At 71.6% G+C, this 50,882-nt stretch carries 45 protein-coding genes (1 of these 45 running past the window's edge); 17 read left to right on the forward strand and 28 right to left on the reverse strand.

Features of this window, described 5'->3' with window-relative positions:
* Window positions 1–631: the 5' portion of an acyl-CoA thioesterase domain-containing protein gene (locus tag ABD250_RS10205; protein ID WP_182658037.1), read on the reverse strand. 236 nt of this gene lie to the left of the window's left edge; the window shows 631 of its 867 coding nt (coding positions 1–631); the start codon lies at window positions 629–631; the stop codon falls past the left edge of the window.
* Window positions 632–635: 4 nt separating this feature from the next.
* Window positions 636–1,325, reverse strand: a complete 690-nt coding sequence (locus ABD250_RS10210; RefSeq protein WP_338404139.1) for a TetR/AcrR family transcriptional regulator — start codon at window positions 1,323–1,325, stop codon at window positions 636–638.
* A 182-nt stretch (window positions 1,326–1,507) separates the two neighbouring features.
* Here ABD250_RS10210 and ABD250_RS10215 point away from each other — a divergent pair, with 182 nt between their 5' ends.
* The gene (locus ABD250_RS10215; protein WP_182658035.1) at window positions 1,508–2,197 is read left to right on the forward strand and encodes an enoyl-CoA hydratase/isomerase family protein; all 690 of its coding nucleotides are present in this window, start codon (window positions 1,508–1,510) and stop codon (window positions 2,195–2,197) included.
* A gap of 137 nt (window positions 2,198–2,334) precedes the next feature.
* On the opposite strand, the gene ABD250_RS10220 is transcribed toward ABD250_RS10215, so the two are convergent.
* Both ABD250_RS10220 and ABD250_RS10225 read right to left on the reverse strand, forming a co-directional pair.
* Window positions 2,335–2,673 carry a histone-like nucleoid-structuring protein Lsr2 gene (locus tag ABD250_RS10220; RefSeq protein WP_182609511.1) on the reverse strand — a complete coding sequence of 113 codons (339 nt, stop codon included), beginning with the start codon at window positions 2,671–2,673 and terminating at the stop codon, window positions 2,335–2,337.
* Between the two features lie 134 nt (window positions 2,674–2,807).
* Window positions 2,808–3,536 (reverse strand): sirohydrochlorin chelatase, encoded by a 729-nt coding sequence (locus tag ABD250_RS10225; RefSeq protein ID WP_344392090.1) that lies wholly within the window; start codon window positions 3,534–3,536, stop codon window positions 2,808–2,810.
* Between the two features lie 58 nt (window positions 3,537–3,594).
* Between ABD250_RS10225 and ABD250_RS10230 the strand changes: the two genes are divergently transcribed.
* The gene (locus tag ABD250_RS10230; protein WP_344392092.1) at window positions 3,595–4,413 is read left to right on the forward strand and encodes a lysophospholipid acyltransferase family protein; all 819 of its coding nucleotides are present in this window, start codon (window positions 3,595–3,597) and stop codon (window positions 4,411–4,413) included.
* Between the two features lie 16 nt (window positions 4,414–4,429).
* On the opposite strand, the gene ABD250_RS10235 is transcribed toward ABD250_RS10230, so the two are convergent.
* The 4 genes from ABD250_RS10235 to ABD250_RS10250 form a co-directional block, all read right to left on the reverse strand.
* A complete protein-coding gene (locus ABD250_RS10235) occupies window positions 4,430–5,314 on the reverse strand; it encodes an NAD(P)-dependent oxidoreductase (RefSeq protein ID WP_344392094.1) in 885 nt (294 codons plus the stop codon).
* Window positions 5,311–6,093: a phosphoadenylyl-sulfate reductase gene (locus tag ABD250_RS10240; protein WP_017837640.1), complete on the reverse strand. Its 783-nt coding sequence runs from the start codon at window positions 6,091–6,093 to the stop codon at window positions 5,311–5,313. Before ABD250_RS10240 ends, ABD250_RS10235 begins: the two co-directional genes overlap by 4 nt.
* The gene (locus tag ABD250_RS10245; protein WP_095717708.1) at window positions 6,090–7,784 is read right to left on the reverse strand and encodes a nitrite/sulfite reductase; all 1,695 of its coding nucleotides are present in this window, start codon (window positions 7,782–7,784) and stop codon (window positions 6,090–6,092) included. The genes ABD250_RS10240 and ABD250_RS10245 overlap by 4 nt, the downstream gene beginning before the upstream one ends.
* Window positions 7,785–7,943: 159 nt before the next feature.
* The gene (locus tag ABD250_RS10250) at window positions 7,944–8,129 is read right to left on the reverse strand and encodes a hypothetical protein (protein WP_095717709.1); all 186 of its coding nucleotides are present in this window, start codon (window positions 8,127–8,129) and stop codon (window positions 7,944–7,946) included.
* 235 nt (window positions 8,130–8,364) lie between these two features.
* On the opposite strand from ABD250_RS10250, the gene ABD250_RS10255 reads away from it, so the two are divergent.
* Window positions 8,365–8,511 (forward strand): hypothetical protein, encoded by a 147-nt coding sequence (locus ABD250_RS10255; protein ID WP_176475032.1) that lies wholly within the window; start codon window positions 8,365–8,367, stop codon window positions 8,509–8,511.
* 93 nt (window positions 8,512–8,604) lie between these two features.
* On the opposite strand, the gene ABD250_RS10260 is transcribed toward ABD250_RS10255, so the two are convergent.
* Window positions 8,605–9,495 carry a patatin-like phospholipase family protein gene (locus tag ABD250_RS10260; protein WP_338404237.1) on the reverse strand — a complete coding sequence of 297 codons (891 nt, stop codon included), beginning with the start codon at window positions 9,493–9,495 and terminating at the stop codon, window positions 8,605–8,607.
* Window positions 9,496–9,551: 56 nt separating this feature from the next.
* Here ABD250_RS10260 and ABD250_RS10265 point away from each other — a divergent pair, with 56 nt between their 5' ends.
* Both ABD250_RS10265 and add read left to right on the forward strand, forming a co-directional pair.
* A complete protein-coding gene (locus tag ABD250_RS10265; protein ID WP_182659310.1) occupies window positions 9,552–11,021 on the forward strand; it encodes an amino acid carrier protein in 1,470 nt (489 codons plus the stop codon).
* Window positions 11,018–12,043, forward strand: a complete 1,026-nt coding sequence (add, locus tag ABD250_RS10270; RefSeq protein WP_344392102.1) for an adenosine deaminase — start codon at window positions 11,018–11,020, stop codon at window positions 12,041–12,043. The genes ABD250_RS10265 and add overlap by 4 nt, the downstream gene beginning before the upstream one ends.
* 4 nt (window positions 12,044–12,047) lie before the next feature.
* Here the strand turns inward: add and ABD250_RS10275 are convergent, their stop codons facing one another.
* From ABD250_RS10275 to ABD250_RS10290, 4 genes are all read right to left on the reverse strand, one after another.
* Window positions 12,048–12,443, reverse strand: a complete 396-nt coding sequence (locus tag ABD250_RS10275) for a DoxX family protein (RefSeq protein WP_182658717.1) — start codon at window positions 12,441–12,443, stop codon at window positions 12,048–12,050.
* Between the two features lie 34 nt (window positions 12,444–12,477).
* On the reverse strand, window positions 12,478–13,473 hold the full coding sequence (locus ABD250_RS10280) for an LLM class flavin-dependent oxidoreductase (protein WP_182658718.1): 996 nt from the start codon (window positions 13,471–13,473) through the stop codon (window positions 12,478–12,480).
* Window positions 13,474–13,486: 13 nt separating this feature from the next.
* On the reverse strand, window positions 13,487–15,103 hold the full coding sequence (locus ABD250_RS10285) for an AMP-binding protein (RefSeq protein ID WP_182653251.1): 1,617 nt from the start codon (window positions 15,101–15,103) through the stop codon (window positions 13,487–13,489).
* Between the two features lie 62 nt (window positions 15,104–15,165).
* A complete protein-coding gene (locus ABD250_RS10290; protein ID WP_179524095.1) occupies window positions 15,166–16,212 on the reverse strand; it encodes an AraC family transcriptional regulator in 1,047 nt (348 codons plus the stop codon).
* 90 nt (window positions 16,213–16,302) lie between these two features.
* On the opposite strand from ABD250_RS10290, the gene ABD250_RS10295 reads away from it, so the two are divergent.
* The 3 genes from ABD250_RS10295 (at window position 16,303) to ABD250_RS10305 (ending at window position 19,785) form a co-directional block, all read left to right on the forward strand.
* Complete coding sequence (locus ABD250_RS10295) at window positions 16,303–17,811, forward strand: flavin-containing monooxygenase (protein ID WP_182610068.1); 1,509 nt, start codon at window positions 16,303–16,305, stop codon at window positions 17,809–17,811.
* Window positions 17,808–18,581 carry an SDR family NAD(P)-dependent oxidoreductase gene (locus ABD250_RS10300; RefSeq protein WP_182658719.1) on the forward strand — a complete coding sequence of 258 codons (774 nt, stop codon included), beginning with the start codon at window positions 17,808–17,810 and terminating at the stop codon, window positions 18,579–18,581. Before ABD250_RS10295 ends, ABD250_RS10300 begins: the two co-directional genes overlap by 4 nt.
* 145 nt (window positions 18,582–18,726) lie before the next feature.
* Window positions 18,727–19,785: an NAD(P)-dependent alcohol dehydrogenase gene (locus ABD250_RS10305; RefSeq protein WP_182658720.1), complete on the forward strand. Its 1,059-nt coding sequence runs from the start codon at window positions 18,727–18,729 to the stop codon at window positions 19,783–19,785.
* 60 nt (window positions 19,786–19,845) lie between these two features.
* On the opposite strand, the gene ABD250_RS10310 is transcribed toward ABD250_RS10305, so the two are convergent.
* Window positions 19,846–20,154: a hypothetical protein gene (locus ABD250_RS10310; RefSeq protein ID WP_179524090.1), complete on the reverse strand. Its 309-nt coding sequence runs from the start codon at window positions 20,152–20,154 to the stop codon at window positions 19,846–19,848.
* Between the two features lie 251 nt (window positions 20,155–20,405).
* Between ABD250_RS10310 and ABD250_RS10315 the strand changes: the two genes are divergently transcribed.
* Window positions 20,406–21,002, forward strand: a complete 597-nt coding sequence (locus tag ABD250_RS10315) for an HD domain-containing protein (protein WP_182618218.1) — start codon at window positions 20,406–20,408, stop codon at window positions 21,000–21,002.
* Between the two features lie 3 nt (window positions 21,003–21,005).
* On the opposite strand, the gene ABD250_RS10320 is transcribed toward ABD250_RS10315, so the two are convergent.
* From ABD250_RS10320 to ABD250_RS10345, 6 genes are all read right to left on the reverse strand, one after another.
* Window positions 21,006–21,641, reverse strand: a complete 636-nt coding sequence (locus ABD250_RS10320; RefSeq protein ID WP_017835462.1) for a hypothetical protein — start codon at window positions 21,639–21,641, stop codon at window positions 21,006–21,008.
* Between the two features lie 91 nt (window positions 21,642–21,732).
* Window positions 21,733–23,466, reverse strand: coding sequence for an allophanate hydrolase (gene atzF, locus ABD250_RS10325; RefSeq protein WP_344392112.1), 1,734 nt, complete (start codon window positions 23,464–23,466; stop codon window positions 21,733–21,735).
* A complete protein-coding gene (locus tag ABD250_RS10330; RefSeq protein WP_182659468.1) occupies window positions 23,463–25,445 on the reverse strand; it encodes a 5-oxoprolinase/urea amidolyase family protein in 1,983 nt (660 codons plus the stop codon). The genes atzF and ABD250_RS10330 overlap by 4 nt, the downstream gene beginning before the upstream one ends.
* A gap of 63 nt (window positions 25,446–25,508) precedes the next feature.
* Window positions 25,509–26,207: an urea amidolyase associated protein UAAP2 gene (locus ABD250_RS10335; RefSeq protein ID WP_182610922.1), complete on the reverse strand. Its 699-nt coding sequence runs from the start codon at window positions 26,205–26,207 to the stop codon at window positions 25,509–25,511.
* Window positions 26,208–26,219: 12 nt separating this feature from the next.
* Window positions 26,220–27,113: an urea amidolyase associated protein UAAP1 gene (locus tag ABD250_RS10340; protein ID WP_182659467.1), complete on the reverse strand. Its 894-nt coding sequence runs from the start codon at window positions 27,111–27,113 to the stop codon at window positions 26,220–26,222.
* Between the two features lie 6 nt (window positions 27,114–27,119).
* The gene (locus tag ABD250_RS10345) at window positions 27,120–28,658 is read right to left on the reverse strand and encodes an amino acid permease (protein WP_182659466.1); all 1,539 of its coding nucleotides are present in this window, start codon (window positions 28,656–28,658) and stop codon (window positions 27,120–27,122) included.
* 185 nt (window positions 28,659–28,843) lie between these two features.
* Between ABD250_RS10345 and ABD250_RS10350 the strand changes: the two genes are divergently transcribed.
* Genes ABD250_RS10350 through ABD250_RS10370 form a run of 5 tightly spaced genes read left to right on the forward strand, consistent with a single transcriptional unit; the run spans window position 28,844 to window position 37,680 of the window.
* Complete coding sequence (locus ABD250_RS10350) at window positions 28,844–29,773, forward strand: putative nucleotidyltransferase substrate binding domain-containing protein (RefSeq protein WP_344392117.1); 930 nt, start codon at window positions 28,844–28,846, stop codon at window positions 29,771–29,773.
* Entirely contained in the window at window positions 29,770–30,582 is an 813-nt protein-coding gene (locus ABD250_RS10355; protein WP_344392119.1) for a Fic family protein, read from the forward strand. The genes ABD250_RS10350 and ABD250_RS10355 overlap by 4 nt, the downstream gene beginning before the upstream one ends.
* Window positions 30,583–30,629: 47 nt before the next feature.
* Entirely contained in the window at window positions 30,630–31,223 is a 594-nt protein-coding gene (locus ABD250_RS10360) for a TetR family transcriptional regulator (RefSeq protein WP_182658863.1), read from the forward strand.
* Between the two features lie 35 nt (window positions 31,224–31,258).
* On the forward strand, window positions 31,259–34,258 hold the full coding sequence (locus ABD250_RS10365; RefSeq protein ID WP_182658864.1) for a PD-(D/E)XK nuclease family protein: 3,000 nt from the start codon (window positions 31,259–31,261) through the stop codon (window positions 34,256–34,258).
* Window positions 34,255–37,680, forward strand: a complete 3,426-nt coding sequence (locus ABD250_RS10370; protein WP_182658865.1) for a UvrD-helicase domain-containing protein — start codon at window positions 34,255–34,257, stop codon at window positions 37,678–37,680. Before ABD250_RS10365 ends, ABD250_RS10370 begins: the two co-directional genes overlap by 4 nt.
* Here ABD250_RS10370 and ABD250_RS10375 read toward each other — a convergent pair.
* Window positions 37,673–38,800: a DNA gyrase subunit A gene (locus ABD250_RS10375; RefSeq protein WP_182658866.1), complete on the reverse strand. Its 1,128-nt coding sequence runs from the start codon at window positions 38,798–38,800 to the stop codon at window positions 37,673–37,675. The two genes, ABD250_RS10370 and ABD250_RS10375, sit on opposite strands and share 8 nt — an antisense overlap.
* Window positions 38,801–39,042: 242 nt before the next feature.
* On the opposite strand from ABD250_RS10375, the gene ABD250_RS10380 reads away from it, so the two are divergent.
* Window positions 39,043–39,432: a hypothetical protein gene (locus ABD250_RS10380; protein ID WP_182658867.1), complete on the forward strand. Its 390-nt coding sequence runs from the start codon at window positions 39,043–39,045 to the stop codon at window positions 39,430–39,432.
* Here the strand turns inward: ABD250_RS10380 and ABD250_RS10385 are convergent.
* Together ABD250_RS10385 and ABD250_RS10390 are read right to left on the reverse strand one after the other, a co-directional pair.
* Window positions 39,416–40,264, reverse strand: coding sequence for a tyrosine-protein phosphatase (locus ABD250_RS10385; RefSeq protein ID WP_241730688.1), 849 nt, complete (start codon window positions 40,262–40,264; stop codon window positions 39,416–39,418). The genes ABD250_RS10380 and ABD250_RS10385 overlap by 17 nt on opposite strands.
* A 125-nt stretch (window positions 40,265–40,389) precedes the next feature.
* Window positions 40,390–41,976, reverse strand: coding sequence for an adenylate/guanylate cyclase domain-containing protein (locus ABD250_RS10390; RefSeq protein WP_182658868.1), 1,587 nt, complete (start codon window positions 41,974–41,976; stop codon window positions 40,390–40,392).
* Between the two features lie 123 nt (window positions 41,977–42,099).
* Here ABD250_RS10390 and ABD250_RS10395 point away from each other — a divergent pair, with 123 nt between their 5' ends.
* A complete protein-coding gene (locus ABD250_RS10395; protein WP_241730689.1) occupies window positions 42,100–43,851 on the forward strand; it encodes an AMP-binding protein in 1,752 nt (583 codons plus the stop codon).
* A 12-nt stretch (window positions 43,852–43,863) separates the two neighbouring features.
* Here the strand turns inward: ABD250_RS10395 and ABD250_RS10400 are convergent, their stop codons facing one another.
* The gene (locus ABD250_RS10400) at window positions 43,864–44,295 is read right to left on the reverse strand and encodes a DUF4870 domain-containing protein (RefSeq protein WP_182658869.1); all 432 of its coding nucleotides are present in this window, start codon (window positions 44,293–44,295) and stop codon (window positions 43,864–43,866) included.
* Between the two features lie 163 nt (window positions 44,296–44,458).
* Between ABD250_RS10400 and ppc the strand changes: the two genes are divergently transcribed.
* Window positions 44,459–47,395, forward strand: coding sequence for a phosphoenolpyruvate carboxylase (gene ppc / locus ABD250_RS10405; RefSeq protein WP_241730690.1), 2,937 nt, complete (start codon window positions 44,459–44,461; stop codon window positions 47,393–47,395).
* A 105-nt stretch (window positions 47,396–47,500) separates the two neighbouring features.
* Here ppc and ABD250_RS10410 read toward each other — a convergent pair whose 3' ends face one another.
* From ABD250_RS10410 to ABD250_RS10425, 4 genes are read right to left on the reverse strand one after another with little or no spacing between them, the layout of a single operon-like run.
* Window positions 47,501–48,682: an MFS transporter gene (locus ABD250_RS10410; RefSeq protein ID WP_344392128.1), complete on the reverse strand. Its 1,182-nt coding sequence runs from the start codon at window positions 48,680–48,682 to the stop codon at window positions 47,501–47,503.
* Between the two features lie 24 nt (window positions 48,683–48,706).
* Window positions 48,707–49,384, reverse strand: a complete 678-nt coding sequence (locus tag ABD250_RS10415) for a LysE family transporter (protein WP_182658662.1) — start codon at window positions 49,382–49,384, stop codon at window positions 48,707–48,709.
* Window positions 49,381–50,028 carry a methylated-DNA--[protein]-cysteine S-methyltransferase gene (locus tag ABD250_RS10420; RefSeq protein WP_182658661.1) on the reverse strand — a complete coding sequence of 216 codons (648 nt, stop codon included), beginning with the start codon at window positions 50,026–50,028 and terminating at the stop codon, window positions 49,381–49,383. Before ABD250_RS10420 ends, ABD250_RS10415 begins: the two co-directional genes overlap by 4 nt.
* Entirely contained in the window at window positions 50,025–50,618 is a 594-nt protein-coding gene (locus ABD250_RS10425) for a sigma-70 family RNA polymerase sigma factor (RefSeq protein WP_344392131.1), read from the reverse strand. The genes ABD250_RS10420 and ABD250_RS10425 overlap by 4 nt, the downstream gene beginning before the upstream one ends.
* Window positions 50,619–50,882: the final 264 nt, after the last annotated feature.

The following is a 50,882-nucleotide window of genomic DNA, read 5'->3' on the forward strand; positions in this document are numbered from 1 at the left end:
CGGTGAGATCGGCGTTGATGAAGCCGATGCCCTCGTCACCCCAGTGGGACATGAGGCTGGTGGACTCGGCCAGGGTCACGGCCCGCTGGAACGGGGTCGCGGCCTCACCGGCCACCACGTCCAATGGATGCAGCCAGAACCGCTTGCGCTGGTCGTTCTGGTGCGCGCTCATGTCGCGACTCCACGCCTCCCCCTCGTCGCCGCTGCCGAAGAACACGTTCGACCCCGGCCGGTTCTCGGTGGGGTCCGCCTCCGGCGGGGCCCCCACCCGTCGTCCCGAGCGCCACACATTTCCCGGTGGCTGCTCGCCGCGGCGCAACTGCACGAGGGTGCCCCGGGCGACCAACTTCCCCTCCTGCAGCATCCGGACGTCCGCGACCCGGATGCGGTTGCCGGCCCGGACCTCCTCCGTCACCGCGACCAGCGGCTCGGTGCGGACGGGCGCGAAGAGGTCCACGGTGAGCCGGGCGGGCTGGAACCCCTCCGCCCCGTGCTCGGCCTCGAGAGCGCGGGCCGAGGCCACCACGACCGCGGGCCCGTTGACCATGGTCTCCGACCAGGCGCTGCGCGCGTACCTGGTGGGGATGTACGCCCCCGACTCGTCGAGGGTGAAGAACGAACGCTCGCTCATGAGGTCAGCCCACCATTCCGATAGAAGAAGTTGCGGGTCCGGCAGCTGTGGCCGGGCGGACTCCGCCGGCGGCCCAGGACCGCAGGATCGCCGCGAGCTGCGTCTCGAAGTACTGCTCGGCGCTCGGCGACTCACGCCACACGCTGAGTTCCAGTGACACGACCCCGTGGAGCGAGGCCCAGATCGCGGTGGCCGCCTCGTGCACGTCGGTGGCCCGGAAGACCCCCTCGTCCACCAGCGCGTCGACGATCTCCAGCAGCGGTTCCCTCCACTGCGGGTCGCGCGACTGCGGGTCGCGGCGGTCGGCGCCGACGCGGGGTGAACGGACGGGCTCCCCCACGACGAGCGCGTACAGCCCCTGGTTCTCCAGCGCCCACCGGCGGTAGGCGCGGCACAGGGAGCGCATGTCGGTCTCGACACTGTCGTGACGCAGCGACTCCCGCAGCGCGTCGGCGAGCATGCGATCCGCCTCCTCCGCGACCGCGGCGAGCAAGCCGGACTTGCCCCCGAACATCGTGTAGATGGCCGTGGTGGAGGTGCCCTGCGAGGCGGCCAGCGGCCGCAGTCCGAGCTGCTCCGGCGCCGCTCCCCGGAGCCTGCGCGTGGCCTCCCTCAGGATCCCCAGCCGGAGGGCCTCGTCGTACTGGGCGTGGGGTGGGGCGCCGGTGGTCGCGCGGGAGGGGGAACGGGTCACCCGGGCAGGGTACGACGACGACGTCGCCATCGCGTCACAACGCCGTGGCGTGTCCAGCGGAACGGTGTCATCCCACCGCCATCACACGGGACTCCCGGCCCCCACGCGGGGCGCGGTGGACGGGCGTGACAACGGTGTCCCACCTGCCGTGACGGCGTTGCCGGGGATCTACGCTGGAGCCCATGCCCACACTGAGCCGTCACGAGTCCGTCTTCGTCCTCCGCTTCTCCGAGCCGGAGAACCCCGCGGACGCCCCGGACAACGCCTTCTCCCCCGACTTCCTGGACTCCCTCGATGCCGCCTTCGACGAGGTCGAGGCGTCCGAGGGGCCGGCGGCCCTGGTCACGACCGGGGCGGGGAAGTTCTACTCCAACGGTCTCGACCTGTCGGTGGTCGCCTCCGATCCCGCCGGCCTGCCCGCCTATGTCTCGCGGGCCCAGCGGGTGTTCGCCCGGGTCCTGCGGCTCGAGCTGCCCACGGTGGCCGCGGTCAACGGGCACGCGTTCGGAGCCGGGGCGATGCTGGCCCTGTCCCACGACCACCGCGTCATGCGCGCCGACCGCGGATTCTGGAACCTGCCCGAAGCGCAGCTGGGGATGCCGTTCCCTCCGGGGATGAACGCGCTCATCACCACTCGGCTGCCCCACACGGTGGCGAGCACGGCCATGCTCACCTCCAAGCGCTATGCGGCGGACGAGGCGATCGCGGCCGGGATAGCCCATGAGGCGGCCGAGGCGGACGCGGTGCTCGACCGCGCGATAACGGTCGCGGCGGAGATGGCTCCGCTCCGGAGTGCCAACTACGCCGGAATCCGTACAGGACTCGTCGCCGGCGCTCTCTCGCACCTGGATGAGCCGATCACGCGACTCTGAGCGAACTATCCGGCGGACAATTCCCGCGGCTCGAGGGCGGTGATCTCGCGACTTCCGTCCGCCAACCGGTACCGCACGCGAATACACGGAAGGGCCCGCACCCCGTCTCCCGGGGATGCGGGCCCTCGCGCGTGCGATCAGTTGGCGGCGGCGTACGCCTCCATCACGTCGGCCGGGATGCGGCCGCGATCAGAGACCTCGAAGCCGTTTTCCCGCGCCCATTCGCGAATGGCCTTGGTATCGCCCGAGCCGGACTTGGCGGCGGCCTTGCGCGCCGGCCTGCTCTTGCTTCCGGTCACGCGGTGACCTGCGTCGATGTACGGGGCCATCACCTCACGGAAGGCGTCGGCATTCTCGTCGCTCAGGTCGATGGAGTATTCCTTGCCCTCGAAGGCGAACGAGATGGAATTGGCCTCTTCGCCCAGTTCCGTTCCGTCGATGTCATCGATGTACCTGACCTGGAATTGCTGAGCCATTGATTCTCCTAGCTAGGTGCGACCACTACTACACAACAGTATGCACCAGCACCGGGAAATTATGCCCGGTCACATTTGCCGGCCATTCTCGATAAGTGATCCGTTTATTATGGGATCGAGAACAGTCGGGCCGGTCAGCGGATTAAATCCGTCGAATTCTCCAGGTATAACCGGACGATCAGATCGACTATCTCCGGGTTCGCGCCGAGCGGCGGTGAGGTCACGTCCGCGCCGGCCGCCGCGATCCGGTCCGCGAAGAACCCGGGCGCCAGCAGGTGGGTCGCCACGGCCACCCGGCGATGACCCCTCTCCCTGAACCCGGTGATCGCGTCGGCGACGGTCGGAGTGGCCGCGGAGGCGAACCCGGCGGACACCGGTACCCCGAGGACCCTCTCGAGGGCCGAGGCCAGGGCCCGCGTCTCGGCCTGCGAGGACTCGTCCCGGCTGCCCGCGGCGCCCAGGACCACGGCGTCCGGGCCGAAGGCCCCCACGGCCCCCGCCTCCGCCAACCGCTGGACCAGTGCGCGCACGATCTCCGGTTCGCCACCCACGTGGGGCGCCAGCGCGACCGGGCCGGGAGCGCGGCCGCACGCGCCGTCGACGTCCTCGGTGACGTGGAACCCGCGGGCGAGGAAGGCGGGCACCACGACCGTGGGCGCCCCGTCGGCGAGGATGCGGTCCGGGCCCGGAGCCTGGACGTCGACCCAGGCCAGCCGGCAGTCCACCCCGTCGAGCTTCTTGCGCGTCTCCACCAGGACCCGGCCCAGTTCCCGGCGGCCCGTCGACGACCGGGTCCCGTGTGCCACCAGGAGCAGGCGGGGTCGCTCGGCGACCGGTTCGGCGTGGAGCGCGTTCGTCGTCATCCCCCGAGCATGCCGGATTCCGGATGCGGCGCCCCGATCGCTGGACGAGACTGGGGGGATGGACGCAGGAGCCGGACGTATCGGGCGGGCCCTCGGACCGGGTCGGCGGCGCCGGGAACGGCCGGAGGTGACGCTGACCAACTACGAGGCCGTCTACGACTTCTACGGCCCCGGCCGCCGTAGGGACGGCTTCACCCATCCCCTGCTGACCTTCGTGGGGGCGTTGTACGCACCCGAGGTGCGGATCCGGCCCGAGACGGTGACCGAGCTACACCGGCTGCACGACGCCGGCGTGGGGATCATCGTGGCCGCCAACCACCCGTCACACCACGACCCGTTCGTGCTGGCCTCGGCCGTGTACGACAGGCGGGTCCGGTTTCTGGCCTCCGGCACCGGCCTGACCAAGGACCCGCTCTTCCGCGGCCCGCTGCGACCGGTGTTCGAGTACACGGGCACGGTCCCGGTCTTCCGTGCCAAGAACTACGAGGGCACCGAGCGCGCGGTGCACGACGCGGCGGCGGCCCGCCTGATCGGCCTGTGCGTGGACCGCCTGACCGCCGGCGGGGTGGTGTTGACGTTCGTGGAGGGCACCAACTCGTCGGCGGACGACCTGAGGACGCTCCGGCTGGACTCGGTCAAGAAAGGTGTGGGCCAGATGGTCCGCGGGGTCCGCGACACGGGCGGCCGGGTGGCGGTGCTGCCGATCGGGATCGTCTACCGCGGGCGGGAACTCGCCAAGCTGCCCCCGCGCCGCCCGGTCGTGTCCGCCGGACCGCTCGCGCTCTGGGAGGACCCCGGGCCCGCACCGTCGGTCGACGAGGTGCGGCACGCGGTGCGCGCGGGCATCGACGACGCCCTCACCGACGCCTGGGGCTAGAGGTCTCGAGCGGGGGTCAGGCCCCGCCGTCGATCACGCCCGGGACGATCTCGAACTCCACCCCGGCGGCCCGGAGGTCGCGGGCGCGATCGGCAAGGGTGTCCGCCGCGACGATCCGCACGACCCCGTGCCCTGCGGCGCACCGGGCGGCCACCACCCGCGCGACCGCGTCGACGGGCAGGGTCGACCCGACCTCGATCACCTCGACGTCGTCGTCGATCTCCGCCAGCAACCCCGGATCGGCCGCACCGTCCACCACCAGCACGTCCGCGGCGTGGACGAAGCGCCGGGCGCGGACGGTGAGGAGGTCGCCGTCACCGCACCCACCGACCAACACGAGCCACCCCGCCTCGGGGCGACGCCGGGCGCGCAGGCCCGCCGGTGCGGTGGCCAGCGACCTCGCCACGAGCCGCCCCACGCGGACCGACCGGCGCGGGTCCGAGGAGTCCACGGCGATCCGGACGAGCCCCGCAGGCGTCGACACCGCGGTGCGAGCGGGCACCCGTGCCGACCCGAGCGCGGCGTCGCCGGCGGCCACGCACCAGATCCGCCGCTGCTCGCACAACGCCGCGACCTCGGCGTCGACCACCGGGTCCCCGGTGGCGACGTGCACCATCCAGGGAGTGTCCAGGTCCGAGGCGCGGAAGTTCCTGGCGACGACGACGAGCCGGGCACCCGCCCGCGCCGCGAGGTCGGCCATCGCCGGGTCCACGCGAGGGGCCACGACCCGGACCACCGCCCCGGCCTCGAGGAAGGTCTCGGCGCGGCGGACCGACACGGGCCCCGCGCCCACCACCAGCACCTCGCGCGCGGACAGCCCCACCGTCAGGGGGAGGCCGTCCAACGCGGGTGCCGCCGGCCGCTCGGCCGCGGGGGCGGCGTCAGCGAACGCGATCGTCACAGGTGGATGCCGCACTCGGTCTTGGAGGAACCGGCCCAGCGACCTGAGCGCGGATCCGCTCCGGCTTCGACGCGGTGGGTGCACGGCTCACAGCCTATCGACGGGAAGCCGTCGTCGAGCAGGGGATTGAGGAGGCACCCGTGCTCCTCCGCGTAGGCGTGGACGCGATCCAGGGTCCACGCCACGAGCGGGTTGATCTTGATCATCGAGTGCTTGGCGTCCCACTCCACGATCGCCGCTCCGGCGCGGTGGTCGGTGTCCACCCGGCGCAGACCGGTGATCCACGCCTCGTATCCGGACAGCGCCGCGTCGAGCGGCTCCACCTTGCGCAGGCGGCAGCACAGCTCCGGGTTCGTCTCGAACGGGCGCGGGCCGAGCGCGGCCTCGTGCTCCTCGCGGCTCGCGGGGCTGCGCACGTCCACGACGTTGAGGCCCGGTGTGGACGCGAGGGCGTCCCGGACGCCGATGGTCTCCGAGAAGTGGTACCCCGTGTCGAGGAAGAGCACGTCCACTCCCGGGGCGTACTGCGCGGTCATCTCCGGCACCACGGTGTTGGCCATCGAGCAGGCCACGGCGAGGGCGTCGCCGAAGGTCTCGCCCGCCCAGGCCAGGACCTCGGCGGGGTCGACCTCGCCGTGGTGGCCGTAGAGCCCGCGGTCGTCGAATCGACGCGCCGCGTCCTCGGCGATGGCCTTGAGTTCCTCGGTGGTCCGACGCCGGCCGGGGCCGGGGGTCAGGACGGTGCTGCGGGGCAGCAGATCGAGTGCGACTGCGGTCATACCAGAACCTCCTCCTCCACACGGTGGGCCCACTCGGCGAACGTCTCGCCGCTGGCACCGGTCTCCATGTACTTGCGGATCACGCGCTCCACGTAGTCGGGCAGGTCCGCGGACGGCACGCGGAGTCCGCGGACCGTGCGGCCGAGCCCACCCGACTCCTGGTCCTGGGAGGCCAGGCCGCCACCGAGGTGGACCTGGAAGCCCGGGGTGTCGCCGTCGAGCAGCTGGCCCTTGAGGCCGATGTCGGCGGTCTGGATGCGCGCACAGCTGTTGGGGCAGCCGTTGAGGTGGATCGACAACGGCGTGCGCAGGGGCGCGTCGTCGGCGAACCGGTTCTCGAGCTCGCCGATCAGTGCGGTGGCGGTGTCCTTGGTGTCGACAAAGGCGAGCTTGCAGAACTCGATGCCGGTGCACGCCATGGTGGAGCGGCGGAACGAGCTCGGGCGGGCGTGCAGCCCGATGGCGGCCAGTCCCTCGACCAACTCCTCGACCTTCTCCGGCTCGACGTCCAACACGAGCAGCTTCTGGTGCGGGGTGAAGCGGACCCGGTGGGAGCCCGCGGCCTCGGCGAGGTCGGCGACCTGCGAGAGCTTCTCGCCGCCCACGCGCCCGACGGTGGGGGCGGCGCCGACGTAGAAGCGGCCGTCCTTCTGCTCGTAGACGCCCACGTGGTCGCCCGAACCCACGCCACGCTCGGGGGCGGGGCCGTCCGGGAGCTCGCGGCCCAGGTACTCGTCCTGAAGGACCTGGCGGAACTTCTCGGCACCCCAGTCCTTGATGAGGAACTTGAGCCGGGCGCGGGTGCGCATGCGCCGGTAGCCGTAGTCGCGGAAGATCCCCACCACGCCGGCCCACACCTCGGCGGCCTCCTCCTGGCGGACGAACACGCCGATGCGGGTGGCGAGCTGCGGGTTGGTGGACAAACCGCCACCCACCCAGAGGTCGTAGCCCGGGCCGAGCTCCGGATGCCGGACGCCCACCAGCGAGATGTCGTTGATCTCGTGGACCACGTCGAGGCTCGGGTGCCCGGTGATGGCGGACTTGAACTTGCGCGGCAGGTTGGAGAACTCGGGCGTGCCGATGTACTTGGCCTTGATCTCGGCGATCACCGGGGTCGGGTCCAGGATCTCGGACTCGGCCACGCCGGCGACCGGGCTGCCGAGGATCACGCGCGGGCAGTCACCGCAGGCCTCGACCGTGTCGATCCCGACGTCCTCGAGCCGCTGCCAGACCTCGGGCACGTCCTCGATGGCGATCCAGTGGTACTGGATGTTCTGCCGGTCGGAGATGTCCGCGGTGCCGCGGGCGAAGTCGGTCGAGATGCCCGCCAGTACCCGCAGCTGGTCGGTGGTCACCGCGCCGCCGTCGGTCCGGACCCGCATCATGAAGTACTCGTCCTGCAGCTCGTCGGCCTCGAGCTTGGAGGTCCGCGAGCCGTCCAGCCCCTGCTTGCGCTGGGTGTACAGGCCCCACCAGCGCATCCGACCCGAGAGGTCGTCGGACGGGATGGAGGCGAACCCCTCCTTGGAGTAGGTGTCGAGGATCCTCTGGCGCACGTTGAGCGCGTCGTCGGTGAGCTTGAACTCCTCGTTGTGGTTGAGCGTGAGCTTGCCGTCGATCTTCCACTGGCCCTGCGGCTTGGGGGCGCGGGCGGGACGAGCGGGGCGGGCGGCGGCGTCGGTACCGGTCATGTCCGCGAGGGTAGCGGTCGACAGACCGGTCTGTCTAATGTCGCACGGCGGACTCCGCCCCCGCACTCGCCCCACCCGTCGGCGGCGCAGGCCCCACCCACGCGATCAGCCGCCCCCCGCAGAGGGAGGCGGCTGGTAACCAGATCGCCGTACGGTCGGTCAGACCGGCGGCATGATGGTCGACCCCAGATCCTCGGCGACACCGAACACGGTCCACCAGAAGACCTCCACGATGTGGACCGGGAGGAACGTCAGGGTGTCGACGAGCGTCGACCCCGTGTCGGTGGCCAGACTGCCCGCCGCGCCGACGGTCGACCCGGCGAACTCGAAGAGACTGCCCCACATGATGAACTCCTTCCAGAGCGGCCCTGGTCAGCCCACCCCTTGGACTACATCTCGGTCGCCCTGACCCGATCATAGGACGATCCTCATTAAGTGGAAACCCCCCAGCGAGGCACTTACGAATATGCTGAGTAGCTTTACTCGAGAGGCAAGTTTGTGGAAACGCCCGTGGATCGTCAGTACCGTGAATGACGTACCCCGCTAAACCGTGGGGCTCCACCTCTCGAAAGGACACCACATGTTCTCTGACTTCTGGGACTCCCTGGCCGCCGGTTCCTCCGAACTCGTCCCGAACGTCGGCTCCGCCGCGATCGACGGACTGCTCGGCCTGCCCGCGTACATCCTCGAGACCCTCGGTGGCGGCGCGGAGCTCTTCGGCTCCTGATCCCCAGCGACGCACGCCCCGGTGGTCCGCCACCGGGGCGTTCGCCATTTCGCGGGGTGTGACCGCGCAAGGCCTGTCATCGCGCAAGGTCTGTTACAGTCCGCAGAACTCGAACCAGGTGTCGACCTCCCGCCGGGCCTGCTCCCTCCCCAGGACGTAGGCCTCGGCGAGTCGGTCGACCCTGCGCTCGTAACTCCGTATCAACACCCGCTCCGGACGGAACACCACCGCGTCGCCAGACTCCTCGAGAGCCTCGATCTCGTCGAGCGTCTCGTTGTAGAGCGCCCACCTGTGCAGGAGGGCCTCCCCCACCGCCGGGAACCGCCGGAAGTACGAGCGGTAGAACGGGGTCAGTCGACGCGGCGGGATCTTCCGGTATCCACTCGGCTGGGTCAGCACCACCAGAAATCTCTCGTATCCGGCCTCCCGCGCTGCGGACAGCGGGATCCCGCCGTCATGGCCCAGGGCCCCGTCCACGTAGTACTCGCCGTCGATCAGCACCGGCGGCATCCACACCGGCATCGTCGAGGACGACCTGACCATCCGCATGAGCTCCGGCATGCTCGAGGCGTCCTCCTCGGTCCAGAAGACCGTGGCACCGTCCGAACACCGGAAGGTCCCGATCCTCGCGGCCGTGCCGCTGCTGGAGAACGTGTCGAAGTCGTACGGCAACACCTGGTCCGGCAGACCGGTCTGCTCGTAGATGTACTCGGCGTTGAACAGCCCCTTCCCCCGGGCGAAGCTGCGCCAGTCCCCGAAGTTGGGGTCCGCCGCGAGTTCGACGAAGCTCTTTCGCGCGCGGACGCCCTCGCGGGACAGATAGTTGGCCACGTGGGTGGCCCCCGCGGAGATCCCCGCAGCCATCCCACCGTGGATGCCCGCATCGATGAGCGTCTCCACGACCCCCGCCGTGTGGACCGCCCGCATCCCCCCGCCCTCGAACAGGACTGCGACATCCGGAGCAGTGGGCGATAAATCGGTCACGACACCCAGGGTAAGTCGCATCGTCACATCAGCGATGATCGACTACCGTCTCCCGAGTGAGCGCTCTCGCCGACTTCATAGCATCCGTCAACGATGTCTACTGGTACGCGGTCATCGCGCTACTCGTCATCGCCGGCCTGTACTTCTCCTTCACCACACTGATAGTCCAGATCCGGATGTTCCCGGAGATGTTCAGGACGATCGTCGAGAAGCCCTCGGACATCGAGCCGGACAAGAAGGGCATCTCCGCCTTCCGCGCCTTCACCGTCTCGGCCGCCTCCCGCGTGGGCACCGGGAACATCGCCGGCGTCGCGATCGCGATCACGGTCGGCGGACCCGGTGCAGTGTTCTGGATGTGGGTGCTCGCGATCATCGGAGGCGCCACCGCGTTCGTCGAGTCCACACTCGCCCAGCTCTACAAGGTCCGGGGCAAGGACTCCTACATCGGCGGCCCCGCCTACTACATCCGCGACGGCCTCGGGTGGAAGCCGGTGGCGGTCGCCTTCGCGGTGATCATCACCGTGACCTACGGCTTCGTCTTCAACGCCGTCCAGGCCAACTCCATCTCGGCCTCGGTACGCAACCAGTTCGGCCTCGAGGGGCTCGGGTCCGGCCTGGTCATCGGCGTCGTGCTGGCACTGGTGGTCGGCGCGGTGATCTTCGGCGGCATCCGGCGACTGTCCGCGGTCACCGAGATCGTGGTCCCGCTCATGGCGATCGCCTACATCGTCGTCGCCCTCGTGGTGGTGGCGATCAACATCACCGAGGTCCCGGAGATGATCTCCCTGATCGTCGGCCACGCCCTGGGCTTCCGCGAGGTCGCGGGCGCCGCGATCGGCGCGGCGATCATGCAGGGCATGCGGCGTGGGCTGTTCTCCAACGAGGCCGGCATGGGCTCGGTCCCCAACGCGGCGGCCACCGCCTCCGTCTCCCACCCCGTCAAGCAGGGCCTGGTGCAGGCGCTCGGCGTCTACTTCGACACCCTGGTCGTGTGTTCGGCCACCGCGTTCATCATCCTGCTCGCCAACCCGGAGTTCGGCGGCGACCGCGAGGGCATCACCCTCACCCAGGACTCACTGGCCTCCCAGGTCGGCGACTGGGGCGTGCCCTTCCTCATGGTGGTCATCTTCTTCCTGGCCTTCTCCTCGATCCTGGGGAACTCGTACTACGGCGAGGCCAACATCCGCTTCCTGCGCGAGAGCCCCGTGGCCCTGCGCGTCTTCCGCGTGCTGGTCATCCTGGCCGTGCTCGGTGGCTGCCTGGGGTCGGTCGACCTCATCTGGAACATGGCGGACCTGTTCATGGGCGTCATGGCCACCATCAACCTCATCGCGATCATCCCGCTGGGCGGTCTCGCGGTGGCACTGCTGAAGCACTACCTGCGGCAGAAGGCCGAGGGCCACAACCCGGTGTTCCACCGTGACGACCTGCCGCAGGCCCGGAACGTCACGTCCTGGGACGGTTCCGATCCCATGACGCTGCAGCACGTCGCCGACGAGGCGCGCGACGTCGAGCCGAAGGGGTGAGCCACCCGGCACCGGCCGCGCACTCCCCCGCGTACGAGCGCTTCGCCGCCCTGCCCAAGGCGCACCTGCACGTCCACCTCGAGGCCGCGATGCGGGCCGAGACCATGCGCGAGTGGTGTGCCGAGGACGGCGTGGAGGTCCCGCCGCTCGTCGAGTTCCCCGACTTCACCCGCTTCCTCGACGCCTACGGCCTGCTCATCTCGCTCCTGCGGACCCCGGAGCGGCTCGGTCGGTTGCTCGACGAGGTGGTGGCCGACGCCGCCGCCCAGGGCGTCGTGGCGCTGGAGTTCGCCTCCATCCCGGACAAGTCCGCCGCCTTCGACACGGCCGAGGACGCCCTGGCGTTCATCCTCCCCGCCGTCGCGGAGGCCGGCCGGCGCCACGGGGTGTGGACCGGCGCCATCGTGAGCATCGACCGCGGCGCCGCGCGCGCGCACGCGCTCGAGGCCGCCAGGCTCGCAGCGCGGTTCGCCGACCGTGGGGTGGTGGCCGTGGGCCTCGTGGCCGATGAACGAGGGAATCCCGTGGCCGGGGCGGCGGAGGCCTTCGCGATCGCCCGCGACGCCGGTCTGGGCGTGGTGCCCCACGCCGGGGAGCTGGCCGGGCCCGAGGAGGTGCGGTCCGCACTGCAGCTGGGCGTCGACCGCATCCAGCACGGGGTCCGCGCCGCCGAGGACCCCCGGCTGGTCGAACAGCTCGCCGCGAGCGGGGTCTGCCTGGACGTGTGCCCGAGTTCGAACGTAGTTCTGGGCGTCTACCCCACGCTCGGGGACCACCCGCTCCCCGCGCTGCTCGACGCCGGGGTCCGCTGCTCGATCGGCGCCGACGACCCGCTGCTGTTCGGCGTCGACGTGGTGGACGAGTACGTGCTGGCGCGCGAGCGGATGGGCATCCCCGAGGCGCGTCTCGCCGCGTGCGCCCGGTCGTCGATCGACTCGTCATTCGCGCCCGCCGATCTCAAGCGCGACGCCCTCGCCCGGGTGGACGCGTGGGAAACCGGGGCAGCCGACCCGGCCGGCTGAGCGCTCAGGCGCCTCGGCGGATCCTGTCGGCCGCGAGGATCATCGGCACCTGCAGCGGCAGGCGGCCCCACGCGATCACCTGGTAGGGCCACACCGGCTTCCTCCGCCAGGCCCGCACCATCTGCAGGTTCCCGGGCAGTACCCCGACGAACAGCGCCACCGCCGCCGCCCCGCCCAGGGCCCGTGTCCGCGGCACGGCCAGCAGTGCCGCCACGGCCATCTCAGCGACGCCGGACCCGTAGGTCCACGCCCGGGCGCTCCCCGGCAGTTCCGGCGGGATGAGCCCGTCGAAGGGTCGGGGCGCCACGAAGTGCAGCGCGCCCATCGCCCCCAACGCGGCGGGCATGGACCAGTACCGGACGGCGTGTGCCGTGTCGTTGAGTGCCGTGTCGTTTCCCATTCGCCCGAGACTACGGACCCCGATCGCGGCGTTCTCACCGAACGTGCGGCAGCACTCGTTCCCCGAGCAGTCGCAACGACTCCCACGCGGCGTCGATCGGCATCCCGCCGCACATCGGGTGGCCCGCGATCAGGCCCAGTTCGCGAGACCGGACCCGCTCGACGAGCTGGTCCGGGGTGGCCACCAGGTACACCCCCTCGGCGCGCAGGTCCTCGACCGAGCGGGCGTCGGAGTGGACGAAGGAGTTGCGACCGGAGGCCGTCTGCCAGGCACGGTAGGCCTCCGCGTCAGCGAGGAGGTACCCGCCGTACCTCTCCCAGAACTCGTCGGGATCCTGCGCGCAGAATACCGCGGCGGGACCGGAGACCGGGGTCACCACGAGGCCGGGCTCATGCCCGTTCGCGCGACACTCGGCCCGGTACAACTCGGCGAGCTCCGGATCGTTGACCTGCGGTTGGTAATGCATGCCCAGGCGCCCGGCCCGACGGGCGGCCGCGCCTGCGCCGCCGAGGAAGATCAGCGGGTGCGGATCCGAGAATGGTCCCGGTGTCACGCGCGACCGAGGCGAACCGTCGACCGGATCGTCGCCGACCGGTTCCCCCGCCCACGCCGCGAGCATCGTCTCCAACTGCTGTTCCAGCCGTGCCCCACGCCCCTTCCAGTCCCGGGAGTGCATCGCGTATTCGACCGGTCGGTAGCCGAGCCCGAAGGTGAAGCTCACCCGCCCGGACGCCACGTGGTCGAGGACCGCGATGTCCTCGGCCAGCCGGACCGGATCGTACAGCGGCGCGAGCAGGGCCCACACCGCGATCTGGATCCGCTCGGTCACCGCGGCCACCGCCGCCGCAGCGATGAGCGGCGACGGGAGATAGTCGTCCTCGGAGCCGTGGTGCTCGGAGAGGTTGACGGTGTCCTGGCCCGACTCCTCCGCGTACCTGGCCATGGCGAGGGCCGCCCGGTAGCGGTCCCGGCGCTCGGCCGCGTCCGCGCCGGGCGCCCGGAAGTCGAAGCGGGTGACGACGTAGACCATCAGGCGCGGTCCATCAGACCGCGGTACCCGCGCGGGAGTCGGCGAGGACCGCATAGGACGTGCCTCGCTCCTCCCGCTCCCACCAGGTGTCAGCACCGCCGGCGGTGCCGCCGACCCCGTCCTCGACCAGGGCTCTCTTGAGGATCTTGTTGGTCGCCGTGGTGGGGAGCGCATCGGAGACCCGGACCCAGCGCGGCCACGCCTTGGGAGAGAGATCGGGCTGGGAGGCCAGGAACTCCTCGAACCCGGCGGGCTCGAGCTCGCTGTCGTGCCGGACCACCACGGCCGCGGCGAGCTGGTCGCCGACGCCGCGGGGGTCGGGCAGCCCGTACACCGCCACCCGGGAGACCGCGGGATGTCGGAGGAGGATCTCCTCGACGATCCCGGCGGCCATGTTCTCCCCGTCGACCCGCAGCCAGTCCCCGCTGCGACCGGCCATGTACACGTTGCCGTCCGCGTCGCGGTAAGCCAGGTCGCCGGACCAGTACATCCCGTCCCGCATGCGATCGGACGTGGCCTGCTCGTTGTTGTAGTAGCCGGCGAAGAAGCCGGCTCCCTCGGTGTTGACCAGCTCGCCCACACACTCGTCGAGATTGGCCACCGCACCGGTGTCGTCGAAGATCGCGCGGGGACACTCGGTGACCGTCACCGGGTCGTACACCGCGACCCCCGGGAACGGTTCGCCGATGGACTCGAGCGGCGAGTTCTCGGTCCGGACGACGATGATCGCGAGTTCGGTGGAGCCGTAGGCGTCCCGCACGGTGCAGCCGAACCGCTCGGCGAACGCGGGGATGTCCTTGGCCGCGGCCTCGTTCCCGAAGGCCGCGCGCAGGGTGGTCTCCGCGTCGTCGGGGCGAGCCGGGGTGTCGAGGATGTACGCGAGCGGTTTCCCCACGTAGTTCATGTACGTGACCCCGTACCTGCGGATGTCGTCGCCGAAGCGGGTCGCACTGAAGCGTCGGGCGAGCACCATGGTGGCGCCCACGGCGATCGCGGGCGAGAAGCCACTCATGATGGCGTTGGAGTGGAACAGCGGCATGGACAGGTACAGCACGTCCTCGGAGGTCAGCTCGAAGGACGGAGCGAGCGCCTCGCCCGACATGGTGACCGTGAAGTTGCCGACCTGCACCGCTTTCGGGTCCCCGGACGTCCCCGAGGTGAAGATGAGCATGAACGGGTCGCCGGCATCGGCCACCGGGGGATCGGCCGGGGGCTCCGACGCGGCGACCGTGGCCGCCCACTCGTCGGAGTCCGTGTCGATGACACTGACATCGCCCAGGTCCAGCCCGTCGAGCAGGGGCGCGAGCTGGGAGTCGGTGAGCAGGACCTGACAGTCCGCCCGCCTGATGTCGCGGGCCAGCCCCTCACCGCGACGAGTCGCGTTGATACCCGCGATGACGACGCCGCCGAGAGCGCCCGCGGCGAGCGCGTAGAGCATCTCCGGGGTGTTCTCCAGGAGCGTGCCCACGTGCCGGGGTCGGGAGTCGTCGAGCATCGCGTCGAGTGCTCCGGCGCGACGGTCGGCGGCCGAGATGTACTCGCGCCAGGAGATGGTCAGGTCCTCGTAGCGGATCGCCGGGGAGTCGGAGTCGGCGTGACGGCGGAGTTGTTCGCGAACGGTGTCGGCCATGGGGGTCCTCGGGGACGCAGGGGCGGTGTGATCTGGATCATAGCGAGTCCAGCTGACACTCGTCAGGAAAGTTCGATCGCGGGCCGACCCACGGCGCCCGGACCCCTCCTGTCGGCCCTGAACTGCCTGGCCGTGACCCCCCACCACCGGCGCGCGTACTGACTGAACGTCGTCACGTCGTCGAGGGCCAGGGCCGAGGCGATCTGGTAGAGGGGGATCTCGGTGGTGGCCAACAACCGGGCGGCCACATCGCGCCGCACCTCGTCCCGGATCCCGGAGAAGGACGTGCCCTCACCGGTGAGGTGCCGCTGCAGGGTCCGCGGCGAGACCGAGAGGAGTGCGGCGACGTCGCCGAGGGTCGAGGTCCCCGTGTCGAGGGACCGCAGGAGCAGGGTCCTGGTCCGCTCGGCGTACGTCTGGTCCCGTGCGGGACCGTGCTGTTCCAGATAGCTCAGAGCCAGCTCGTGGGCCATCAGGTCGCCGCCCGTGATCTCCCGGCCGAGGAGCGCGGCGGGGACGCGGAGCATCGCGGCCGACGCGAGTGGTCTCGCCGGGGCGGAGAACAGCTCCCGGTAGCGAGCGGGCACCGTGTTGAGCGGGTTCGGGAGCTCGACCGACAGCAGTCCGTACTCCCCCCCGAGGAGGGCGAGCATGGACCGGTGCAGGAAGAGCAGGACCATGTCGACCGCCTGGGGAGGCAGCGCGGCCGCGTCGTCCCGGTAACCGAACCGCACCCCCAGCACACCGGGGTCCGCCTCCGGATCCGGGACGACCGTGATCTCGAGCGACCGGGCGTGGAAGAACAGGTACTTGGAGGTCATCTCCAACGCCCGGGTGGTGGTCGGGGCGTGCCTGATGGCCGCGGCCACGGGGCCGAGCAGACCGAGGTCCTGACGCAACGCCACCCGCAGGCCGAAGTCGGGGCAGCGCAACTCGACGGCCGCCGTCTCGAGGAGGAAGCCGATCGCGAGATCCTGCACCAGGATCTCGTCGCTGTCGAGGGCGCCGCCCGGCAGCCCACTGCGCCGGGCCAGGTCGTCGGCGTCGCCACCCAGCGCATCGATCACCGCCCTGACGCCCCTCAGGCCTGCAGATCTGACGTATGCCACCTCAGAACTCTCCGCCACATGGCGCGATAGAGCAACCTCTTGGCGCGTTTCGGCAACTTGTTCGGCGGGATCGGGACTATCGTCCTCCGTATGACAGCCTCTGCTGACCGCCGCCCACCGGCCGGCGCACCCGAGAACCCGCTGGACCTCCTGATCGTCGGCGCCGGCATCTCCGGCATCGACCTGGCCCACCACGTCTCCACCACCTTCCCCCACTGGTCGTGGGAGGTCCACGACGCACAGGACGACCTGGGCGGCACCTGGAACACCTTCCGCTACCCGGGGATCCGGTCGGACTCGGACATGGCCACGTTCGGGTTCCCGTTCCGCCCCTGGCCGCACTCCTCGACCCTCGGGCAGGGTGAGGAGATCAAGGAGTACATCCGCGACACCGCCCGCGAGTGCGGAGTCCTCGAACGCCTGCATCTGGGGTCCTGGATACAGAACGCGGACTGGCAGAGCGAGAAGGGCCTGTGGAAGGTCACGAGCGTCCGGGCGGAGGACGGGAGCTCCACCGAGCGCACGGTGTGGGCCCGCCGCGTCCACTACGGGTCCGGCTACTACTCGCACTCCCAGGGCTTCCGACCCGACTTCCCGGGCGAGCAGGAGTTCGTCGGCGAGATCATCCACCCCCAGCTATGGCCCGAAGGCGTCGACTACGCGGGGCGGAAGTTCATCGTGATCGGTTCCGGAGCCACCGCCGTCACCCTCGTCCCGGCCCTGGAGAACCTCGGCGCCGACGTCACGATGCTCCAGCGGACCCCGAGCTACGTCGCCCCGCTCCCCGAGAAGGACATCATCAGCGCCGTGTGGCAACGCGTGCTGCCGGCACAACCGGCCTACCGCGCCGCCCGTTTCACCCACGGCGCTCGCGACATGGTCCAGTATCTCGTCGCTCAGCGGTTCCCCTGGGCCTTCACCCAGGGGCTGCGACTCCTGCAACGCCGCTACATCTCCCGAGAGCAGATCGCCGAGCACTTCACCCCGTCGTACAAGCCCTGGGACCAGCGGGTGTGCAAAGCCCCCGACGGGGACATCTTCCGGGCGATGCAACGGGGCGCGCGCGTGGTGACCGGACACATCGACACCTTCACCGAACGCGGTATCCGCCTGGATTCGGGCGTGGAGCTCGAGGCGGACGTCATCGTCTCCGCCACCGGCCTGGAACTCGAGGCGTTCGGCGGCGGAACCCTGAGCATCGACGGCCGCGAGCTCGAGCCCGCCGACCTGACCACCTACCGCGGCATGATGCTCGCCGGCGTGCCCAACTTCAGCTTCACCGTGGGGTACGTCAACGCCTCCTGGACCCTGCGGGCGGACATGGTCTCCCGCTACATGGTCAAGCTGTGGCGCGCGGGCGAGAGGAACGGGGAGAAAATCTACGCCCCGATCCCGCCCGAGGTGAAGGGCGATCGCCCGCTCCTGGACCTCGACGCCGGGTATGTCCAGCGCGGCGTGCACCGCTTCCCGAGGCAGGGAACCGACCGTCCCTGGACATATGTACAGAACTACCTCGCCGAGATCCCCGAGCTGACCTTCGGTGACCAGCGTCGCGACATGGCGTTCGACGCGCAGATCCCGCAGGAGGCCGTCCGATGACCCGCCGCGTCTTCATCACCGGCGCCGCCTCGGGGCTGGGTCTGGCGCTCGCCCGCGAGTACCTGGCGGCCGGCGACGAGGTCATCCTGACCGACCTGCACGCCGAGGCCCCACCCGCCGTGACCGGCCTCTCCGGCCAGTGGAGCTACCGCAGGCTCGACGTGACCGACGACGACGACTGGGCCGCCGCCGCGCGTGCCGTGGACTCGCTGGACATCCTCATCAACAACGCCGGCATCGCGGTCGGCGGGCGGCTGGACGCCACCTCGATGGAGAGCTGGCAGCGCATCGTGGACATCAATCTGCTCGGCGTGGTCCGCGGGTGCAAGACGCTGGTCCCGACGCTCGGGCGAGGCGGCCGGGTGGTCATCACCGCCTCCGCCGCAGGTCTGGTGCACGCGCCCCAGATGGGCGCCTACAACGCGACCAAGGCGGCGGCGGTCGCGTTGGCGGAAACCCTCGATGCCGAGCTTCGCCCCCGCGGCATCAGCGCGTCCGTCATATGCCCCCTGTTCTTCCGGTCCGGACTCGCCGATTCCCTCTCCGGCGACGACCCGAAGGCCGACGAGGCGGCGCGCATGCTCCTCTCCAAGACCCCCTTGACCTCGGAGAAGGTCGCCGCGCGATCGGTGCGGGCCATCCAGGCCCGGCGGTTGGTCATCACTCCCGACGCGCTGAGCACCGCCACCTGGTACTCCAAGCGGTTCACCCGCGTCCCCTTCCTGGCCGGGACGCGTCTCATCGGCCGCGTGGTCGAACGACGGGGTTGACCGCCGTCACCCCCGGGGAGGCGGCTGCACCGCCCGTGGCCATCCGTGACCTCGTCGGACGAGCGGGGACGGCACGATCGCCTCTACTGTGGCGGCCACGGGATCAACAGCCAGTTCACGTTCCGCTCGACCCAAGGGAGATCACATGGACGTCGCCGCCGTCGCCGCCACCGCACCGGACGCGCCTCTGGAGAAGACCACCATCCGGCGTCGGGACACCGGGCCGGCCGACGTGCTCATCGAGATCGAGTACGCCGGCATCTGTCACTCCGACATCCACCACGTGCGCGGCGAGTGGGGTCAGACCGCCTACCCCGTGGCGCCCGGACACGAGATCGTCGGCATCGTCCAGGAGGTCGGTTCCGAGGTCGCCCGGTACACGGTCGGCGATCGCGTCGGCGTCGGGTGCCTGGTGGGAGCCTGCCACGAGTGCTCGTCCTGTACCGCGGGCCAGGAGCAGGAATGCGAGCGCGGGGCTGTGGCGACCTACGGCTCACCGCTGCCCGAGGACCATCCGGAGGGGCCCGTCACCCAGGGCGGGTACTCGACCCACATCGTGGTCGAGGAGCCCATGGTGGTGTCCGTTCCGGACGGACTCGACCCGGCCGCGGCGGCGCCGCTGCTGTGCGCGGGGATCACCATGTTCTCGCCGCTGCGGCAGTGGAACGTCGGCCCGGGCACCAAGGTCGCCGTGCTCGGCATGGGCGGGCTCGGGCACGTCGGTGTCAAGCTCGCGGTGGCGATGGGCGCCGAGGTGACGGTCCTGTCGCAGACCACCTCCAAGCGGGACGACTCGCTGCGGTACGGCGCCGTCGAGCACTACGCGACCGCCGGCGACGAGGGCAAGGCCACGCTCCGGGAACTGCGCGGCACCTTCGACGTCATCCTCAACACGGTGTCCGCGAACCTGCCGCTGGACCGGTTCCTCGCCACGCTCAAGCCGCGCGGGGCGCTGGTCAACATCGGGATCCCGACCGAGCCGATGTCGGTGCGGGCCGGGTCGGTCGCCGCCGGGCGCAAGATCCTGACCGGGTCCATGATCGGCGGTATCCCCGAGACCCAGGAGATGCTCGACTTCTGCGCCGAGCACGGGATCACCGCCGAGATCGAGCTCATCTCGGCGGACAAGATCAACGAGGCCTATGACCGAGTGGTCCGGTCGGACGTGCACTACCGGTTCGTGATCGACGCCAAGACGTTCTGACCCACGGCAGCCCGACCCACCGGGCGGGGACTCACGGGGGCGGGGACTCACGGGCCTGACTCACCGCGGGGCGACCTGCGCGAGCAGGTCCGCGAAGTCCTCGTCCCGCGCCTCCAGGAACCGGTGCGCCTGCTCGGCGAAGTCCGCCAGCCCGGTCAGGCGCCCCGAACTCCGGGTCGCGCACACCGCCGCCGCGCCACACGCCCGGTCCAGGGCTGAGGCGATCGCCGACCCCCCGGGCAGCGCGGCCGCCACGCCCGCCGCGACGTGCGGGAACGTCACCTCCGCGACTCGCTCACCGGACTCACGGAACACCGCGACGGCGGCCCCGATCCTGTCCGCATCGGCTCTGATCGTCCCGTCGGGCATCTGCTCACCTCGTCGTCGTCGTGATCTCGTCCTCGCATCGCGGTCATGAGGTACGACGTCCCCACCCCGCCGGTCGGTTCCAGCGGACCCGGTACAGGCCGGTACCCACCCGACCTGTCGTACCCGTGGTGTCTACTCGGGGTGTGGGAGAACAGCGCTCCCCGGCCGCCGGACCACCGGTCGCCGGCGCCCGTCCCACGACCCGGTGGCGTCGCCCGGCACCGGGACCCCTCCCACAGAGGAGAGCATCCATGTCCCTCACCTGGACACCCACCATCGACCGCGCGCTCGCGGTCGCGGCCCGCTGCCACGCCGGCCAGACCCGCAAGGACGACCCGACGCCCTACATCGCGCACCCCGTGGCGGTGGCGATGATCGTGTCCGACTTCACCGACGACCCGGACGTGGCGGTCGCCGCGCTGCTCCACGACGTTCTCGAGGACGTCCCGCCGTCGGTCTACTCGGCCGATGACATGATCGCCGAGTTCGGCGACCGGGTCACCGAGCTCGTCCGCGGCGTCTCGGAGGAGAAGACCGCGGGTGAGGAGACCCCGCCGTGGCGGGTGCGCAAGGAGGGGTACCTCGCCGCGCTCGCGGAGGACTCGGAGGAATGCCTGCTCATCTCGGCGGCGGACAAGATCCACAATCTGCGCTCGATGGTCGCCGCCCACGAACGACTGGGTGACGACATGTGGGGGCTCTTCAACGCCGGGCCGCAGGAGAAGCTGTGGTTCTACCGGTCGATCGCGGATGCGGTCACCCGACGGCTCGGTGACTGCGCGGCCTCGCGTGAGCTCCGCCGGGCGGTGGACGACGTCGCGGCACTGGCGCCGGTGAGCGGCGGCTGAAGGTCACACCGCCGGGAACTCGGCCTTGATCCGCAGCAGGGTCTTGGCCTGGGTCCGCCCCTCGAGGCCGAGAACCAGGCCGGCGGACTTGAGGCGCCGGGCGAGGTCGGAGTCCGCGGCGAACTCGGACTCCGACTCGATCGTGATCTCCACCCGGCGTCCGCCGTTGAGCAGCACCGACTGCTTGGCGGCGTCCAGACCGGGGATGTTGGTCCACCGGATCGGCCCGGGGTCTCGAGGGGAGGCCCCAGAGCCCGAGAAGGAATAGTCGAAGTCCGTGCTCTGGGTGCGGGTCACCTTGCCCCACCCGGCCATCGGTCCCACCCCCACCCGGGCGGCGACGGCGTTGCGGCGGGCGCTGTAGGTGGCGCACTCGATCTCGCAGGCCCCCAGGGTGTTCATCACCCTCAGCGCCTCCTCGAACCGCTGCCGCAGGCTCCACGCGTCGTACTGGCCGAACGGCACCAACAGCGGGCGGCCCTCGATCGGCGCCTGCACGTAGACCACCCGGGGGACGACCTCGCCCTCCACCACGTCATACCCCGACCGCACCTGCATCGGACGTTGGATGACGTCGGTGAGCAGACCGCGCTTGTCGGTGACGGGTGCGGTCTCGTAGAAGGACACGAGCTGACTCACTGGCGCTCACCTCACTGTTCGAGGTCGCGGCGGGTGCGGACCTCTCAGCCAGCGTATCCGCAGCTTCGGGATCGGCCCGCCCGTGCCCGGCTCACCCGAGGGGCCACTCCCCGAGTTCGGTGAGGTCGTCGGCCTCCGCGGTGACGGCCGTGGGCTCGCAACCGAAGCCGACCATCTCCGTGCCGTCCTCGAGCGTCACCCGGCCGAGCTGCATCGGCCTGGGGAGCTGGTCGAGGAAGCTGCCGAGCGCCGCCGGGGAGACCGTCCACCTCTCGCCGAGCAACGCGGCGCCGTCCGGGTGACGCAGGACCCCCGGCTTGGGCGGTTCGGTGTCGAGGCGGTACATCCGGTAGTCGGTGCTGGACCGGACCGGCCCACGCCAGGCGGCGCCGCGTGAGGTGAGCTGGTGTTCGAGCGGGCCCCCACGCCGGTGTGCGCCGAACACCACAAGGTCGACGGTCGGAGCGCCCGCGCGCAGCGGCCACGGCACGAGTGGTTCCTTCTCGGAGTCGCGTTCCCCGGCCAGCACGGCGGCGATGTCGGCCACCGGTCCGTCGTGGAACGGCCGCCCCACCACGGTCACGCCGAACTCCGCGGTCCCTCGGCCCCCCTCGTCGATCTCGCTGGTCGGCACCGCCACGGCGCACATGTCGAAGAGGTTGCAGAAGTTCGTGTACGTCCCCATCCGGCTGTTGAGGGCGATCGGGTCGGCCTCCACCTCGGCGATCGTCGGGTGGAACGGCGCGGTGGGCACGAGCAGTGCCGTCGCGCCCAGCCGGTCGAGTTGGTCGAGCGCCTCGCGCCGTAGTGCCTCGACCTTCCGTCGGTCGCGCAACAGGTCCACCGCCGCGATGTCTCGGGCGGGGGCGATGATGTCGCGGACGGTCGGATCGAGGCCCGCGTCCGGGTCCCGAACCGAGTCCAGGAAGTCGCCGACGGCCTCGTACCGTTCGGCCACCAGTGCGCCGTCGTAGAGCAGCCGGGCTGCGGCGAGGAACGGGGCGAGGTCGATCTCCACGATCCGGTACCCGCGCCCGCGGGCCCGGTCGACGGCGGCGCCGAACGCCTCGGCCCAGCCCGGGGCCATCGCCACCAGCTCACGCGGGACGGCCAGGGCCGCACCCTGCCCCGCCTCCAGAGGGGTGTCCGTGGGCCAGGCCCGCGTGCCCTCACCACCGGCCATCACCCCGGTCGCACGTGCTGCGGTCCGGACGTCGCGGGCGAGGATCGTCACGGAGTCGTAGCTCGCGCAGGCCGGGACGACGCCGTCGGTGGAGACCACCCCGAGCGTGGGTTTGATCCCCACGATGCCGTTGAGTCCGGCCGGGATCCGGCCCGACCCGGCGGTGTCGGTGCCGATGGCCAGGTCGCAGATCCCCAGCGCCACCGCCACGGCGGAACCGGAACTCGACCCGCCCGACACGTGGTCCGGGCGGTGCGCGGCCCGCACGGCCCCGTACGGGCTGCGGGTGCCGACGAGCCCGGTCGCGAACTGGTCGAGGTTGGTCGCCCCCAGCACCACGGCGCCGGCCGCGCGCAGCCGTGCGACGGCCACGGCGTCCCGGTCGGGCAGGGACGCGAATCCCGGGCAGGCGGCGGTGGTGGGCAGTCCGGCCACGTCGACGTTGTTCTTCACCGCCAGCGTCATCCCCGCGAGCGGGCCCCCGGCCGCGAGGGAGGCCGCCATGTCGGCCACCAGCTCCGCGCGGTCGCGGACCTGCAGGAACACCTCGGGACGGTCCGCCGCGGCCAGGCGCGCCAGCACGTCGTCGACCCTCGCCGCAGCGGTGTCCCGCAGCCCGGCTGATGTCACGGTGCCGCTCATGCGCTCAGCTCCCCACTGGCGGCCCAGCGCGAGAACTCCTCGGCGCGGGCGTGCTCCATCCGGCGTCGGGCGGAGGCGATCGACTCGGCCTCCCGCTCGCAGAACGCGGTGTGCTCGGCGAGGGAGAACGTGTCGTCGGTGATGTCGACGATCCCCCGCCCGGCGGCGGTGTCGGCCCGCAGATCGGCCAACTCCTCGGAGGTGACGGGGTACCAGGAGATGCGGTCGAAGTGCCGCAGTAGCCACGGGTGCTCGGCGTCGAAGCCCGGGGCCGGTTCGGGGTGCCGGTGGTTCCACACCTGGGTCGTGCGGCCCACGAACTGGTAGCCACCCGGCCCCTCCATCCCGTAGATGCACAGGTACGCGCCGCCGATCCCGACCGAGTTCTCCGCGGTCCACGTCCGGGCGGGGTTGTACTTGGTCGTCACCAGGCGGTGGCGTGGGTCCAGCGGAGTGGCCACCGGCGCCCCGAGGTAGACGTCCCCGAGCCCCAGCACCATGTACTCGGCGTCGAAGACGGTGCGGTAGACGTCGTCGGCGGTCTCCAGACCGTTCATTCGGCGGATGAACTCGATGTTCCACGGGCACCACGGGGCGTCGTCGCGCACGCCGTACATGTACCGCTCGATGGCCTCCTTGGTGGCGGGGTCGTCCCAGCTCAGCGGCAGTCGGACGCGTCTGCTCGACACCGCCAGGTCCTCGGCGGCGGGCAACGCCGCCTCGGCCTCGCGGAGGGCGGCCAGGGTGGCGCCGATCGTGCTGCGGCCGGGCGTGATCTTGACCTGCAACGACCGGATACCGGGCGTGAGGTCCTGCTGGCCGGGAACGGGGTTCGCCCGGAGGTGCAGGTAGAGGGCGTGGGCGCGGGCGCGCAGTTCGAGGTCGAGCTCCATCCGGCCGTACTCGACCAGCACGTTGTCGTCACCGCCCCGGCGGTAGGTCACCTCGGTCACGCCGTCGGCGGTGTGGCCGCGGCCGAGCACGCCGTCGTCGCGGTCACCACCGTCGCCGAGGACGTACGGGCGGCCGGCCCCCCTCGCCCCCGAGATCCCGGCGCGGTCACCGACCGCATCGACCCTGACGCGGACGAACCGGACGGTGTCGCCGGGCGCGAGCTGCCCGAGCTTCCACCGGTCGCCGCTGACCACGGTGACGGGGCAGACGAAGCCCCCCAGGCTCGGGCCGTCCGGGCCGAGCAGGATCGGGGTGTCCCCGGTGAAGTCCAGGGCCCCCACCGAGTAGGCGTTGTCGTGCAGGTTGGACGGGTGCAGGCCGGCCTCCCCGCCGTCGGGCCGGGCCCACTTCGGTCGTGGTCCCTCGAGCCGGACCCCGGTGCGGTCCGAGTTGAAGTGCACGGTGTAGCTGGCCGCGTAGAGCTCGTCCATCCCCGCGCGGGTGAGGAACTCCGGAGCGCCGTGCGGCCCCTCGGCCACGGCGATGTGCCAGTGGTGCCCGATGGCCGGGACCTCGTCGGCGAGGATCCGGCGCGGCACGCCCGGCCCGGGTTCACCGACGGCGAGGGCGTCCCCCGCCGCCAGGTTGCGTCCCTCGTGCCCCCCGAACCGTCCGAGGGTGAAGGTCGACGACGACCCGAGGTACTGCTCCACCTCGATCCCGCCCCCGACCGCCACGTACACGCGCATGCCCGGCCCGTCGAGCACCGGGACGTCGAGCACGGATCCCGCCTCCAGGTGGACCGGCTTCCACTGGGCCACCGGGCGGCCGTCCACCGTCGGCCGCACGTGCGCCCCGCCCACGCAGACCGTGACCGGGGCGTCCGGTCGGATCGACAGTCCACCCCGAGTGCACTCCAGGCCGGCGGCGCCCTCCGGGTTGCCCACGGCGATGTTGACCAGGCGGAGCGAGTAGTCGTCCATCGCCCCGGACGGCGGGACGCCCACGCCCCAGTACCCGATGCGGCCGGGCCAGTCCTGGACGGTGGTGATGAGTCCCGGGTTGAGGATCTCGAGGCGGGTCATGGCGGCTTCTCCTGTGGTGGCGGGTGCGCGGGTGGTGGGTGCGCGGGGTGGGGGGCGCCGGGCTCAGGCGGTGACGATCATCCGCACCGGCGTCGGGTCGAAGCCGTTGCACGGGTTGTTGATCTGCGGGCAGTTGGAGACCAGGACGATCACGTCACGGTCGGCGCGCACCGCCAGGCGCTTGCCGGGCGCGGAGAGCCCGTCGACGATGCCGAGGGTGCCGTCGGCGTCCACGGGCACGTTCATGAAGAAGTTGACGTTGGGGACCAGATCCCGTTTGCCCAGTCCGTGCCGGGCGCCCTCCCGGAGGAAGTTCTCCACGCAGGCGTGCTGATGCCGGGTGTGGTGGCCGTACCGCAGGGTGTTGGACTCCTGCGAGCACGCTCCCCCGAGGGTGTCGTGGTTGCCCACCTCGTCGGCCGTGATCGTCACGAGGGGCTCGCCGGCGTCGTCGCGCAGGACACTCCCCTCGGTCAGGAAGATCGATCCCTGGGCGGCGACGGTCGCCGGGGCGCTGTAGCGACGGGTGGGGTCGTGCGCGTCGTAGAACAGGGTGTCGACGGCCTGGTTGCCCTCGAGGTCCACGATGGTCAGGGTCTGGCCCGCGTGCAGGACGTGGGACCAGGCGGCTCTGGCGGCGACGGTCTCGTCGGCGACAACGGCCCCGTCCGTGAGAGCGAGGTCTGCGGCGGGAAGGTCTGCGGCGGCGCCGGTCCAGGGGTCTGTGGTCGGAGGCTCGGTGGTGACGGTCGTCGGTGTCATGGCGGATTCTCCTCAGGCGATCGGGGTGGAGGCGCGGTGGGCGGCCTCAGAGTTGGCGACGGCACGGCGGTACTCGAGGTCCTCCCCGACGCCGGGGAGGGCTCCCTCGCGGAGTGCGTCGAGGTCCTGCGGAGCGTTCCACGCCAGGAACTCCACGGTCCCGGCGTGGTACCGCTCCGACGGATCCAGCGGATGGTCGGCGACCGCGACGGCCACCACGATGGGCAGGTGCAGGACCAGGTCGACGGTCGCCCCCGCCCCGGCGTTCCCGGTGGAGACGAGCGCCCCGTCGTCGTCGACGCGGACGCCGTGGAAGAACGACACGGTGTGGGGGAGATCCCGCTCACCCAGCCCGTGTTTGAGGGCGGCCAGCAGCAACAACTCCCGTCCGGCCGGTGACCCGGATTCCGGCGCCCCGGCCCCGTAGCGGGCGACGTTGCCGGCCTGGGTCGAGGCACCGCACAGCGCGTCGTGGTGGCCGGAGGTGTCCGCGACGATCGTCGCGAGTACGCGCCCCTGGTCGGAGAGCAGCGGATGACCGGTCCCGAGGTAGGCCTGCCACGGGACCTTGACCGTGTCCGCGGTGTTGAGGCGTTCCCAGGGGGCGTCGGCGCGCCACATCATGAGCGAGGCGCAGGCCGTGCCGTCCCGGTCGGTCAGTCGGATGCGCGTGCCCCGCGCCAGGGTGACCGCGGTGTAGCGACCCCCGGGGACGGACTCCGCCCACGTCAGGCGGTCGGCCGGCACGTCCGCCGGCGGGTGGGGCCAGTCGGTGGCGGGGACGACCGGCATGGAGTCGGTGATCGCGCCGGCCTGGGCGCGGGCGTGGTCGCGGGCACCCGAGGTGGTGGACGTGCTCGCGGTGGTGCCGGGTGTCGTGATGCCGGGTTCGGTGGTGCTGGTCATCTCAGGTCACTCTCCGATCTTGACGGGCTTGGGATGGGTCTTGCCGCGGGGGAAGCACAGGATGCCGAGCCCCACCACGGCGAGGACGGTCAGGACGCCGGCCCATCGCATCCACGGGGTCTCGCCCGAGGGGTCGAAGATCTCGGCCCGCGGCCAGGCGAGGTTGACCGTCATGAGCAGTCCGTACCCCACGGCCATGACGTTCACGGGGACCCCCCAGCGGCCCAGCGAGAACAGCGGCTTGCCCTCGGCGTCGGTGAGCCGGGGGCCGTTGGGCCACCCCTTGAGCCGACGCAGGAGCAGCGGCGCGGTCACGCAGAGGTAGGCGAGGTAGATGAGGATGATGCACACCGAGGCGAGGGTGGCGAAGATGGCGGCGTTGCCCATGTTGACCAGCAGGATCGCGATGCATGACAGACCGATGAGCACGGCCGGGGCGATCGGGGTGCCGGTGCGGGGGTTGACGCGGGACAGGGTCGCGGAGAAGGGCAGGCGCCCGTCGCGGGCCATCGAGAACATCAACCGGGTGGCCGCGGTCTGGATGGCGAGGGTGCAGATGAAGATGGCCACCACGACCACCACGAGGAGCACCTTGCCCCAGAAGTTCCCGAGCACGGAGTTGAGGACGTACGGCAGGCCCTCGGTGGCCAGCCGGCCGTCGGTGAGGCTGGGCGCGGCCATGAGCGCGGAGAGGATCATGAGCCCACCGCCGAGCGCCGAGACGGTCAGCGCCATCCGGATGGTCCGGGGGGCGACCCGGCGCGGGTTGACTGTCTCCTCGGCGAGTTCGCCGGCCGAGCCGAATCCCACCATCACGTAGGCGGCCATGAGCCCGGAGACGACCCACGCCCAGATGTAGCCGGGCTGATCCCCCATTCCGGCGGTGTCAAAGACGACCTGCGGCCCGCGGACGGCGTGGGTCAGCAGCGCGAGGATCACCGCGACGACGCCGACGATCTCGCAGGTCACACCGATGTTATTGACGTAGGCCATCCACCTGATGCCGAGCGAGTTGATCGTGGTGGTGATGACGAGGAGAACCGATCCGAGCAGGACGGCGTTCGCCGCGCCGGAGGGCGAGGTGAGGGCCGGATCGTCACCGATGATCTGGAAACCGGACCAGATGTTCGGCAGCACGACCTGCAGCGCGATGGCCGCGGCCGAGGCGGTGACGATCTGCGCGAGGATCATGAACCAGCCGCCGAACCACCCGACGACCTCGCCGCCCATCCGCCGGGACCACTGGTAGATCGCTCCCGAGATGGGGTACCGGGCCGCGAGCTCCGCGAAGCACAACGCGACCAGGAACTGGCCGGCGAACACGATCGGCCAGGTCCAGAAGAACGCCGGGCCGCCGAACCCGTACCCGAGGCCGAACAGCTGGAAGATGGTCGTGAGGATCGAGACGAACGAGAACCCGGCGGCGAACGAGGCGAACGTGCCGAGGCTCCGGTGGAGTTGTTGGTCGTAGCCGAGATCGGCGAGGTCGTCGTGATCACCCCGACGTTCGGGGGCCGGGGTGGTGAGTCCGGAGGGGTCACTCATGTCCGGCACTCCTCTCGGGGCGGGGGTCTGTGAACCCGGGTGGCGTCAGGAGCAGTTCCTGTCTGCCGATAGTTTTCCCACCGCGTGTGACCCTCGGGTTGCCTGATGTTTCGATCCGATTAACACGCCCTCACGCCGTTGCTCCCCGCTCGCCGGGCCGCCCGACCGCGTGGTCGAATGCCCTCATGGCGCCTTCCCGTGATCCCCACGACGAGCGCGCGCGGGCCTGGTCCGACGGGCTGCGGCGTGAGCTGGCGGCGCGTCTCGGACCGGCGGTGGCACACGCGGTGTGGGTCACCGGATCGGTGGGCCGGGGGGAGGCCGTCCCGGGTAGCGACCTGGAATCCCTCGCCGTCGTCTGTGCCCCCGGTGACCCCGGTGACCCCGGTGACCCCGACGACCGTGCGGTACGCCGCGCCGTCGCCTCCACCGACCTCTCCCGCGCACCGTGGTTCGCCGAGACCTCCCCCGCCTCGGCCGCCGATCCCCGGCTGATCCGGACCCCCGCCGGATGGTCGACCGCCGCCGACGGGTGGGCCGGCGCCCCCGCCCGGGACCTGGGGGTCGTCCACCTGGGGCTCCTCGCCGACGCCCGGCCCGTGACGGACGGCCACAGCGATCCGGAGCTCCTGCCCCGCCTCGCCGCACGCTCCGTGCGTACCCACCAGGGGATCCTCACCGACATCCTCACCGACGCGCTCTCCACCCGCGCCTCGGTGCCGTCCCGGCTCACCCGTACCCTGCGTTCGGACCCCGTCGTCGACCTCAAGGCCTCGGTCCTCACCCCGGTCGTCAAGCTCGCCCGGTGGGCCGCGTTGCGCGGCGGGGTGACCTCCACCGCCACCGATGCGCGCCTCGAGCTCGCGGCCGACCCCCGGGTCCTGCCCGCGGACCGGTGGGAGTCCCTCCGCGCGGCCGCCCGTTTCACCGCGCGCCTGCGGTGGGAGGTCCGCCTCCGTGCCGGGTCCGACGGCCCCGGAACCGACCGTGTCCCCCTCTCCGTCCTCACGACAGCCGAGCGTGCCGGGCTCCGGTCCGCCGCACGCGAGATCGCCGGCGCGCAACGCACCCTCGACTATCTGCGGTCCTCCGGCGGACTACGGGAGCCGGGGTGACCCGCCACCCGGCCACCGCCGCGATGCTCGCCGTCTCGGCGCTGGAGGGATGGAGACCGGGGGATGACGACGACGAGGTCCTCGATCTCGTCGACCGGGCCGCCCCGGGTCGGCTGATCCGCCTCCACGTCCGGAACGCGCTCCCCCCGGAGGCCACCCGGCGCCCCCGGCCCGGGATACTGTCCCGCCGCACGCCGTATCTCATCCGCGGGTCGCGTGTCCTGGAGAACTCACTCGGCATCACCTCGGCGGAGGCCCTCGGCCGCGCGGAGGCCCTCCTGGCCGTCGCCGCGGGGGCGCGTCTCCTCCGCGATCCCGCCCACGCCCCCGCGACGGTGTCCGGAGTCCACGCGGCGCTGTTCGGCGAGGTGTACGCCTGGGCCGGCCTGCCGCGGATCGTCGGCCTGGCCAAACAGGGGTCCGCGTTCGCGCCCGCGGCTCGTGTCCCCATGATGGCCGCTCCACTCGAGAACCCCACGGAACTCGTCGCCGACGCCCTGGCCACGGCATCCGGTGCCGCCGCCCGCACGACGACCGTGGCCGTCGCCCTGGCCAACTGGTACGCACGGTTCAACTACGTGCACCCCTTCCGCGAGGGCAACGGCCGCGCCGCCGCCGTCGCCGCCCTCCTCGCCGCGCGCGCCCACGGGGTGGATCTCGACTTCAGCCGGACCGACCGCGAGTCGTGGGTCCAGGCCGCCGTCTCCTCCATGCCGGCGCCCCCTCGCCGCAGCGTCGATCCGACGGCACACCGGTTCGAATTCCTCCGTGTCACGATGGACCGGTGCGGCACCCCGCACGACACCTGACCACCCGGCACGACCCGCATCGCGGGCCACCACCCGAAGGGAGCACCGTGTCCTCACCCGGACGACCCCGCCTCGTCGGCCGGCGGCGTCCCGGGGCCACCCCGGCGGACGAGATCCTCGACGCGGCGGCGGAGTTGTTCACCACCCGCGGGTACACGGCGACCTCCACGAGGGCCATCGCGGACGCCGTGGGGATTCGCCAGGCGTCGCTCTACACGCACTTCCCCACCAAGGCCGCGATGCTCATCTCCCTCCTCGACTCGACGGTGCGGCCGACCCTCGAGAGCGCCCGGGGGCTCCTCGACGCCAGCCGGGACCCGGGGGAGAGCCTCCTGGCGCTGGCGACGATCGACGTCGAGTGGCTCCTGGCCTCGCGCTGGAACATCGGGATGCTGTACGTGCTCCCGGAGCTGGCCGGGGAGGACTTCGAGGGTTTCCGGGCCGCACGGTCGGAACTGAGGGGGATCTACCGGCAGCTCGTCGCCCGGTGTCGCCCCGACCTCGATCCCGGTGATCCGGATCTCGACCTGCCCTTCCGGGTGGTCGAGTCGGTGATCCCGCACCGGCAGGACCACCCGGGGGTCGTCATCGACGCCGCGCGGTGGGCGGTTGCCGCGACCCGCGTGATCGGCATCGGTTGAGTCGTCGTGTCGTACCCGTGGGGCACCATGGCGATGTGACCGGAACCCAGTCCCGCCCCAGTCCCGACGACGGCTCCCCTCCCTCCACCCTCGCCCCCGTCATCAGCGAGGTCCGTCGGCTCCGCGGTTCCGACCCGATCGGCCGGATCACCGTCATCGTGGCGTCGTTCGGTGCCGCGAGGGACCTCGTCCGGGCGTTGGCGCTGTCCGGGGGCGCGGTGAACGTCGCGGTGCGGACGGCCGCACAGGTGGTGACCGACCTGTCCGCGCCGGCACTGGCCCCTCGCGCGGCCCTACCGTTCCCCCTCCTCGAGGCCGCGGTGGAGAAGGCCCTGGACGCCGACCCTGGTCGCCTGAGTTCGGTCGCCGCCGAGCCGGTCACCGGCCAGGCGGTGGCACAGGCCTGCCTGCGGTTGGGCACCGTGGAGGCGGGGTCGGTGGCGCCGGACAACCCCCTCCATTCCGAGGTGCTCCGGCTGTCGGGGCAGGCACTGTCGATGACCGGTGCCACCTACTACACGCAGTTCGAGGCGGTGTCTGACGCGCTGGGGAGGCTGGACGCACTCGGCCGGATCGTCCTCGCGGCTCCGCTGAGGGGGACGGAGGCCGAACGGCGCCTACGCGCCGCGTTGGACGCGCTCGGGGTCACGCCGGTCCCCGGGACGGGAGCCGACCACCTGGCCTCCGCGGCGGAACCCGACGGCGAGGGCGCGGTCACGGGAACCCACGTGCTGCACGCCTCGGACTCGGACGACGAGGTGCGGGCGGTCGTCCGGTTCGTTCGCTCGCGCCTCTCGGCCGGGATACCGGGGCACCGGATCGGCGTCTACTACCCATCGCCGGATCCCTACCTGCGCCTGCTGCTCCGCGCGTTCGACGAGGCGGAGATCGTCGTCAACGGGCCCTCCGTCACCGATCTCGGCCGCACGCCCGCCGGCCGCTCCCTCACCCGGTTGCTCGAGATCGACCCGGACCTCATGCCGCGGGCCGAACTGCTCTCGATCGTGGCCGAGGGGGCTGTGACGATCCTGGACGACCACGGGGCCCCGGTCTCGTCGCGCCGCCTGGAGTTGCTCACCCGCACGCGTTTCCCCGTGATCGGCGCGGGTGACTGGGCCCGCCTGGCCGACCACCTCGGGGCCCGGCCGGATCCGTCCGGGCCCCGGCCCGACGCCGGGTCCGGGTCCACCGGTGTCGAGTTGACCGACTCCGACCGGGCGGCCGCCGCGGCTCTGCTGCGCCTCGTCGATCAGGTCCGGTCCGCCCTCGCTGCCCTGGACTCCGCACGGACCTGGTCCGAGGTCGCCGCGACGGTGAACTCCATGCTCACCTCGCTTTTCCGGCAGAGCCTCGACCGGGCGGCCGTGCAGGCCGCCGTCGGTTCGCTCGCCGACCTGGACACCATCTCCCCCGCGATCACCCGCGAGCGGATCGTCGGTGCCGTGACCACGCGGCTGGACTCCCTCGCCGACCGGGTCGGCGAGGAGGGATCGGGCGTGAGCCTGGGCCCGATCGACGACGCGGTCGGCCGGGATCTCGACACGGTGTGCGTGGTGGGCATGGCTGAGGGGCTGCTACCCGTCCTCCACCGACCCGATCCGCTCCTGCCCGAGGGCGCGGTCGACCCCTCGGCCTCCGAGCTGCTCGACGAGCGCTACCGGGTGCTCCAACTGGCACTGGCCGCGGGCTCGGCACGACGCCTGTGCTCGTTCCCCCGCGGCTCGATGCGGGGTGGCGGACACCGCATCCCGTCGCGGTGGCTTCTACCCACGCTGTCGCGCCTCGCCGGTCGGCGGGTCCACGCCACCAGGTGGCAGGAGGCCCTGGCGGGGTGCCCCACCGTCACCGCGGTCCCCTCCTTCCTCGACGGCGTCCTCTCCCCGCCGTCCCTCCTGGGTCCCGATCCGGCCACCACCACCGAACTGCGCCTGCGCGAACTCGCGGCCGGCGGGTGGCGGGCGGGGCCGGGGGCGCCGGAGCTGCTACTGCGGGCCCACGAGATGCGCCGGGACCGGAGACTGGGGGTCTTCTCACGGTTCACCGGGGACGTCTCTGCGGTGAACGACCTGGTGACAGTGCTTGACGCGCCGGTCTCACCCACCCGCCTGGAGGACTGGGCCCAGAGTCCCTACCTGTTCTTCCTCGGCACCGTCCTCCGCGTCCGTGTACTCGACGATCCGGCGGCGGACATCGAGATGGACCTGCGCGACTACGGCGACCTGGTCCACGCGATCCTGCAGCGATACGTGTCCGCTCGACTCGAGCTGGGGGCCGGTCCGGACCGGGACCTGCTCATGCGTGCGCTCCGGGACGAGTGCGAGAAGGCCGTCACCGAGGCCCCCGGGTTGCTCGCCCCGCTGTGGCGCCGTCGGCAGATGCTCCTGGCCGCCGAGCTCGGCCGGTGGTTCGAGGAGGACAACACCGATGCCGACGCGGGCTGGCGGCCCACCGCCACCGAACTCGGATTCGGACGCGAGGTACCCGGGGAACCGACGGTCGAGATCCCGTTCGAGGTGACCACCGCCCGCGGACCGGAGACCCTGCTCCTGGCCGGATCGATCGACCGACTCGACGTCCGGGGCGGCACACAACGCGTCACCGACTACAAGACCGGGAAGCCTCCCGGGTCGGAGCAACGCCCGAGCGAGGAGGACCCCACCGTGTCCGGCACCCGGTTCCAGCTCCCCCTCTACGCCGCGGCCGCCGCCGCCCGGGACGTGCCGGTGAGCGAGGTCCGCTACTGGTACTGCACCGAGCGCGGCGGGTTCGAACAGATCTCCCTCGCCGTCTCGGACACCGTCATGGACCGGGTCCGCTCGGACGTCGGGAACCTGGTCGACGCCATCCAACGGGGATGGTTCCCGCTCAAGGGCGGCCGCGGGTCCTCGCGGGACCTCGCCGATCTCCTAGGGGGCGCGGACCTGGATCGGACGTGGGAGAGGCTGTCCAGGCAGGAACCACTGGCGTCCCACCCCGCATTCTCCGGCATCCTCACCGGCGACCAGACCGAGACAGGATCGGACAGCAGTTCATGAGCCAACTCCACGACCAGCCGGCTCGGGATCGGGTCGAGCGCGACACCTCCGCAACCCTGTTCGTCGAGGCAGGAGCCGGGACGGGAAAGACGCACGCCCTGGTCCACCGGCTCGGAACCCTCCTGCTCTCCGACGGCGTGCCCGTGGAGCAGATCGCCGCGATCACCTTCACCGAGAAAGCGGCCGCCGAGTTGCGTGACCGGCTCCGTGTCCACCTGGTGGACCGACGGGACGCCGGAGACCAGCGCGCGGACGCCGCGCTCGCCGGGCTCGACACCGCCGCGATCGGGACCCTGCACTCGTTCGCCCTGCGCCTGCTCTCGGAGAATCCGCTGGAGGCCGGGATCCCCCCGAGGGTGACCGCCCAGCAGGACACCGCCGAGGCCACGGCCGTGGACGCCATGTGGCAGGAATGCGCGACCGTCCTGTTCGGCGGCGACCGGGACGGTTCGCGCTCCGGCGTCCTGGCCCGGGCCGTCGACGACCTGCTCGACGCTGGCGTCGGCACACCCGCCTTCCGCGAGATGGTCGAGGCGCTGCACCGCGACTGGGACCGCCTCCCCACCCGACCCCTCTACTCCGGCGCGCCCGACTCCGAGCTGCCGACCACGCCCGACCTCGCCGAGATCATCGCCGCCGTCGGCTCGATCACCGGGTGGCGCGGATCCTGCCAGGACGAGACGGACAAGTTGTACGAGACCCTCGCTCGGCACGAGGCGTGGCTCACGGACCTGCAATCGGCCACCACGGACCAGACGGCCTCGCCGACCTGGGTGGAGCTCCTGGCCAAACCCTTCGGACCCGGGAACGGGGGCAAGGGCGCGAACTGGGGTGGCGCCGAGACGGTCAAGGAGATCAAGGAGGAGATCAAACGACTGCCCTCGATCTGCACCGAGGTCCTGTCCGCCCACTGGCGCCCACGCATCGCGGTCGTTCTGGACGCTCTCATCCCGGTGATCCGCAGACATGCCGACGACCGGCGCAGACACGGCACGTTGCAGTTCCACGACCAGCTCGTCCTCGCCCGCGAGCTGCTGCAGGACCGGGCGGTCCGGGACCGGGTCAGGGCCAGGTACACACGGATCCTCATCGACGAGTTCCAGGACACCGACCCCATCCAACTCGACCTCGCGACTCTCCTCACCGCCGACGAGTCGGGGCGGCGTCCCGAGTCCGGAAGGCTCTTCACCGTCGGGGATCCCAAGCAGTCCATCTACCGTTTCCGGCGAGCGGACATCTCCACGTACCTGCGCGCCCAGAGCGGCCCCGGCGTCGAGATCGAGCGCCTGAGCACCAACTTCCGCTGCTCACGAGCAGTGCTCGACTGGGTCAACTCGGTGTTCTCCGAGGTCCTGATCTCAGCGAAGGGCGTGCAGCCCGAGTACCGGGACCTGGAACCGGGCCCCGGCCGCCCGCCGTACGACCCGGAGCACGGTCCCCGCCCCTTCGTCTTCCGTTCCGAGGACGTCCCCGAACAACCCGACCACTGTCCCCCGGACGCGACCGACGGCCAGAAACGCCACTGGACCGAGGCCTCGGATGTCGCACGGGTGATCGCGACCGCGATCCGCGAGAAGTGGACACACGAATCCAAGAACGGGGACCAGACTCCGCTCCGCCTGGGCGACATCGCGATCTTGTTGCCCTCCCGGGGTTCGCTGCCGATGATCGAGAAGTGTCTCGACCACGCCGGGATCGACTTCCGGACCGAGGCCTCGTCAATCGTCTACGGCACCCCGGAGATCCGCGACCTTCTCCTCGCGGTGCGGGCCGTGGCCAACACCTCCGACGAGGCCTCCCTCGTCGGTGCGCTCCGCTCACCGCTCTTCGGCTGCGGCGACGACGACCTGCTCCGTTGGCGCGCCGCCGGTGGAACGTGGGCTCCCGGCGCACCGGCGCCCGACGGTGAGGCCCACTCCCCGGTCGCTGAAGGGATCAGCTACCTCTCCGCGCTGGCCCGCGTGACCCGGCGACCGGGCGAGCTGCTGGAGAGGCTCGTCTACGACCGCATGGTCTTCGAGTCGGTCGCCGAGTCGCCGCGTCGCCGCGATCTCTGGCGACGCATCCGTTTCGTGATCGAACACGCCTGGCAGTGGGAGGAGTCCGCGACCGATCCTGCCCGCGCCGACCTGCGGAACTACGCCGACTGGGCGCTGGCCCTCACCGCTGAGGACGCCCGCGTCCCGGAGGCAGCGATCCCCGAGATCGGGGTCGACGCGGTGCGGATCACCACCATCCACGCCTCCAAGGGCCTCGAGTACCCCATGGTCGTCCTCGCCGGGATGAGCCGCGGCTGGCCCGGCGACCGCGACAAGCTCCTGTGGACGGACGACGAGCCGCCCCGCCCCGTTGCCTCCTTCTCCACGCAGGTCCGTGATCCGGGATTCGCGCGAGCCGCAGAGCGCGAGGCCGAGCACTCCCTGGCGGAGCGGATCCGGCTCCTGTATGTGGCCACCACGCGGGCCGAGAGCCGGCTCGCCGTATCCGGCCACGGGTTCGTCCGTGCCAAGTCGAAGCCGCACGCCCCCCTGAAGCTGTGGGGATCACTGTTCGGCTCGGTGATGGAGGAGCCCGACGCGCCGGAGCTCATCCCCTACGAGGAGGGCTTGCTCGATCCGGGCGTGGCACCGGCGGTCGACGTCCCCGACGCGCGAGACTGGGCGGAGCGCAGCCACGCGATCTCCGCCCGATCAGCGGAGCGAGCCGGGTGGTCGGCTACGCGCATCGTCCACCCTGCGGCCGCCGAAACCCCGCCCGCAACGGAGGGGCTCCCTCTCCCTGAGCAGCTGGCCGCCGCCCTGCGGAACCGTTTCGCGCCCGCACCCGCGCGTGAGGATGAATTGCCGCCCGCACCGCGGAGCGTCCCGCTGGCCTCCGGCCCCGACGTCGGCACCGCGGTCCATCACCTCGCCGAACACACCGATCTCACCGAGCTCACCGCCGACTCGACAGACACCACGGACCCGTCCTCGGTCATCCGGGGCTGGGAACAGTGGGCCGCGGATCAGCTCACCGCCCTCGGACTGGCCGGAGATCTCCACGGCACCCGGACCCCCGCGGCCGTCGAGGAGATGGTCGCCGTCGCCCGGACGGCCCTCACCTCGGAACCCGTCAGGCGGGCGGCCGCCCGCCCTCACTGGGCGGAGTTGCCGGTCGCGGGCACCCTCGCCACGGCCGACGGCACGCCGGTGGCGGTGGACGGGGTGGTCGACCTGGTCGTGGACGAACCCGACGGGTCGCTGTCCGTCATCGACTACAAGACCGATGTCAGCGTGACCACCGGAACCGTAGACGAGTACCTGCTGCAGTTGTGCGCGTACGCCGAACTGCTCGGCACGACCACCGGCCGGACGGTCTCGCGCGTCGAACTCGTGTTCTGCCGAGGCAGCCGGGCCACCGTCGTCGGACGGGACCTCAGGTGAGGTTGGTCCACACCACCCGGCCGTTCGTCGCGGCAGCGACCGCGGCGTCACAGGGTTCACCGGTGGTCAACGCCTGGTACAGCTCGACCAGCAGGTCGACGACCGAATCCCACACGCGGTGGAGCGGTTCCTCCCCGCCGTACGCCCAGATGGACCCGGCGTCCGGCCCGTTCCGATAGGACACCGCGTACCCGTACCCGCGGCGCTCCGCGATCGGCCACAGGCGACCGGTCCAGGTCGCCCCGGACACCGGTTCCGGACCGAGTCCGCCGACGGCCATCGCGTGCTCGAACCTCCTCGCCTGGACCTCGAAACCCTCGGCGGCGCCGAGCGGTTCGGCGAACGGCAACAGACCCTCGACCGAATCCAGGCCTGTCCGGCGCAGATGCCACAGCAGAGTCCGGATCCCCACCGAATCGTCGACACCGCAGCTGTCGAGGAGGGTCCCGGTCCGGCTGTCGGACGCGCGGGGATCATCCAGCCACGCACCGGGGACGCTCTCCACCTGCAGGAGGGCTGCGATCGCGTCGCAGAGCTCCCCGACCTGTTCGTCGAGCACGACCGCGGCCTCGTCGACACGACCGGACCGCGATCGACGGACGACGTGGTCGGAGGGCCCCGGGTCCTCGGTGATCACGGGCGGCGGAGCGGTCGGGCCCCGGCCCTGTTCATCGTCCATCGCCCGTCGGATCCCGTCGAGGGCGCCGTCGAACTCGGCGCCCCACTCCGCCCGCGCCGCGGACTCCGGTTCCGGCGCCCGCGCCGCCTGTCCCGGCGCCGGGTCGAGCTCGACCTCGTCCTTTCGGACCACCGGGATCGCCCCGGTGACATCGGCGAAGAGGTCCAGCCGTGCACGTCGGCTGTCGCGCATCCGGTCACGCTCGGACCGCGTGAACGACAGCACCGGAAGGGTGAGGAGCAGCGCGGCCTGTCTACCCGAGAACCCGAATCCCAGCTTGAGGGCGCGTCGCGCGTCGACAGGGGATTCCGCCTGCCGGATCGTCTCCATCACGGCATCCAGGTCCTCGCACGCCAGGAGTACCGCCTCGGCCTCGTCCCACGCCCTCCCGGCATCGCCCCCGGGCTCGAACCAGCCTCCGACCGCACCCACAGCACCCATACCAGTCCCCCGATCTTTCCCACACCAGAACGGATCCGGCCCCCACCGGATCAGTCCCGAATCCTACGCCCGCCGACCCGCCCGTGGTCATGCAGCCACACGGCCCGGGGCAGGGTGATCCCGGTCGATTGTGACCGATCTCTCCGCCAGCTGCGGAACGCTGACCAGCACTTTCCGTTTTTCCAGCAGTTCCACAGGGATGGCGGAGGATACCTCTGGAAACGGGACGTATCGTCCTGGACATGAACGGACAACTGATGCTCGAGGACGGGGACCGGAGCCGCTCCACCCCGACGCCTCCTGCGGAGGTCGCCCCGGCGCAGGACGACCCCGGCCGTGACGCCCCGGTGGATCGCGAGGTGACCCCGGCCGCGGTCTTCCCGGCGCCGTTGACCACGGTCTCGGCCGCGGCGACAGGGGGGCTGATCGGCCTCGGGGCGGTCTACGGCGTCGCCGCGCGGCTCGCCGACACCCTGGTCGGGGTGGCGGTCCTCGTGCTGGTGTTCGCGTTGACCATGGCCGGTCCCAGGGTCCACTCCGTGGCCCGGTCCGAGTTGGGTCGCACCATCGCGGTGATCCTCGAGGCGATCGCCTTCGGCGGTGTGCTCGGCGCCGTCATCGTCCTGTTCTGAGGCGGGCCCCCAACTCATCCACCAGGTCCTCCTCCACCCCGGCGCCGTCCACGAGGTATCGACGGACGTCACCGAATTCTCGGTCCAACGCGGTCAGCGAACGCCGGATGTTGCTCTCCTCGACCCCGATGAGCACGTCGATCGCGTCGAGACGCTCGGGCATCTCCTCCCGGACGTACGCCCGGATGGCGTTGACGAAGTCGACGGACAGCTCGCGGGTCAGCATGTAGTCGGCGATCACGTCCTCTTCGCGGACGCCGGCGAGCAACTGCAGTACCGCGGAGGTCCAGCCCGTCCGGTCCTTCCCGGCCGTACAGTGCACGATCGCCGGGCCCGTCGACCCCGCCACGGCGCTGACCGCGCGGCCGAAACCGGACCGCTCGTCGTCGCCGAGGACGAACCGCTCGTACATGATCGCCGTCTCGCGTCGGGCGTCCTCCACGCTGAACGTCCCGACCCCGGTGAATGCGGCCGCGGAGGTGTTCCCGGCGAGGACGTCGATGGCCAGGTAGTCGGCGCCGGCGGGGATCACGTCGGGCTGCCTGGTGATCTCGTCGCCGGTCCGCAGGTCCACGATGGTGCTCACCCCGAGCCGTTCGAGCACCCCGAGGTCGTCCTCACCGACGGACAACGTGGTGGATCGGTAGACCACACCGCGGGCCATGCTCCCAGACGGGTGGAGCGCGTAGCCCGGGCCCGCGACATCACGGAAGTTGTGCACGCTCGTCAGTCGGACGTCGCCGGAGGCCGGCCCGGATGCGCCGACCTCAGCCCCCACCTCCCCGACGACCTCGGCGTCGACCCCGGTGGTCATGCGCGCGTCTGCGCCCATCCCGCGTCCCCTTCGGCTCCCGCGCGCCCGGATGACGCACCACCCCTCCGTTCCTACCGGATCGCGGATACCGGTGCGAGGCGGCGTCCGCGGAACCGCATCTCACCGCGCTGCTGTCCCACCCGTCACCCGGGACCCGGTTCGCCGTGCCCCGGTGGGGACCCGGCCGGCCAGGCCAGCGTGGTCGGGGTGGAACGGCCCCTGAGCTCCACCGTCCCGCCCGTGGTCCATCGCTCTGCCTCGGGATCCGCGGCCACCCGGAGCGCGGCCTCGGAGGCCAGCACCCGGGTGGGGTGCTCCTTGGCCATCTCGCACAGCCGCGCGGCCTCGTTGACCGCGTCCCCGATCACCGTGTACTCGAACCGGGTCGCGGACCCGACGTATCCGGCCACCACCTCCCCGTAGGAGACCCCTATCCCGGCCTGGCAGTCGGGGACCAGCTCGGGCAGCGCCCGGGCCAGGTCCCGGGCCGAGGCGAGGACCGCCGTCGCGGGGTCGGCGATGGGCGCGGGGGCCCCGAACACGGCCAGCGCCGCGTCGCCCTGGAACTTGTCGAGCAGGCCGCCGTGGGATTCGACCCGGTCCACGACCACCTCGAAGAACGCGTTGAGGGTCTCGACGACCTCCCGGGCGGGGCGCGTGGAGGCGAGCCGGGTGGAGCCGATGAGGTCGACGAACAGCACGCCGACGTACGTGGTGTCGCCGCCGAGATGGGGTTCCTGGATCTCGGCGGCCTTCGCGACCTGGCTACCCACATGGCGGACGAACAGCTCGCGCAGACGCTGACGCTCGCGGATCATCTCCGCCATCCGGTTGAACCCCCGCTGCAACTGCCCGAGCTCGGTCCCGTCGAACACCTCGACGCGCGCGTCGAGGTCGCCACCGGCGAGGTCCTCCATGGCCCAGCGGACGGAGTACACCGGGGCGAGCAGGGCGGAGACGAGCAGCCAGGTCGCGGCGAAGCCGGCCGCGAGGGCCCCGAGGCCGAGGATCCCCACGATGGTCACGAGCCGCGAGACCGGGAATTGGTTGTTCGCCGCGGCGTAGGCACTGAGCAGAACGAGTCCGATGAGGGGTAGACCGGAGCTCACCACCCAGAAGGCCTGCAACCGTCCGCGCACGCCGATGACCGGGGAGTGCAGTGTCGGCCCGGCCTCCAGGGCGAGCGCGGCGAGGGGCCGCAGCGCGATCTCGGCGACGATGTAGGCCGTTCCACAGCTCAGGGACCCGATCACCACGATCGCGCCCGCGACGACCCACAGGGCCTGGACATCCTCGAGCGCGAACGCCACCGCGACGACCGTCCCGCCCGCCGCCCAGAGTGCCCCGGTCCGCAGGGTGATCCCGAGCGGCGCCGACAGGCACCGCGCCTGCTCGGCGGCGGTCGGCGGCCGGCTCTCCTCGGCCCACCTCATCCAGTTGGTCACCACCCTCAGGAGCCACCACGACCCGAGGGCGATGCCGATCAGGGCGGTCACCGGGGTCACCACCAGGGCCGCCGGGCTGAACCGCCCGGAGATGACCTGCTCGAGGGGCAGCAGTAGTCCGATCACGATCCAGACCCCCACCACCCCGAGCCCGTGCGTGATCACCAGCATCCGGGTGAGCACCCGCTGGACCCGCTGCTTCCGTCGAGGGGGTTCCTCCCGCTGGAGCCCGAGCATGCGGGTGCCCCACGGCGGGCGGGGGGCGTGCGCTGAAGGGAAGGTCACGGGGGAAGGAGTCCTACCGGGCGGGGGATGGGTGTCCATCGTCGCGCGAGTGGCGTCCGCACGCGCCCGGAATCGCAGTCCGCATCGTCGGATGGATCACATCTAATGCGCTAACTTAACTTCATGACCACGCCTCAGTTCAACCCCGGCCACGACATGCGTCACGAGACCTTCGGCGAGATCCTCCTCGAGCGCTCGACCGACGACCATCCCGGTCTCCTCTTCGAGGACTCGAGCTGGACGTGGCGGGAGTTCGTGGCGGAGAGCGCGGTCCGCGCCGCGATCCTGGCCGACTGGTCCGTCAGGCACGCCGATGCGTACGCCGGCCGTCCCGAGCGTTTCCGCCACCTGCACGTCGGCGTCCTGCTGGAGAACGTCCCCGAGTACCTGTTCCTCCTGTCCGGGGCCTCCATGGCGGGTGTGACGATCATCGGCATCAACCCCACCCGGCGGGGTGCCGAGCTGGCCTCGGACATCCGCGGGGTGGACTGCGACGTGATCGTCACCGACGCCCACGGCGCCGGGCTGCTCGACGGCCTCGCCCTGGCCGACGGGACGGGGGGCGTCGTGGCCGTGCACGAGGTGGACTCCACCGGGTGGCAGGACCTGCTGGCCGCACACGCCGGGGCGGAGCCCCGGCTCCACGACGCCGCCCGGGACCCCCACACCCTGCTCGCGCTGCTGTTCACCTCGGGCTCCACGGGCGCACCCAAGGCCGTCATGTGCTCGACCGGCCGTCTCGCGATGCTCGGCACGATCAACTACCGCAACCTGGTGAGGGACGACGTCGCCTACAGCGCGATGCCGATGTTCCACGGCAACGCGATGTTCGCCGCGTTCGCCCCCGCCGCGTTCGTCGGGTGCACGTTCGCGATGCGTCGGAAGTTCTCCGCCTCGGGGTTCCTGCCCGACGTGCTGCGTTTCGGCGCCACCTACGTCAACTACGTGGGCCGCTCGCTGTCCTACATCCTCGCCCAGCCCGAGCGTCCGGAGGAGAAGCAGACCCGCCTGCGCACCGTCTTCGGGACCGAGGCCTCGAGCCACGACCGCGCCGAGTTCGCCCGCCGCTTCGGCGTCGAACCGGGCGAGTCGTACGGCTCCAGCGAGGGCGGGGTCGTGATCGGCCGCACCTCGGACACCCCGCCGGACGCGCTCGGCGTCGCGGGTGCCTACATGGACGTCGCGATCCTCGACGAGGACGGCCGCGAGTGCCCGCGTGCCGAGTTCGACGCCGACGGGGGCCTGGCCAACGCCGACGAGGCGATCGGGGAGATCTGCAACCTCACCGGCGCCGCCATGTTCGAGGGGTACTACCGCAACCCGGAGGCCACCGCCGAGCGCAACATCGGCGAGGTCTACCACTCCGGCGACCTCGGCTACCGGGACGCCGACGGGTTGTTCTACTTCGCCGGCCGCTCCGGGGACAAGATCCGCGTGGACAGCGAGAACTTCTCCGCCGGCCCGGTCGAGCGGATCCTCGACCGCTTCCCCGGCGTCCTGGTGGTGGCCGTCTACCCCGTGCCGGATCCCCGCACGGGCGACCAGGTCATGGCGGCCATCCAGCTCGAGCCGGGCGTGGCGTTCGACCCGGCCGCGTTCTCCGAGTTCTGCCGGACCCAACCCGACATGGGGACCAAGTGGGCACCGCGCTTCGTGCGGATCATGGAGACGATGCCGGTCACCGCGACCCGGAAGATCGCCAAGCCCGACCTGCGCCGGCAGTCGTGGACCGGGCCCGGTGAGGTCTACGTGCGCGGCGGCGCCGCGTTGGTGGGAGGGGACGACGACGACGAGTTCCGGCCGCTGACCAGCGTGGTGCGCGACTCGGTGCTCGAGCAGTACAGTCTCCACGGTCGGCAGCCGACCGGGGTCTGAGCAGCGGCGGCGTCAGCTCAGGATGCGCAACTGGAACGGGTAGTTGATCATCCGGCCGCGGGTGGCCCGCACCGTACCGATCAGGTGGCCGACGATCTGGAGGACGAAGGAGACCGCCAACAGCACCAGCCCGATCGGGATGCCGATCACCGTGATGATGAAGATCCACCCGACGATGCTCATGATCCACAGGCCGACGTTGAAGTTGAACGACCCCGCGGCCGCCTGCCGGACGAACGGACTGCGGTCCTTGTAGATCAACCACATCACGAGCGGCCCGACGAAGGAGAGCCACCCGGCAGACAGCGCCATGGCGATGAGGCTGGACGCGTGCGCGAGGGCGGCGGGGGTGCGGTCGTCGGGCCCGGCCACGGGCTGGTCTCCGAACTGCTGCGTCCCGTACTGCGGGTCGCCGTGCTGCGGGAATCCGGGCTGCTGAGTCATGGCCCCAGTGTGCGCCTCCCGCGGCTGCGGGACATCAGGGATGTCCCCCGTGTCGTCCTGTTCCGCAGCCGGGGTCCACGGCCCATCGGGGCGCCGGGCGTCCCCGCCCCCCGCAATCCCACGTTTCACCCGCCTGTCACATGCCCCGCCTACCCTGGCGGCCATGGCAGACACCCCACAGGATCACCCCACGACCGACCCGGGGACCGATCCCCTCGCCCGGGCGGTGGCCCCGCTGCGGGACGACGTCCGTTTCCTCGGCTCCCTGCTCGGCGAGACGATCCGGGAGCACGCCGGGGACCGGGTGTTCGATCTGGTCGAGACGGCCCGCCGGACGGCGTTCGCGGTCCGTCGCTCGGAGGCCGACAGGGACGAGGTGTCCGCCCTGTTCAAGGACATCAGCGCCGCCGACGCGATTCCGGTCATCCGTGCGTTCTCCCTGTTCGCGCTCCTGGCCAACGTGGCGGAGGACCTGCACCAGGAGCGCCGCAGGCGGATGCACCGGGCCGCCGGCGAGGCGCCGCCCGACGGGGACCTGGAGGTCACGTGGACCCGGTTGGCGGGGCTGCTGGAGGGGGACGGCGACGAGCGACTGGCCGCCGTACGCGCCACCGCCCGCGTGTCCCCGGTCCTCACCGCGCACCCCACGGAGACCCGTCGCCGGATGGTGTTCGAGGCCACCCGACGGGTGCACGTCCTCATGGGCCGTCGCGACGGCCTGCGCTCGGTGGAGCAGGACCCCGTGACGGAGGCGGAGCTCGCCGAGCTCGAGCTCGAGCTGCGCAGGCTCGTCCTCGCGCTGTGGCAGACCGCCCTCATCCGCAACGAGCGTCCCCACATCGAGGACGAGGTGATGGCCGGGCTCCAGTACTACGAGGCCACTCTCCTCGAGGTGATCCCGCCGCTCAACGCCCAGATCGACGACCGCTTCGGGTGCGGGGGCCGCGCGGTGGTGCGTCCCGGTTCGTGGATCGGCGGCGACCGCGACGGCAACCCGTACGTCACCGGTGACGTGGTGCGGTTCGCCACCGACCGGGCGGCCGAGCTGCTCCACGGCCACTACGCCGAGCAGTTGCGCCTCCTCGAGCGTGAGTTGTCGATGTCGGCCCGGATCGTGGAGGTCGACCCCGGGATAGCCGCGTTGGCCGACTCCCTTACGGACACCGAGGTCGAGGGGAGCCCGGCACGGGAGGACGTGCCGTTCCGCCAGGCGGTCCGGGTGGTCCGTCGCCGGCTCGCCGCGCGCGCCCGTGCGACCGGGTCGTCGCTCCCCCGCTCGGTGCTGCTGTCCGCCGGTCGACTCATCGGCCTGGACGACGACCCCCCGTACGCCGGCCCGGAGGAGATGGCGGCGGACCTCGAGACGATCGACGCCGGGCTCTCCGCGGTGGGGTCCGACCTGCTGCGCGCCCCGCGACTGCGGGACCTGCGGTGGGCGCTGAACTCGTTCGGGTTCCACCTGCAGTCCCTGGACATGCGCCAGAACTCGGAGTCGCACGAGGATCTGCTCACCGAGCTGTTCGCGCTCGCCGGGGTCTCCGAGGACTACGCGGCGCTCGACGAGGACGCCCGCGTCGAGCTCCTGCTCGGCGAGCTCTCCCACGATCGTCCGCTGCTGGGCGTCCGGGCGGAACTCTCGGAGTTCGCGGCCAAGGAGATGGGCGTGCTGCACGCCGCCGCGGAGGCGGTGGCCGGGCTCGGTCCCGACGTGGTGCCGCACTACATCGTGTCGATGTGCGGCTCGGTGTCCGACCTGCTCGAACCCGCCGTTCTCCTCAAGGAGGTCGGACTGTTCTCCGGCAGCCCGGACGAACCCCGGTCGACCGTGCGCCTCATCCCGTTGCTGGAGACCATCGACGACCTCGCCGGCGGGGCCCGGATGCTCGATGCGGCCCTGGCACTCCCCCAGTTCCGCGCACTCGTACGGTCCCAGGAAGACGTGCTCGAGATCATGCTGGGGTACTCGGACTCCAACAAGGACGGCGGGTACCTCGCCGCCAACTGGTCGCTCTACGAGGCCGAGCTCGCGCTCGTCGACGCGGCGGCCCGTGCGGATGTGCACCTGCGCTTCTTCCACGGCCGGGGCGGCGCCGTGGGTCGCGGAGGCGGCAACTCCTACGACGCGATCCTCGCGCAGCCTCCGGGCGCGGTGCAGGGCGCGTTGCGGATCACCGAACAGGGGGAGATCATCTCCGCCAAGTACTCGGAGCCGGTCCGCGCCCGCCGCAATCTCGAGGCACTGGTGGCGGCCACGCTCGAGGTCTCGCTGCTCGACGTCGAGGGTCTGGGTGACGACGCCGAGCAGGCCTACGCGGTGATGGCCGCGCTCGCGAGGCTCGGCCGCGAGGCCTACGCCGAGCTGGTGCACGAGGACCCCGGCTTCATCGAGTACTTCACCACCTCCACGCCGCTCAGCGAGATCGGCGAGCTCAACATCGGCTCCCGCCCCACGTCCCGCAAGCAGACCTCGACGGTCGACGACCTGCGCGCCATCCCCTGGGTGCTGTCGTGGTCGCAGTCCCGCGTCATGCTGCCCGGCTGGTTCGGCGTGGGCAGCGCCCTCAAGCGCTGGGTCGAGGACGGCGGGCGTGAGACCGACGGGGGTACGGCCGCCAGGGGTGCGGCCGCCAGGGGCGCCGCCGACGGTGACGCGAATGCCGGCGACGCCGCCGCGGGCGGGACGGACGGCGAGGAGCGGTTGGCCACGCTGCGGCGCCTCTACCGGGACTGGCCGTTCCTGCGCACCACGCTGTCCAACATGGCGCAGGTCATGGCCAAGGCCGACATGGGCCTCGCGGCCCGGTACGCCGAGCTGGTCCCGGACGCCGAGGTGGGCAGGAGGATCCACGGGGTGATCTCCGACGAGTTCGACCTCACCCGCGAGATGCTGCTGGCCGTGACAGGGCAGGAGACCCTGTTGGACGACAACCCGGCGCTCGCCCGCTCCGTCCGGAACCGGTTCCCGTACCTCGAACCGCTCAACGTGCTGCAGGTGGAGTTGCTGCGGCGCTACCGCGCGGGCGACCGGGACCCCGACGTGCGGACGGGCATCCAACTGACGATGAACGGCCTGGCCACCGCGCTGCGGAACTCGGGCTGAGCCCCCCATCACCCCGTCACCACATCCTCGTCGAGAAGAGCGTTCCGCACGCGTTTCCCGAGTGGCGATGTGCGAAACGCTCTTCTCGATGCCCCGGCCGGGCCGCTAGCGCAGTTGCCGCTGCGCGAGCGGGATGAGCAGCACGCACGCCACCGCCAGGGCCGCGATCCACGGCACCGGTCCGCCCAGACGGGAGAGCACCGCGAGCACATACGGCGTCCCCATCCCGAGGTAGGCCAGGACGTAGAACACGGCCACGAGCCCGGCGTGGTCGCGGGGCCCGGACTGGAACTCCACCTCGACGAGGCCGGCCACCAGCAGGGTCGCGTACCCCGCGCCCAGGAGGACCGCGACGGGCAGGAGCCACAACGCGCGGCCGGGCAGGTCCGGGGACGCCGCCAGGACCGCCCCGGCGGACATGCCCAGCGCGGCGGCGGTCAGGCCGATGACCGGGGGGCGGGACGGCGGCGAGGACGCGGCGAGCCGGCGCACGGTGGGCTGGACCAGCACCCCGGCTCCGAGTGTGACGCCCACCATCACCCCGGCGTACGCGGTCGGCAGACCGCCGGCGTCTCCGCCCAGCAGGTCCGCGAGCACCGCGAACGACATGCTGGCGCAGCCGAACACCAGCGGCGCCCAGGGGGCGACCCCCAGCAGGAATCTGCGGGTGCCCGCGCTCGCGGGAACGAGCCCGGCCGGGTCGGCACCACCGTGTGGACGGTAGGGGTCGGCGGCGTTCCAGGCGGCCATCAGGGCGATCGTCCCGAGCACCAGGTGAGGGAGGTAGGGGGACAGCATGGGTGCGGGGGCGAACTGGCCCACCAGTCCCCCGACCAGACCGCCCAGACCGAATCCGCCGGTCAGGGCGATCGCGGCCCGCCGCGCACCGGTCCCGGGTGGGGCGCCCGCGGAGAGCTCGCGCACCCACGCACTGCCCGCGCCGAACGCGGCGCCCGAGGCGAGTCCGGCGAGGAAGCGGCCGAGGTAGAGCCACAGCGGGTCCTGCGGGCCGAACAGCATCAGCACCGTGGCGACCAGGGACAAGACGAGGACCGGTCGCATGAGCACGCGTCGACCGTGGGCGTCGGACCACCGGCCCGCCACGAGGAGGGTCGGCAGCAGCCCGACGATGTACACGCTGAACATCGCGGTGACCTCGGTTTGTCCGAGGCCCTGCTCCTCGCGGTAGAGCAGCAGCAGCGGCGCGAACTGGTTGGCGCCCCACCCCACGGCGAACACCGCGAGGGCGGCTCGCAACCACGCGCGATCGGTAGGCGGACTTGTCATGTGGCAGAACCTATCGCCCGATCGTCAGGTCAGCGCCTCGATCACGAACGCCACCCCCACCGCCACGAACAGCACGCTGACGACCACGTCCACCGTCGGCAGGACCCGTCCGACCCGCTCGTTGACGCGTCGGTGCGACGCCGCCACGGCGAGGGTGCAGAACCACACCAGCGCCACGGTGATCATCCCCGCCACCTGGACGACCGACTGCCCCGGAGGGACCTCGCCGCTGAGGAACGGCGTCAGGACGGCGCCGAAGAACACCAGTGCCTTGGGGTTGGCCAGATTGGTGGCCAGGCCGCGGGCGAAGTCGGTTCCGGGCAGTCGCGGGTCGAGTGGGGTGGGGGCGGTCGGGGTGGGCTCCGGCGCATCCGGGCCGGCGGGGTTCACGTCGGCGAGCCCTGCGCCCGGACGCGCCCGCCACCACCCCCGCAGTCCGAGCACCCCCAGGCTCGCCAGCAGCAACCCGCCGGCCACCTGCAGACCCGTCATGACCTGCGGGTAGACGCGCACCAGTGCCGCCAGTCCGGCGAAGGCCGCCGCGAGCCAGACCGCGATCCCGGTGACCACCCCGACCGCCGTGGCGACACCGTGGCGTCGCCCGATGAGCGACCGGTGGAGGACGACGACGAGGTCGGGCCCCGGCGAGATCACCGCGATCACCCAGATTCCGTAGAGCGCCGCGACCTGTCCCGCGGTCACGCAGCAGACTCCATCGCCAGAAGACGCTTCTTGACCTCGAGCCCGCCCCGGTAGCCGCCGAGACTGCCGTCCGAGCGCAGGATCCGGTGGCACGGCCACACGAGGGGAAGCGGATTGGTGGCGCACGCCGTACCCACCGCGCGGACGGCCCCGGGCTTGTCGAGGGCGGTGGCGATCTCCCGGTAGGTCGCAGTCTGCCCGTACCCCACGTCGGGCAGTCGGCGCTGGACCAGACCGCGGAACCCGGTGGCCAGGACGGTGTCCAGCGGCAGGGAGAACTCCCGGCGACGCCCGGAGAGGTAGGCCTCGATCTGGGCCGTGGCGTCGTCGAGAACTCCTGTGGCATCGACGCCGCCGGTGCCCTCGCCCGGCGAACCGGAGGCACCCGCCTGCACGACCCGGGGCCCGATCTTCGTGGCGAGCATCTCCAGGACCTCGTCCCGGGGTTCGCCCTCGAACGCCACGTACGCCAGGCCCCGCGGGGTCGCCGCCAGGAGCAACCCGCCGATCGTCGAGTCCACAGACCGGACCAGCACGTCCACCAGTCCCTCTCGCTGCGCCTCGCGCGCCAGGCGCTCGCGCAGCCGGTCCGTGTCCGCGGGAGCACCGCGGAGCGCGGCGATGACGTCGTCGTGCCCGGTCATGGCTCCTCCATCGTTCGTGCCCTCTGCACGGCCTGGTCGGGCACGGTCCGTTCTGACACGGTCCGCCTCAGGGCCGCCACCCCGTCGGCCGCTGCGCGCCTCGCGGCCGCCTCACCGCCACCGATGAGCGCGGCGATCTCGGCATACGGCAAGCCGCCCAGATACCGGTAGGCCACACAGAGCCGCTGCCGGGTGGGCAGAGCGGCGACCGCGCACCAGATCGGGTGGTCGCCGAGCTCGTCGTCGTCCGCACGGTCGCCACTCCGCCCGCGGCCACCCCGGCCGCGTCCATGAAGCCCGCGGCCCCTGCCCTCCCACCCCTCGAGCAGGACGACCTCGTCCGCGCCTCCCGCCGGGGCGGCCGACCGCGACGATCGGCGCACCACGTCCACGGCGCGGCGGTGGGCGACCCTGACCAGCCACGCCTCCACGTTGGTCTCCTCCGGCAGGTCCGGCCAGGCCCGCAGCGCGGACAGGAACGTCTCGGACCAGGCGTCGTCGGCGTCGGGACCGGGACCCAGGACCGCACGGCACACGCGCAGGACTGTCGGCCCGTGCCGGACCACCGCACCGTCGAAGGCTGCCCTCATGTGTCAGATCCTCCCCTCGTCCCCTCCGCCTCGTTCACACGCCCCGACCGGCAGTGTCCGCAGTAGTCGTTCCGCGCGACCAGAACGTGAGGTCGGCACAGCGCCCGAGCGACACGCGTGATCACGAGATCCCGGCAGACGTTCGTGTTCGCGCTCTGATACAGCTTTCCCTCGCCCGTCCAGCGCTCGGTACTGTCGAGTATCGGATCTCTCCGGGCGGCATGCCGCGTCGGACTTGCGTGTGGAGGACAGCGAATGGCATCG

The sequence above is a fragment of the Dietzia cercidiphylli genome (genome assembly GCF_039531545.1).
GTDB lineage: Bacteria > Actinomycetota > Actinomycetes > Mycobacteriales > Mycobacteriaceae > Dietzia > Dietzia natronolimnaea.

Bases quoted from the DNA above. Each gene is read 5' to 3' on its own strand.
- ABD250_RS10395 (WP_241730689.1), top strand. From the start codon at position 42,100: ATGACCACGCCTCAGTTCAACCCCGGCCACGACATGCGTCACGAGACC.
- ABD250_RS10335 (WP_182610922.1), bottom strand. From the start codon at position 26,207: ATGACACCGACGACCGTCACCACCGAGCCTCCGACCACAGACCCCTGG.
- ABD250_RS10330 (WP_182659468.1), bottom strand. From the start codon at position 25,445: ATGACCCGCCTCGAGATCCTCAACCCGGGACTCATCACCACCGTCCAG.
- ABD250_RS10245 (WP_095717708.1), bottom strand. From the start codon at position 7,784: ATGACCGGTACCGACGCCGCCGCCCGCCCCGCTCGTCCCGCCCGCGCC.
- ABD250_RS10280 (WP_182658718.1), bottom strand. From the start codon at position 13,473: ATGGTCTACGTCGTCACCCGCTTCGACTTCCGGGCGCCCGGCGCGGAC.
- ABD250_RS10400 (WP_182658869.1), bottom strand. From the start codon at position 44,295: ATGACTCAGCAGCCCGGATTCCCGCAGCACGGCGACCCGCAGTACGGG.
- ABD250_RS10345 (WP_182659466.1), bottom strand. From the start codon at position 28,658: ATGAGTGACCCCTCCGGACTCACCACCCCGGCCCCCGAACGTCGGGGT.
- ABD250_RS10285 (WP_182653251.1), bottom strand. From the start codon at position 15,103: ATGGCCGACACCGTTCGCGAACAACTCCGCCGTCACGCCGACTCCGAC.
- ABD250_RS10420 (WP_182658661.1), bottom strand. From the start codon at position 50,028: ATGACCGGGCACGACGACGTCATCGCCGCGCTCCGCGGTGCTCCCGCG.
- ABD250_RS10230 (WP_344392092.1), top strand. From the start codon at position 3,595: ATGGACGCAGGAGCCGGACGTATCGGGCGGGCCCTCGGACCGGGTCGG.
- ABD250_RS10220 (WP_182609511.1), bottom strand. From the start codon at position 2,673: ATGGCTCAGCAATTCCAGGTCAGGTACATCGATGACATCGACGGAACG.
- ABD250_RS10305 (WP_182658720.1), top strand. From the start codon at position 18,727: ATGGACGTCGCCGCCGTCGCCGCCACCGCACCGGACGCGCCTCTGGAG.
- ABD250_RS10370 (WP_182658865.1), top strand. From the start codon at position 34,255: ATGAGCCAACTCCACGACCAGCCGGCTCGGGATCGGGTCGAGCGCGAC.
- ABD250_RS10380 (WP_182658867.1), top strand. From the start codon at position 39,043: ATGAACGGACAACTGATGCTCGAGGACGGGGACCGGAGCCGCTCCACC.
- ABD250_RS10410 (WP_344392128.1), bottom strand. From the start codon at position 48,682: ATGACAAGTCCGCCTACCGATCGCGCGTGGTTGCGAGCCGCCCTCGCG.
- ABD250_RS10250 (WP_095717709.1), bottom strand. From the start codon at position 8,129: ATGTGGGGCAGTCTCTTCGAGTTCGCCGGGTCGACCGTCGGCGCGGCG.
- ppc (WP_241730690.1), top strand. From the start codon at position 44,459: ATGGCAGACACCCCACAGGATCACCCCACGACCGACCCGGGGACCGAT.
- ABD250_RS10425 (WP_344392131.1), bottom strand. From the start codon at position 50,618: ATGAGGGCAGCCTTCGACGGTGCGGTGGTCCGGCACGGGCCGACAGTC.
- ABD250_RS10275 (WP_182658717.1), bottom strand. From the start codon at position 12,443: ATGGGAAACGACACGGCACTCAACGACACGGCACACGCCGTCCGGTAC.
- ABD250_RS10385 (WP_241730688.1), bottom strand. From the start codon at position 40,264: ATGGGCGCAGACGCGCGCATGACCACCGGGGTCGACGCCGAGGTCGTC.
- ABD250_RS10255 (WP_176475032.1), top strand. From the start codon at position 8,365: ATGTTCTCTGACTTCTGGGACTCCCTGGCCGCCGGTTCCTCCGAACTC.
- ABD250_RS10310 (WP_179524090.1), bottom strand. From the start codon at position 20,154: ATGCCCGACGGGACGATCAGAGCCGATGCGGACAGGATCGGGGCCGCC.
- ABD250_RS10315 (WP_182618218.1), top strand. From the start codon at position 20,406: ATGTCCCTCACCTGGACACCCACCATCGACCGCGCGCTCGCGGTCGCG.
- ABD250_RS10350 (WP_344392117.1), top strand. From the start codon at position 28,844: ATGGCGCCTTCCCGTGATCCCCACGACGAGCGCGCGCGGGCCTGGTCC.
- ABD250_RS10340 (WP_182659467.1), bottom strand. From the start codon at position 27,113: ATGACCAGCACCACCGAACCCGGCATCACGACACCCGGCACCACCGCG.
- ABD250_RS10215 (WP_182658035.1), top strand. From the start codon at position 1,508: ATGCCCACACTGAGCCGTCACGAGTCCGTCTTCGTCCTCCGCTTCTCC.
- ABD250_RS10375 (WP_182658866.1), bottom strand. From the start codon at position 38,800: ATGGGTGCTGTGGGTGCGGTCGGAGGCTGGTTCGAGCCCGGGGGCGAT.
- ABD250_RS10295 (WP_182610068.1), top strand. From the start codon at position 16,303: ATGACAGCCTCTGCTGACCGCCGCCCACCGGCCGGCGCACCCGAGAAC.
- atzF (WP_344392112.1), bottom strand. From the start codon at position 23,466: ATGAGCGGCACCGTGACATCAGCCGGGCTGCGGGACACCGCTGCGGCG.
- ABD250_RS10300 (WP_182658719.1), top strand. From the start codon at position 17,808: ATGACCCGCCGCGTCTTCATCACCGGCGCCGCCTCGGGGCTGGGTCTG.
- ABD250_RS10225 (WP_344392090.1), bottom strand. From the start codon at position 3,536: ATGACGACGAACGCGCTCCACGCCGAACCGGTCGCCGAGCGACCCCGC.
- ABD250_RS10240 (WP_017837640.1), bottom strand. From the start codon at position 6,093: ATGACCGCAGTCGCACTCGATCTGCTGCCCCGCAGCACCGTCCTGACC.